Below are 56299 nucleotides of genomic sequence, written 5' to 3' on the forward strand. Positions count from 1 at the left end.
ATCCATAAGGCGTTGATCGCCTCACCTCGGCGCAATGCCACGACGCCCAAGGCGCACGCGCCTAAGACGGCCAGCAGTAGCCAGGGTAGATGGCGCAGCAGGCTATTATTGTTTTTCATTTTTATATTCCGGCCAGTGTGGACAAGAAAGACAGCCACCGGAGTTTAGCGCTAACCGGAGCAAAGGCCATACCTGACATTCGTCTGCCACCGGCCCAACGGTGACGATGGCGCGCCAGTTGGGTCTATAGTCAATCAATCTCCAGAAAGGAATACGTAATGAGCGAACGCCGCCGCTTCGTACGAATCGAGTTCCATGCCAGGACCGAGCTGATTCAGGGCCAGTACAAATGGCCAGTGGAATTACTGGACCTGTCCCTCAAGGGCCTGCTGATCAAAAAGCCCGAGCCTTGGCTGGGTAATCCCGAGAAAACCTTTACCGCCGACATTCACCTGAGCAATGAGGTGGAATTGAAGATGGACGTTCGGTTGGCCCACGACGACCATGGCCACCTGGGCTTCGTCTGCGAGCATATCGACCTGGATTCCATCGCTCACCTGCGCCGGCTGGTGGAACTGAACCTGGCCGATCATGATGAGCTGGAGCGGGAGTTGGCGGCGTTGATCCAGATCTGAAAACCCTGACACAGCCTGTGGCGAGGGAGCTTGCTCCCGCTGGATTGGTAGCAGCCCCAAAAGCAGCGACTCAATCAGCCTGACACACCGAGACGCAGATTTCAGGTCTGCTGCGCAGCCCAGCGGGAGCAAGCTCCCCCGCCACAGGAACCGCACAGGCCTTGGGGTTATTCGAACAGCGCATCCAACGCCTGTTCCAGACGGGTCACCGCGATAATCTGCAACCCCGGCGGCGCTTCCTTCGGCGCGTTGCCCTTGGGCACGATGGCGCGTTTGAAACCGTGTTTGGCCGCTTCCTTGAGCCGCTCCTGGCCACTGGGCACCGGCCGCACTTCGCCCGACAACCCGACTTCACCGAACACCAGCAGATCATGGGGCAACGGACGATTGCGCAGGCTGGACATCACCGCCGCCATCAACGCCAGGTCGGACGCGGTCTCCAGCACCTTGACCCCGCCGACCACGTTAAGGAAAACGTCCTGGTCATGAGTAGGAATCCCGCCGTGTCGATGCAGGACGGCCAACAGCATCGCAAGCCGGTTCTGATCCAGGCCCAAGGTGACCCGGCGCGGGTTCGCCAGGTGGCTGTCATCCACCAGGGCCTGAACTTCCACCAGCATCGGTCGGGTCCCTTCCCACGTTGCCATGACCACGCTGCCCGGTACTTCTTCCTGGGCCCGCGTCAGAAAAATCGCCGAAGGGTTGGAGACCTCTTTCAGACCTTTGTCAGTCATGCCGAACACACCCAGCTCGTTCACGGCACCAAAGCGGTTTTTCACGGCTCGTAACAAACGCAGGCGCCCATCGGATTCGCCCTCGAAATACAACACAGTGTCGACCATGTGCTCCAGCACTCGCGGTCCCGCCAACGCGCCCTCCTTGGTCACGTGGCCCACCAGGAAAATCGCCGTGCCGCTCTGCTTGGCGTAACGCACCAGCAACGCCGCACTTTCGCGCACCTGAGACACGCCGCCCGGCGCCGACTGCAGTTGTTCGGTGAAGATTGTCTGGATCGAGTCGATCACCATGACCTTGGGTTTTTCCAGACGCGCCGTGGCAATGATGGTTTCGATGCAAGTCTCGGTCATGACCCGCAGTTGGTCCTGGGGCAACCCCAGGCGCCGGGCACGCATGGCGACTTGTTGCTGGGATTCCTCACCGGTGACGTACAACGCGGGCATGCGGGTGGCGAGGTTGCACAAGGTTTGCAGCAAGATGGTGGATTTGCCAATGCCCGGGTCGCCGCCGATCAGCACCACCGAGCCGTCCACCAGACCACCGCCCAACACGCGGTCCAGTTCACCGGAGGCGGTGGAAAAGCGTGGGATTTCTTCAACGCTGACTTCAGCCAGGGTCTTGATCTGCGCCTGCTGGCCGGCCCAACCCGTACGACCGGTGGGGGCCGCCGCACCGCCGCTTTCCACCATGGTTTCGGTCAGTGTGTTCCAGGCCCCGCACTCACTGCACTGGCCGGCCCATTTGGGAAAGGTCGAACCGCACTCGGTGCAGCCGTACATGCGCTTTGCCTTGGCCATCTGAACTCCGGGGTAAAAACCGCGATGATAGCCCACGCAGGCATCAGCGAGGGGCCGGCATTCTGATTTCACCCTTGGCCAGATCTGCCGCCGTATTGCCCAACGGGTCCTGGGCCTGCAGGTCGGCGCCCTTGGCCTGCAAGGCATCGAGCAACTCGGCGCGCTTGAACAGGCCGGCGTACATCGCAGCAGTTTGCCCGGCACCGTTGCGCTGGTCCGGGCTGCAATCGGTGGACAACAAACGGCGGGCAATCTGCACTTCGCCCTTGAAAATGGCGCCCATCAGCGCCGTATTGCCACGCTTGTCCTGGGCGCAGGCATCGGCGCCGGCGGCCAACAGCTGCTCCACCGCTGGGCCGTGACCGTGATACGCGGCCAGGATCAGCGCGGTGTAGCCCTTTTCATCCTGGGTGTCGAGCGAGTAACCGGCCTTGATAAAGGTCTCGAGCATCGGCACGTCGCCCCGGCGAGCGGCGTCGAAGTAATAATTTTGCAACTGCTCTTGTACAGCAGCCGGGTCGGTGGGCACGGGCTGATCGGCCCATACGCCCAATGACCAGGTTGCGAGCATCGAAAACAGGAAGTTACGCAGCATGACGTCTCCTTGGCGCAAGGCTGTAGATGCAGGGTTGTGGGCGCATGGCTTGCCCGCGATGCAGACGACTCGGTCAGGCTTCAGACCGCAGCGCCTGCTTCGCGAGCAAGCTTTGCTCCCACGGGTTATGCACTTGCCAGGCTGTGGATCAGTCGCTCAGTTTTTCCGCCAGCGCCTTGACCCGGGCCAGATCGCCTTTGGCGACACGGGCTACACCGGTACCGTATTCAGGATCAGCCTTGTAGAGGAACGACAGGATGATGTGCTTGCTCTCCTCATCGGTGGTCGCCAGCGATCCGCCGAAACTCTCGATCAGGTCATTGCGCTCCTTCTGGTTGAACGAGCGATACAGGTCACCGGCCTGTTTGAAGTTCTGCTCGCGCTGGATCTTCGCCTGCTGGGTGCTGCCGGTCAGCGCGGTCTGGCTGTAGCGGGCCGATTGCGGCTCCTCGCGAGGCGTCAGGCGGCTCGGCTGGTAATTCACGCCGGTGCTGGTGCTGCCTGGGTTCATCGCACCGTCCTGGTTACCGTTGTTCACCGGCACCTTGGGGGCGTTGATCGGCAACTGCAGGGCATTGGCGCCGATCCGGTACATCTGCGTATCGGCGTAGGAAAACACTCGCCCCTGGAGCAAACGGTCTTCCGAAGGCTCGATCCCCGGCACAAGATTGGCCGGCGCCATCGCCACCTGTTCGGTTTCCTGGAACACATTTGCCGGATTGCGGTTCAAGACCATTTGTCCGACTTTGCGCTCAGGCACACCCGGCCAGATTTTGGTGGCGTCCAGTGGATCGAAATCAAACTTGGCAAGGTCCTGCGGGGTCAGCACCTGGACGTACATATCCCACTTTGGAAAGTCGCCTTTATTAATATGACTGACCAAGTCGTTGGTCATATGGCTGTAATCTTGCCCCTGAACTTTCACAACTTCTTTCGGATCGAGATTTTTCAGCCCCTGCAAACTTTTCCAATGAAACTTGACGTAGTGAACTTCACCCTTGGCGTTAACTAATTTGTAAGCATGCACACCGTTACCGTCCATTTCACGATAACTGGCCGGTGTACCAGAGTTGGAATACAACTCGGTCAGGGTGCGGGTCGACTCGGGAACATGGGAGAAGAAATCGAAACGACGTGAATCATCGTCCAGGTTGGTACGCGGGTCGGGTTTGAACGCGTGAACCATGTCGGGGAACTTGATGGCATCGCGAATGAAAAAGGTCGGGAAGTTGTTACCCACCAGGTCCCAGTTACCGTCAGCCGTGTAGAACTTTGTGGCAAAACCACGGGGATCGCGCAAGGTTTCCGGCGAATGATTGCCATGCACCACCGCTGAAAAACGCACAAACACCGGGGTGACCTGGCCAGCGGCGAAGACCTTGGCCTTGGTCAGGTCGCTGAGGTCGTCGGAAACCGTGAAAGTGCCGTGGGCGCCAGTACCACGGGCATGCACCACGCGCTCAGGGATGCGTTCGCGGTCAAAACGCTGGAGCTTCTGGATCAACTGCACATCTTGCAGCAGGGTCGGACCGTTGGGACCGGCCGTTTGCGAATTCTGGTTGTCGCCAACAGCAGCACCGTTGTCCCGGGTCAAGGTGGCGGCATTGACGGACAAGGACAGCAGGCTGGCGGTCAACACAAAAAGAGCGCGGTTCTGGGGAAAAGCTCCGCGCCCAAGGGAAGTATTCATAGGTGTGTTCCTCTGATGTTATAGAGCGCATCCATGTGCGCCATCCAGAGGCTAGTGCTCTAGGATCTAAAACCTAAATAGAAATGCCGTACCGCTTCGATAGAAAAAACGTTGTGGGGAATCGGGTTGAAAGCGCGTATCACGCGCGATTGGTGGCACTTTGTAAACTTTTCGCCAGGGGTCGGGTCGATAACTGAAGCTTTGTAAGCAAGCGTTTCGAGCGGGACGCGTCGGGCTGATTTACACTGCCACTACCCACTTCATCTGTCACAAGGAACAACTCATGGGCGTGCTAAGCGAGTTCAAGGCCTTCGCGGTCAAAGGCAATGTCGTCGACATGGCCGTCGGGATCATCATCGGTGCCGCTTTCGGCAAAATCGTTTCGTCATTCGTTGGCGACGTGGTCATGCCGCCGATCGGCCTGCTGATTGGCGGGGTCGACTTCAGTGACCTGGCCATCACACTAAAGGCCGCCCAGGGTGAGGCGCCCGCCGTTGTACTGGCCTACGGTAAATTCATCCAGAGCACCATAGACTTCCTCATCGTGGCGTTCGCCATTTTCATGGGCATCCAGGCCATCAACCGCCTCAAGCGCGAAGAGGCCGTCGCCCCGAGCGCGCCACCCGTTCCGACCAAGGAAGAACTGCTGCTGACCGAAATTCGCGACCTGCTCAAGGCGCAGAACGAGAGGCCCTGAGGCGGTCGGCCACTGACATAACCCTTACCAATAGTTTTCCACCGCCACCTGACCCGGCCGGCGGGTAAGGCTCAGTTGCAGGCCCCGGGTCTTGAGCAGCTTGCGGGTGTCGTCGATCATTTGCGGGTTGCCGCATAGCATCACCCGCGAGTGTTCTGGCGTCAGCTCGATGCCAGCCACCCGCTCCAACTCGCCATTTTCGATCAGCGTGGTGATCCGTCCACTGAGCGCACCCGGATGCGGCTCACGGGTCACGGTCGCGATGAAACGAAACTTATGGGCGTACTCGGCCAGGTAGTCGCGCTGGACCAGCCCTTTGATCAGCTCCTGATACGCCAGCTCCTGCGCCTCGCGCACGCTGTACACCAGGATGATGCGCTCGAATTTTTCCCAGACTTCGAAATCCTGGAGAATCGAAAGGAACGGCGCAACACCCGTGCCCGTGGACAACAGCCACAAATCGCGCCCATCAACGAAGCGATCCAGCGTCAGGTAGCCAAAAGCCTGGCGATCCACCAACAGGCTGTCACCTGGTTTTAAGCGGCTAAGTTCGCTGGTGAACTCGCCATCCGGAACCACGATGGAAAAAAACTCAAGGAACTCGTCGAAGGGCGAAGACACCATGGAGTACGCTCGCCAGACGGTGGTCCCATCCGCCTTGACCACGCCCAGCCGGGCGAACTGACCCGCGCGGAAACGAAAACCGCGATCCCGGGTGGTGCGTAAAGTAAACAAATGAGATGTCAATGGCTGAACATCGAGCAGGGTCTGGCGGGTGAACTTCTCTGCGCTATCGGTCATGAGCCACTCCGTTGAGACTAGGAATACAGTGTCCCGCAAAGTGAGCCGTTTAACCACCGACCCGCGAGTAGTGGCATTTCGTCATAAGCGCCAACCTTGCCCACCTGAATCTTCCACCGAAGTTATACAAGTGCAAGACACTTGTAAAAATAAACAACTAAACAAACTGAGCCTGATATTACGCAAATGTAAGTAAACATAAAAAATTCAACTACAAGTTAGGAATAGTCCTACACTGAATTTTCGCATCATGGATTGGATCCGCATGGACGACTCAACCCAGGAGAGAGCGATGGACAAGTGGAAAGACTTGCAGCTGAGGAAGTTATCCTGTGAGAAAGACCTGCAAACAGCCTATCGGCTGACCCTGAATTTCTTTAACAATCAGGGATTTGAATACTGCGCATTTGCGGCCTACCTCGGGACTCCCGATAAGCACACCGGCAAAGTGAACCTGAATAACTACCCGTATGGATGGGACAGGTTTTATGAACAGAACGGCCACGCTTCGAATGACCCAGTAATAGCACATTGCAATCAATCCCCTCTCCCCATCCTCTGGGACGAACAGGTTTTTGCCCGTGCACCGAAGTTATGGCGCGAACTTAATCGACAAGGACTCAAATACGGTTGGACCCAAGCGGTTCATGATGAGCTGGGTGCGCATTACAGCCTGTTCAGCCTCGCACGGACTCATCGCGCCATCGATATCGAGGAGCACTATGGAAATCTCGGCTACGCCATTTTCGCCAGTCGAAGGCTGCATGCACTGGCGAGCAAAAAACTATCCGAGTCCATCGCCGACACGCGCAAATATCACCTGTCGCCAAGAGAGATCGAAGTGTTGAGGTGGTCTGCCGAAGGGAAGACCGCGTCGGAAGTGGGCAGGATCCTCTGTCTTTCCGAGCGCACGGTGAACTTCCATGTCTGCAGTTGCATGCGCAAGCTGAACGTCAGCAACAAAATTTCTGCAGTGGCCAAAGCGGCCCATATCCACGTGATCTGAACAGCGAGCCGGCCTTGCCATCTTAAAAACCCGCGAGTAATGCACAGCAAAAAAACGTACCATTTACGGCTCCACTTGAATGATGCCGCTTCTTGCACACGGCGCAGTTCATTCAGGCGGTCCCGCTGAAACACCTGCCTCAGGGGCAGCGGGACATTCGTTGATTTCCAGAGTCCCAGCCATGCCCTTGCTCGACAGTCCCTTTGCCCAACTCGACCTGATCCGCCAACCCGAACAGCAGAACGAACCGCTGCAAGCCTTCGACGCGGCCGATGAATACCTGCTCGCGTATCTGGCCGAACAGCAACCAGCCGCGCAGACCCGGGTCCTGGTGCTCAATGACAGCTTCGGCGCCCTGGCAGCCAGCCTGGCCGGCAAGGTTGAAGTGATCAGCAGTGGCGACTCGTTCCTGGCCTTGCAGGCGCTGGAGAAAAACCTGGTGCGCAACGGCCGTCCCTTCGATGCAGTGCCGGCATTGCCCGCCAGCGAGGCGTTCACCGGGCCTTTTGATCGCGTGCTGATCAAAGTGCCAAAAACCCTGGCCCTGCTGGAGGAACAACTGATTCGCCTGCAAGGCCAACTGGCGCCTGGAGCCCAGGTGATTGCCGCGGCAATGGTCAAGCATCTGCCCCGAGCCGCTGGCGACCTCTTGGAGCGCTACATCGGCCCGGTGCAAGCCTCCCTGGCGGTGAAAAAGGCTCGCCTGCTGATCGCTACACCAGACACCAGGACCCCGGCCGTATCGCCCTACCCCACCCGATACTGGCTGGACGAACCGAAGATCGAACTGCTCAACCACGCCAATGTGTTCTGCCGTGAAGGCCTGGACATCGGTACCCGGGCATTCCTGCCGCACCTGCCGAAAAACCTGGGAACGGCCCAGGTCGCGGACCTGGGCTGCGGCAATGGCGTGCTGGCAATCGCCAGCGCCCTGCAAAACCCCGAGGCCCGCTACACCCTGGTGGACGAGTCATACATGGCCGTGCAATCGGCCGCCGAGAACTGGCGAGCCGCCTTGGGCGAGCGCGAGGCGATCATCCGAGCCGGTGACGGTTTGGCCGGGCAGGAGGCGCAGTCCCTGGATGTGGTGCTGTGCAACCCACCCTTTCACCAACAGCAAGTGGTAGGTGACTTCCTCGCCTGGCGGATGTTCCAGCAGGCTCGCGAAGCCTTGGTGGTCGGTGGTGCGTTGTACATCGTGGGTAACCGGCACCTGGGCTACCACAGCAAACTGGCGCGGCTGTTCCGGGGCGTCGAGCAAGTGGCCGCCACGCCGAAATTCGTGATTCTCAAAGCCCGGAAATAAATCATCCGCAGTGGGAGCAAAGCTTGCTCCCACCGGCACATCAGTGAGTGGTCAGGCCCGCGGCGCTCATGAACATCCGCATCAGGCTGGCGACGATAAACAGCGCCAGCACACTCCCCGCCCAGATCAGCGCCAGCCAGCCGAGCCGTTGCCAGAGCGGCTTGCGCTCGGCCGCTTCGATGTCTTTCAAATCAGGTCTGGCCATGCTCAACACCTCGCAGGTCGATCAATGGTAGCCGTCGTCGTGGGTCACCTTGCCGCGGAACACGTAGTAGCTCCAGAAGGTGTACACCAGGATCAACGGGATGATGAACAGCGTACCGACCAACATGAAGCCCTGGCTCTGGGGCGGTGACGAGGCGTCCCAGATCGAGATGGACGGCGGCACGATATTCGGCCACAGGCTGATGCCCAGGCCGCTGTAGCCGAGGAAGATCAGCACCAAGGTCAGGATAAATGGCGTGTAATTGGCGTTGCGCGCCACTGCGCGAAACAAGCCGTACATGGTCACCAGCACCAGAATCGGCACCGGCAGGAACCAGAACAGGTTCGGCAGGGTGAACCAGCGGGCCGCGATATCAGCGTGGGCCAGTGGGGTCCAGATGCTGACGATACCGATCACTGCCAGCACGACGAACGCCAGCGGCCTGGCCAAGTCATGCATCTGCTCTTGCAATTTGCCTTCGGTCTTCATGATCAGCCAGGTGCAGCCGAGCAAGGCATAGGCCGCGATCAACGCCAGGCCGCAGAACATCGTGAACGGCGTGAACCAGTCCAAGGAGCCCCCGGCGAACTGGCGATTGACCACTTCGAAGCCATCGATGAACGCGCCCAGCGCCACGCCCTGGAAGAAGGTGGCCGTCAGCGAACCGCCGATGAACGCCTTGTCCCACAGGTGCCGCTTGTCAGCCTTGGCCTTGAAGCGGAATTCGAAGGCCACGCCCCGGAAGATCAGGCCGATGAGCATCAGGATCAATGGCAGGTACAGCGCCGAAAGCACCACCGAATAGGCCAGCGGAAATGCCCCGAACAGACCGGCACCGCCCAGCACCAGCCAGGTTTCGTTGCCGTCCCAGACCGGCGCCACGGTGTTCATCATCACATCACGGTCGCGCTCGCCCTTGACGAAGGGGAAGAGAATGCCGATTCCCAGGTCGAAGCCGTCCATGACCACGTACATCATGATGCCGAAGATGATGACCACGGCCCAGATCAGCGGAAGATCAATACCCATGACTCAATTCCCCTTGTTCGAGCGGTCGGTTGTGTCCACGTCTTCGCCGTCGTCGGCGGCCGACAATGGTCGGGCCGGCGTACGTTTCTGGCCTGGGCCACCATCGCTCGGCTCGGCTTCGTGGGCCTCAGGGCCCTTGCGCACCAGGCGCATCATGTAACTCAAGCCGGCGCCGAACAGCGCGAAATACACCACGACGAACAGCACCAGGGTGATGCTCATCTGCGCAAAACTGTGGCCGGAGGAAGCATCGGCCGTGCGCATCAGTCCGTAGACCACCCAAGGCTGGCGACCGATTTCAGTGGTGAACCAGCCGGCCAGGATCGCAATCAGGCCGGACGGTCCCATCCACAGCACCATGTAGAGGAACGGTCGGGATTGATAGATCCGATCCTTGCGGCGCAGCCACAGGCTGCACAGGCCGGTGAAAATCATCAGCAAGCCAAGGCCGACCATGACCCGGAACGACCAGAACACGATGGTCGAATTCGGTCGGTCCTCAGGTGGGAACTCCTTGAGGGCTGGCACCTGTTTGTCCAGGCTGTGGGTCAGGATCAGGCTCCCCAGGTAGGGGATCTCCACAGCGAACCGGGTCTTCTCGGCCTGCATGTCCGGCCAACCAAACAGAATCAGCGGGGTCGGCTCGTTGCCGACGTTCTCCCAGTGACCTTCGATGGCGGCGATCTTCGCCGGTTGATGCTTGAGGGTGTTGAGGCCATGGAAGTCACCGATGACCGCCTGGATCGGCGCCACCAGCAAAGCCATCCACATCGCCATCGACAGCATGCGGCGGATGGCCGGGGTATCGCGACCGCGCAACAAATGCCAGGCCGCTGACGAGCCCACAAAGAACGCCGTCGCGACAAACGCCGCCGTGGACATGTGCAACAGGCGATAAGGGAATGAGGGGTTGAACACCACCGCCAGCCAGTCCACCGGAATCACCCGGCCATCAATGATTTCGTAGCCCTGCGGGGTCTGCATCCAGCTGTTGGACGACAGAATCCAGAAGGTAGAGATCAGTGTGCCGATTGCTACCATCACTGTGGAGAAGAAGTGCAAGCCACGGCCGACGCGATTCCAGCCGAACAGCATCACGCCAAGGAAACCCGCCTCGAGGAAGAATGCCGTGAGCACCTCGTAGGTCAGCAGCGGCCCGGTTACCGCCCCGGCGAAGTCCGAGAAACGGCTCCAGTTGGTGCCGAACTGATAGGCCATGACCAATCCGGACACCACCCCCATGCCGAAGTTGACGGCAAAGATCTTCGACCAGAAGTGGTACAGGTCGCGGTAGGTGTCATCGCGAGTCTTGAGCCACAGGCCTTCGAGCACCGCCAGGTAACTCGCCAGGCCAATGGTGATGGCCGGGAACAGGATGTGGAACGAGATGGTGAACGCGAACTGGATTCGGGCGAGATCGAGCGCCTCCAAACCGAACATAAGTCTTCCTCTGTCAGGTAAAACCGGCTGCGGGCGGGGCCTGCATCACAATCCCCAGGGATATGGAGTGCGATGCTTTTCAAATCGTTCTTTTTAAAACCGTCACAACGCAGGACTCTGGCCGGATGGCCGCCAGCCCAACACTGCGAAGGGTGTTGATCTGGATCAAGCAATGCTCAAAGAGTAGCCGCATTATCGCCGATGAACGGCGTGGTCTTTTGTCGCGTGGCAGGTTGTCTCAGGCCGATCCAGAACGTTCCAGAGTACGCAGCTCCCTCGCCACAGGTGTCCACGATGTCCTTGACCTGAACAGTCCATAGGCGAAAGTAGATGTTTGGCTAACTATTTTTTCCGGCAAGCGTAATTTCCGGTTACAGCTCGGTGATAATCTCGATGCCTTCATCACCGGTCCCGTCATGATGCCCAGCCAAGCACCGCTGCTGCTCCGTCACCACCGCCCGTTCATCGCCTTCTGGCTGGCCCGGATATTCACCGCCAGCGGTTTCCAGATGCTCACCGTGGCCATCGGCTGGAACCTCTACCAACTGACCGGCAACGTCTTGGACCTGGGCCTTGTGGGCCTGGTGGAGTTCGCGCCACGGGTGCTGTTCATGCTGCATACCGGGCACGTGGCTGACCGTTATGACCGGCGCAAGGTCGCGGCCATCTGCCAGTCGCTACAGGCGTTGATTGCGCTGTCGCTGGCGATCGGCAGCGCCACCGACCATGTCACGCGGGAAATGATCTTCATCCTCGCCTTCCTGCTGGGCGCCGCCCGCTCCTTCGAAATGCCCACCACCCAGGCGCTGCTGCCGAGCATCGTGCCGGCCGCGCTGTTTCCCCGGGCCGTGGCCGCCGCCCAGTCGGCCCAACAATCGGCCACCATCGTTGCCCCGGCGCTCGGCGGTTTGCTCTACGCCTTCGGCAGCACCTGGGTCTATGGGCCGACCGTGCTGCTCTACATCATTGCCTGCTGCCTGATGCTCAACCTGCCTGCCCGGCAGACGCCGCTGAACAAAGGCAAGGCCACGATGGATTCATTGCTGGCCGGGATTCGCTTCATTCGCAGCCGCCCGGACATTCTCGGGGCGATCTCCCTGGACCTGTTCGCGGTGTTGCTCGGCGGCGCGACGGCGCTGCTGCCAGTGTTCGCCAAGGACATCCTGCTCACCGGCCCCTGGGGCCTGGGCCTGTTGCGTTCGGCGCCAGCGGTCGGGGCCTTGCTGATGTCGCTGTGGCTGGCGCGGTTTGCCGTGGAACGCAAGGTGGGCCGGGTGATGTTCACCGCCGTGGGCGTGTTCGGCGTCGCCACCATTGCCTTCGGCCTCTCCACTTCGTTCTGGTTTTCCCTGGCGGTGTTGGTGGTGCTGGGCGCGGCGGACATGATCAGCATGGTCATCCGCGCCTCCTTCGTACAGCTGGAAACGCCGGATGAAATGCGCGGTCGGGTCAGCGCGGTGAACGGGTTGTTCATCGGCGCTTCGAACCAGTTGGGCGAGTTCGAGTCCGGCCTGACCGCCCACTGGTTCGGCACCGTGCCAGCGGTGGTCATGGGCGGCGTCGGCACGCTGTTGGTGACCGGGGCCTGGATCAAACTGTTCCCGACCCTGGCCAACCGCGACCGGATGCACGAACCGGCGGAAACCGCAAAAGCCTAGAGCAACTTGTCGAGGGTGATCGGGAAGTCCCGTACCCGCTTGCCGGTGGCGTGGTAAATCGCATTGGCCACCGCCGCCGCCACACCGACGATACCGATTTCACCGACGCCCTTGGAGCCGAGGGCGTTGACGACTTCATCGTGTTCATCGACAAAAACCACGTCAATATCGCCGATGTCGGCGTTAACCGGCAGATGGTACTCGGCCAGGCTGTGGTTCATGTGGCGGCCCAGCCCATGGTCGGTCAGGGTTTCTTCGTGCAGGGCCATGCCGATGCCCCAGACCACGCCACCGAGAATCTGGCTGCGAGCGGTTTTCGGGTTGATCACCCGCCCGGCCGCAATGGCGCTGACCACTCGATTGACCTTCACCGTGCCCAGGTCTTCATCCACCCACACTTCGACAAACACCGCCGAGTGGGTGGCGGTGGCGTAGGCCTGGCGTTTTTCGTCCGGCTCGGCGGTGACCTGGGCCTGCAGCGGCGTCTCGCCGCTTTTTTGCGCCAGCTCGGCCAATGCCACGCTCGCCTCGCCCAACCGCAGCTGACCATCGACAAACGTCACTTGCTCAAGGGTCGCGCCGCTGAAGGCCGGGCAGGTCTGCCGGGCCACGGCCAACAGTTTTTCCTTCAAGGCTTCACAGGCCTGCTGCACAGCGGTGCCCACCGACGAGACGGTGAACGAACCGCCCTGCAGCGGCGCCGTAGGCAGCGACGAATCACCGAGGACAAAGCTGACGTCTTCAAGAGAAACACCTGACGCCTCGGCGGCGATCTGGGTCATGACTGTGTAGGTCCCAGTACCGATGTCAGTGGTGGCGCTGCTGACGGTCAGCTTGCCGTCAGCCGCCAGCGAAGCCTTGGCGCTGGCCTTCTGCTGCATGGCTTCCCACACGCCACCGGCCATGCCCCAGCCCACCAGTTGCCGGCCTTCACGCATGCTGCGCGGCTCCGGGTTGCGCTTGTCCCAACCGAAACGGCGGGCGCCCTGGGCGTAACACTCACGCAATTGCTTGCTGGAATACGGCTTGCCTTCGTTCTCGTTGCGCTCGGCGTAGTTGATCAACCGCAGTTGCACCGGATCGATCGCCAGGGCACAAGCCAGTTCATCCATGGCGCACTCCAGGCCAATCAAGCCCAGGGCGGCGCCCGGCGCGCGCATGTCCAGCGGCGTGTAGACGTCCAGCGGCACCAACTGGTAGGTCAACGCCACGTTGTCGCAGTGATAGAGCATGCCGCTCCACTCCACCACATGCTCGGTGAAATCTTCGAAACGCGAGGTCTGGCCGATGGCGCTGTGGGCCACGGCCAACAACCGACCGTTGGCCGCCGCACCCAGTTGCAAGCGCTGCAAGGTGCGCGGTCGGTAGCCGAAAGTAAACATCTGCTGGCGCGTCAGGCTGACCCGCACGGAGCGCTTGAGCGCCAGGGCCGCCATCACGGCCAAAGGTAATTGATATTGCGGTCGCAGCCCGGAACCGAAGGCGCCGCCGACAAACGCGGCGAACACGCGCACCTGTTCTTTCTCGAGCCCGAACACTTTTTGCACATAGGCCTGACAGTTTTGCGTGCCTTGGGTCTTGTCGTGGATGTGCAGGCTACCGTCGGGTTGATACAGCACAGTGGAGGCATGAGGCTCCATCGGGTTGTGGTGTTCGATCGGCGTGCTGTAGGACACATCCACATTGAGCGCCGCACTGGCGTACTCACCCTGAAAATTCCCACGGGGCTTGGGCAATTCCGCCGGTGCCGAACGGGCTTCGTTTTGCAGGATGGTCAGATCGGTCTGATGGTCCTGGGCTTCATATTCGATTTCAATCAGTGAGCCAGCATAGCGGGCCAACTCCAGGTGTTCGGCGACCACCAAGGCCAGCGGCTGGCCGCTATAGAGAACCTGGTCGTTGTACAAGGGCCGAAATGGTGAACCGTCCGCGGCGTCGGCGTCCTGATAGGGCTCATCGTAGCTGGCGATCCTGGGCCGGTTGGTGTGGTCGATCACCGCGACCACCCCGGGCAGCGCCAAGGCGCGGGAAGCATCAATGCGCAGCACACGCCCGCGGGCGATATTGCCGGACACGATGCTGCCATGCAGCAGGCCGTCGGCGGGATATTCACCGGCATATCGGGCCTGGCCCGTGACCTTGAGCAGGCCATCGACCCGGTCCAGTGGCTGCCCTATGGATTTGCTCGGAGCGTTCATCAGGCTTGTCCTCCTCGTGCAGCACCCAGTGCGGCATCGCTCAAGGCGCGGACAATCGCCCGGCGCGCCAGTCTGACCTTGAAACCGTTGTGTGCCAGCGGCTCGGCGTTTTGTAGCAGCGCATCGGCGGCGGCAGTGAAGGTTTCGCGGCTGACGGCCTGGCCAACCAACCCACTCTCCACGGCCCGGTCGCGCCAGGGTTTGTGCGCCACGCCGCCCAGGGCCAGGCGCGCCTGGCGGATCACCGGCCCGTCCAGTTCCAGCGCCGTCGCCACCGAAACCAGCGCAAAGGCATAGGAGGCCCGGTCGCGAATCTTCAGATAGTGGCTATGGTCGGCGAAACCGGCGGCAGGCAATTCGATGGCGGTGATCAATTCGTCATCGGCCAGTTGGTTATCCCGCTGCGGAGCATCGCCGGGCAGGCGATGGAAGTCAGCGAACTCGATGGTCCGCGCGCCGCCCCGGCCCAGCACATGCACCACGGCTTCCAGCGCGGCCAGGGCCACGCACATGTCAGAGGGATGGGTGGCGACACATTGATCGCTGGCGCCGAAAATCGCGTGGATCCGGTTCAAACCATCCCGGGCCGGGCAACCACTGCCGGGGCGGCGTTTGTTACATGGCACGCTGGCGTCGTAGAAGTAATAACAGCGGGTGCGTTGCAGCAGGTTACCGCCGGTGCTGGCCATGTTGCGCAATTGCGGCGAAGCGCCAGCCAGGATCGCCTGGGACAGCAGCGGATAACGGTGCTCGATCCACGGGTGCCAGGCCAGGTCCGCATTACTCACCAATGCGCCGATCATCACCCCGCCGGAAGGGGTTTCACTGAGGTCCGCCAGGGGCAGGCCAGTGATGTCGATCAGGTGTTCGGGACGGGTGAGGTTTTCTTTCATCAGGTCCAGCAGGTTGGTGCCACCGGCGATGAAACGCGACGCCGGACTCGACAGGTCGATGGCGGCCTGCACGGTGTCGGGCTTGCTGTACTGGAAGGGATTCATTGATCACCTCCCGGTGGCTGGCAGAGCGGCAATGCCTCTTCGATGGCATCACGAATGTTGTTGTAGGCGCCGCAGCGGCAGAGGTTGCCACTCATCAATTCGCTGATCTGCGCAACGGTCCGCGCCCTACCCTCGTTGACCAGACCCAGCGCCGAGCAGATCTGCCCCGGCGTGCAATAACCGCACTGGAACGCGTCATGCTTAATAAAAGCCTGCTGCATGGGGTGCAATTGATCGGCGCTGGCCAGGCCCTCAATGGTGGTCAATTCGGCGCCGTCGCACATGACGGCCAGCGTGAGGCAGGCGTTGATCCGCTTGCCATCGCGCAGCACCGTGCAAGCGCCACACTGGCCGTGGTCGCAGCCTTTTTTGCTACCCACCAGGTCCAATTGCTCGCGCAGCAGGTCCAGCAACGTGGTCCAGGGCAACACCTGCAGTTCACGCACCAGGCCATTGAGGGTCAGACGAATCGGATGACGGACGAAGGACGCCGGCGTCGCTTCGGACAGGGTCGCGCTCATGGAACACCTCACGGTTGGTCGTACTCGCGGCGTTTTGGGAAACCGCCGTCATAAGGGGTACGACTTCTGGGTGGAGTGAGCGTTCAAGGCAAGTTAACGACGCAAGATTGCCTGCGTCTGCTGCGCAGCCGAGCGGGAGCAAGCTCCCTCGCCACAGTGAAGCGTGTCAGGCCAGCAACTCCGCGGCCACTACGCCTCTCACGCCCTTGCCACAGAGTTGCTCCACCAGCGTCAAGGCAAACGCCAGGGCGGCGGCCGAGCCTTGGGCGGTGATGCAATTGCCGTCCACCACCACCGGTTGATCGACGAAGCTGCATCCGGACAACTGCTGGCTCACGGCGGGCAGGCAGGTCATGCGGCGCTGGCGCAGTACGCCAAACCTCTGTAGTGCCAGGGCCGGGGCTTCGCCAATGGCGCAGAAAAACCGTCCAGTGGCAGCCTGGTCCTTGATCAGTTGTTGCAACGGTTGATGGGCCGCCAGGTGTTGGGTGCCGATAATGCCGCCGGGCAGGACGATCAGGTCGAAATCCTGCACAAGCATGTCCACCAACATGCCATCGGCGGTCAAGCGTGTACCGCGGGCGCAGGTAAGCATCCGCCGTGCCTCGATACTCGCCACCACCACTTCGACCTGAGCCCGGCGCAGCACATCGATCAGGGTGACCGTCTGCAAGTCATCGACACCTTCGGCGACAGCAATCAGGGCTCGGGGGATTTTGGTTCCGGGAATCATGGGCGCTCTCCGCTGGGGTGTTCCTGAAGTGTAGGAGCTGCCGAAGGCTGTGATCTTTTGATCTTTTGATCTTTCGCTTGGGACTCAAGTGACTGGGGTAAAGATCGCAGCCTCGCTTCGCTCGACAGCTCCTACGCGGCTGCTACCGGGGAGCGGTGGCTATTTGATGGACAGTTGGGTCGACATCCGATTACCCGGTGCGTTAATCGACGTGTTGCTGAAGCTGAAGGTGCCTTCCTGCTTGCCCTTCAGATCGAAGATGTACAGATAGCCGACAATTTTGGTCGTGGCCGAACAGTCGTTGAGGTTGCCATTACTGTACGCACACACCGGCGAACGGGTGCCATCGACCTCGAAGCCGTCCAGGGTGACCTGGGGCTGGCGGCCGTACCCGACCTCCAGCACGTAGACCTTGATATTCGGCCCGCTGTGATCGCAACGAGTCTGCGCCTGCCCTTGGGCGATGTCCTCGAAACCACAGGCCGGCGATTCGACCTTGAGCACCTTGACCTCACTCAGGGGCGGTGCCGGCGCGGCATTGACGGCCTGCCCGGGCCACCACAGGCCCAGCGCACAGGCCAATGCAGCCATCAGGTTTTTATTCATGCGATACATAAAGATCTCCCGGAACCGCGCGCAGTATGGCCCACTTGGCGCGCCGGCAAAACATCGACGAGGATCGCAGCCACAGCGCCACGCTGCTGGTATGATGCGCGGCTTTTTCCGACCCACAGAAAATTCCCGGGCGCCGCTGGCGACCTGTGCTTTGCTGTTGAGGTCGATACATTCACGGCGCCCGGCGCGCCACGGGGAGCAGACATGCTGGAAAGGCTGTTTCAACTCAAGGCACACAACACCAACGTGCGGACCGAGATCCTGGCGGGCGTCACGACCTTCCTGGCCATGGCCTACATCCTGTTCGTCAACCCGAGCATCCTCGGCGAAACCGGCATGGACAAAGGCGCGGTATTCGTCGCCACCTGCCTGGCAGCGGCCATCGGCTCCACGGTCATGGGGCTGATCGCCAACTACCCGATCGCCCTCGCGCCCGGCATGGGCCTGAACGCCTTCTTCACCTACACCGTGGTCCTGCACATGGGCCATACCTGGCAAGTGGCGCTGGGCGCGGTGTTCATTTCCGCCGTGCTGTTCTTCATGTTGTCGATCTTTCGCATCCGCGAGTGGATCATCAACAGCATCCCGCTGCCCCTGCGCTCGGCCATTGCTGCCGGTATCGGCCTGTTTCTGGCGCTGATCGCCCTCAATAACGCCGGCATCGTGGTGAAAAACCCAGCGACCATGGTCGGCCTCGGCGACTTGAAGCAACCGGCGCCGATCCTCGCGACCCTCGGCTTCGTCCTGATCGTCGCCCTCGAAGCACTGAAAGTGCGTGGCGCCGTGCTGATCGGCATCCTCGCGGTGACCATCGTCTCGATCCTGATGGGCTTCACAGCGTTCGGCGGCGTGATCTCCATGCCGCCGTCCCTGGCCCCAACGTTCCTGCAACTGGACATCAAGGGCGCCCTGGACATCGGTCTGGTGAGCGTGATCTTCGCCTTTCTGTTCGTCGACCTGTTCGACAACTCCGGCACCCTGATCGGCGTCGCCAAGCGCGCCGGGCTGATGGGCAAGGACGGCCACATGCCGAAAATGGGCCGCGCGCTGATCGCCGACAGCACCGCCGCCATGGCCGGTTCGCTGCTGGGCACCTCCACCACCACCAGCTACATCGAGTCGGCGGCGGGCGTCAGTGCCGGCGGCCGTACTGGCCTGACCGCCATTGTCGTGGCGATCCTGTTCCTGCTGGCGCTGTTCTTCTCGCCACTGGCCGCCAGCGTCCCGCCCTTCGCCACCGCGCCGGCCTTGCTGTTCGTCGCCGTGCTGATGACCTCGGGCCTGGCGGAAATCGATTGGGACGACATCACCGTGGCCGCCCCCGTGGTGATCACTGCCCTGGCGATGCCGTTCACCTATTCCATCGCCAACGGCATCGCCTTCGGTTTCATCGCCTGGACCGCCATCAAACTGGTGTCCGGCCGTGGCCGTGAGTTGAACCCGGCGCTGGTCATCCTGTCGATTCTGTTCGTGATCAAGTTGGGTTGGTTCAACGCATGACTTTTGATTCCCACGCCTACGCCGCTCAGCTCCAGGACAAGGTCACCCGCTTGCGTGACCTGCTGGCCCCGTTCGATGCTCCGGAGCCTGCGGTGTTTGACTCCCCGCTGGAGCACTTTCGCCTGCGCGCCGAATTCCGCCTGTGGCGCGAGGCCGGCGAACGGCATTACGCGATGTTCTCCCAGGACGACAAGCGCACGCCGATCCTCATCGAAGCGTTTCCCATCGCCAGCCTGCGCATCAACCAATTGATGCCGCAACTCAAGGCGGCCTGGCAGGCCAGTGCGCCCCTGAGTCATAAACTGTTCCAGGTGGAGTTCCTGACCACCCTGGCCGGCGATGCGATGATCACCCTGTGTTATCACCGCCCGCTGGATGAACACTGGCACGCCGCGGCCTCGAAACTGGCAAGTGACCTGGGCGTGAGCATCATTGGTCGCTCCAAAGGCAAGCGCGAAGTGATCGGCCATGACTATGTAGTGGAGAAACTCGACGTCGGCGGCCGCACCTTCAGCTACCGCCAGCCTGAAGGCGCCTTCACCCAGCCCAACGGCACGGTGAACCAGAAGATGCTCAACTGGGCCTACGAGGCCTTGGGCGATCGCAGCGACGATCTGCTGGAGTTGTACTGCGGCAACGGCAACTTCACCCTGCCCCTGGCCACCCGCGTACGCAAAGTGCTGGCCACCGAAATCAGCAAGACCTCGGTGAACGCTGCGTTGAGCAACCTCAGCGAGAATGCTGTGGATAACGTCACGCTGGTACGTCTGTCAGCCGAAGAGCTGACCGAAGCCCTGAACGAAGTCCGCCCGTTCCGTCGCTTGCACGGTATCGACCTCAAGAGCTACGAATTCGGCAGCGTCTTCGTCGATCCGCCCCGCGCCGGCATGGACCCGGACACCTGCGAGCTGACCCGACGCTTCGAGAACATCCTCTACATCTCCTGCAACCCGCAAACCCTCGCCGCCAACATCGCGCAACTGCACGACACCCATCGCATCACCCGCTGCGCGATGTTCGATCAATTCCCCTGGACCCATCACATGGAGTCCGGGGTGTTGCTGACTCGGCGCTGAGAGAGTCAGCCCCCCTGTGGCGAGGGAGCTTGCTCCCGCTCGGCCGGGCTGGCGCTCCAGGGTGCAGCAACCGCAAAAAGCTTGGGGCTGCGGCGCAGCCCAGCGGGAGCAAGCTCCCTCGCCACAATTTCTATCTCCAAAACTTACCGAGTCTAAGGTGGTGTTCGATCATCGAACACTTATTGGCCCGCGACGTCGGCTTTATTTGACCAAATTAACCATCTAGTACAATTTATCTCCACCGGCCGAAACCTGGCCGACGCCAACAATAAAAATGTGGAGAAATTGCGATGCCTCCGATCGTTCTGGTGCTCAACGGCCCGAACCTGAACTTGCTCGGCACCCGCGAGCCGGCGACCTACGGTCACGAAACCCTGGCTGACATCTCGTCGCTGTGCGGCCGCGCCGCTGAAGAATTCGGCCTGGGCGTGGAATTTCGCCAGACCAACCAGGAAGGCGAATTGCTCGACTGGATTCACGGTGCCCGTGGCCGGTGTGCCGGTATCGTCATCAACCCGGCGGCCTGGACTCATACATCCGTGGCGATCCGCGATGCGCTGGTGGCCAGCGAAGTGCCGGTCATCGAAGTTCACCTGTCCAACGTCCACTCCCGCGAGACCTTCCGCCATCATTCCTTTGTCTCATCCGTCGCTATCGGCGTGATGTGCGGGTTTGGCAGCCATGGTTATCGCCTGGCCCTGGAACATTTCAGTCAGCGGTTGAAGGGTTGATAAGCATGTCGAATATCACTGTGCTCGCCGGCCTGATCGGCGCGGGCATCCAGGCCTCTCGCACACCAGCCCTTCATGAACGCGAAGGCGATGCCCAGGGCATGCGTTACCTCTATCGGCTGATCGACCTCGATGCCTTGCAACTCGACAGCGGCGCCCTGCCCGATTTACTCAGCGCCGCCGAGCGCATGAACTTCACCGGCCTGAACATCACCTTCCCCTGCAAGCAGGCGATCATCCCGTTGCTCGATGAGCTTTCACCCGAGGCCCGGGGCATTGGCGCAGTGAATACCGTGGTGTGGAAGAATGGCAAACGCATCGGCCACAACACCGACTGCCTGGGGTTCGCCGAAGGTTTCCGTCGCGGCCTGGGTGATGTTTCCCGTCGACGCGTGGTTCAGATGGGCGCCGGTGGCGCTGGCGCGGCCGTGGCCCACGCGCTGCTGGCAGAAGGCGTACAGACGCTGAGTATTTTTGATGTCGAGGTCAGCCGTGCCGAGGCCCTGGCAAATAACCTGAACCAACACTTCGGCGCCGGCCGCGCCCGGGCCGGGCATGACTTGACCAGCGCCATGGCCGAAGCCGATGGCTTGGTGAACACGACGCCCATGGGCATGGCGAAACTGCCAGGCATGCCGGTGCCGGTCGAATTGTTGCGGGGCGAGTTGTGGGTTGCGGAAATCGTTTACTTCCCGCTGGAAACCGAACTGCTGCGCAACGCCCGTGCCCTCGGCTGCCGCACGCTGGATGGCGGCAACATGGCGGTGTTCCAGGCGGTGAAGGCCTTCGAGCTGTTCAGCGGCGTGGCGCCGAATGCGCAGCGGATGCTGGAGCATTTCCAGAGCATGAATCACTAAAAAACCTGTGGGAGCGAGCTTGCTCGCTCCCACAAAGGGTCAGGGCTGCAAGTACCGCAACACCGACTCACACACCATCTCGCGATGCCGCTGCTTGATGGCCTCGTCCGACAGGTCGATCTGAAAGATCTCACCGAACGTCTGGCGGTTGGACACGCGGTAAAAGCAGAAAGAACTGATGAGCAAGTGCACGTCCAGCGGTTGGAGATCAGGACGGAACACGCCCTCTTCGGCGCCCCGCCGCAGGATCACGCCCAGGGAATCAAGGATGTTATTGGTCATCGCCTTGATCGCGCCTGACTGTTTCACGTACTCGGCGTTGTGGATGTTCTCGATACAGACGATGCGCACGAAATCCACATTGCGGTCATGGTGGTCGAAGGTGAACTCCACCAACCGCCGGATCGCGTCGACCGGGGCCAGTTCCGCCAGGTGCAAGCGGCTCTCGGTGTTGCGGATATCCCCGTAGAGTTTTTCCAGCACCTCGACGTACAACTGCTCCTTGCTGCCGAAGTAGTAGTAGATCATGCGTTTGGAGGTGTGGATGCGCTCGGCGATGGCATCGACCCGAGCGCCGGACAGGCCCTGCTGGACGAACTCGACGATGGCTTCCTGAAGAATGTTCTCCCGGGTTTTCTCCGGGTTGTTCTTGCGACTCTTGCGCGGCTCCACGACGGGTTCGTCGAGGGCTGCGGAAAGTTCTGGATTCATAGTCATTGCGGGGCTCACGGCCATCACTGCACAGGTTGGCGATTATGGGCCGCACCGTGCAGTGAAGGAAGCCACGGCATTGCCCATTACCGCCGCATTTACGATTTCTCTACAACTTGGCGTGCCGCAAGCCACCGCTGCGGGACTTGGCCATGGCCGCCAGCCGCACTGCGACGTTGGCCGCGCCGTAACCGGCGTAGCCGTTCTTGCGCTGAATGATCTCAAAGAAAAACCGCCCCTCGAACGGCTCGGTGTAGACGTGAAACAACTCGCCGCCCTGGGCGTCACGGTCGTACAGCACGTTGAAGTACGCCAGTTCGCTGAGAAACTCATCGTCGAAATCGAAACGTGCCGCCAGGTCGTCGTAATAGTTGAGCGGAATGTCCAGCAGCGGTACACCGGCCTCTTTGGCACGGCTGACCTGGGCAAAGATGTCATCGCAGTCGAAGGCGATATGATGCACGCCGGAGCCGCGATAACTCGACAGCGCGTGTGAGATTGCGGTGTTGCGGTTCTCGGAAATGTTCAGCGGCAGCCGGATCGAGCTGCAGCGGCTACGCAGGGCGCGGCTTTTTACCAGGCCATAGGGGTCAGGCAACACCACTTCGTCGTCGGCCTCGAAATCCAGCAGGCTCTTGTAGAACAGCACCCAGCTGTCGAGGCTGTCGGCCGGCAACGCCATCGCCATATGGTCGATGCGCTTGAGCCCGGCGCCGATGACAGCACCGGGCTGCAGGTTGAAATCGGTGCCATAGACGTCGGCCTGCTGGTCCACCAGGTAGATCAGGCTGCCATCCGGTGCGCGCACCGCCGCCAGTTCCAGTTCATTGGGCCCCACCAACCCGCGATAGGGCTGACCTTTGTAGGCCACCGCGCGTTCCAGGGCGCTGGCGCTGCTTTTCACCCGCACGGCGGTGGCGCACAACGACGGGCCGTGGGCTTCGAAAAAGCTGTGGGCAAAAGAATACGGTTCACTGTTGAGGATCAGGTTGATATCCCCCTGGCGCAACAGGCTCACGTTCTTGGAGCGATGCTGACCAGCCTTGACGAAGCCCAGTCGCTCCAACCAATGGGACAACTTGGCGCCGAGATTATCGTCCACGGCGAACTCAAGAAACTCGATGCCGTTGTATTCACTGGCCGGCGGTGTAGCGAACAGGATATCGGCATTGCTGATGGCCGGCGCTTCTTCGGCCAGACGTTGGCGGGTCTTTTCTTCCAGGTACAGCAGCGAGCGCAGACCGTCGGCTGCATTGGCCCGTGGCGGCGCGGCGCGGAAGCCGTCGTTGAAGATTTCCAGGGACAATGGCCCGGTGTAGCCACTCTTGATGATCGGTGCCAGGAAACCCGGCAAGTCGAACTCGCCCTGGCCCGGGAAGCAACGGAAATGCCGGCTCCACTCCAGTACATCCATCGCCAGGATCGGCGCGTCGGCCATTTGCACGAAGAAAATCTTCTCGCCGGGGATCTCGGCAATCGCACGCGGATCGCCCTTGAGGGACAAGGTGTGGAAGCTGTCGAGCAAGACGCCGAGGCTGGGATGATCGGCCTGACGCACGATGTTCCAGACCTGTTGATACGTATTCACGTGCCGGCCCCAGGCCAACGCTTCGTAACCGATGCGCAAGCCCCGCGCACCGGCCCGTTCGGCCAGCAGCCGCAGGTCATCGATCAGAATCTGTTCGTCACCGACGCTGTCGGCCGAGGCGTTGCTGCACACCAACACCAGGTCGGTGCCCAGCTCCTGCATCAGGTCGAACTTGCGCTCGGCCCGCTCCAGGTTGCGCGCCAGGCGATCGCGGCGGCAGCCTTCGAAATCACGAAACGGTTGGAACAAGGTGATGGCGATGCCCAGGTCAGCGCACATCTGCCTGATTTCCCGAGGGCTGCCATCGTAATAGAGAAGGTCGTTCTCGAAGATTTCCACCCCGTCAAAACCGGCGGCGGCAATGGCTTCGAGTTTTTCCGGCAAGGTACCGCTCAAGGATACGGTGGCAATGGAACGCTGCATGACGTCGGCTCCCGGGACAGGCATCGGCTACAAAAGGTGCGCCGCTTTTGAAAGAGTCAGCCGATTATTGAGCTGTCGGTTCCTTTCAGCAATTTAATATGTACCATCTGGTTAGTTTTTTGGGCGATTATCGAACAAAATGCCGATTGCCGAATTGACGATTTTTTGCTCACTGCGCACCATCGCTTCCACATTGACGCTGGCCCTGGCCGCCGGCATCAATGGACAGACCCAGACCAACCATAAGAATTTCAAAAACGGGTACACGCTATGATCCCTTCCCAAAGTTCCCGCCTGGCCCCCGGCCTGGGTGTCTCGACCAGTGGCATCGGCGACAAGATCCGTGGCGCCATGGCCGTGGGCAAGACCCGCTGGGGCATGCTCGCCCTGGTGTTCTTTGCCACCACCCTGAACTACATCGACCGCGCCGCCCTGGGCGTGATGCAGCCGATCCTCGCCAAGGAGATGAGCTGGACGGCGATGGATTACGCCAACATCAACTTCTGGTTCCAAGTCGGCTATGCCGTCGGTTTCATCCTGCAAGGCCGGCTGATCGACCGGATCGGCGTCAAGCGCGTGTTCTTCTGCGCGGTGCTGCTCTGGAGCCTGGCGACCGGCGCCCATGGCCTGGCCACCTCGGCGGTGGGCTTCATGATCTGCCGTTTCATCCTCGGCCTCACCGAAGCCGCCAACTACCCGGCTTGCGTGAAGACCACGCGACTGTGGTTCCCAGCGGGCGAACGGGCCGTGGCCACCGGTATTTTCAACGCCGGGACCAACGTCGGCGCGATGTTCACCCCGATGCTGCTGCCATTGGTCCTGCACGTATGGGGCTGGCAGGCAGCGTTCCTGTGCATGGCCGCACTGGGCGGGATCTGGCTGCTGTTCTGGGGCCTGAAATACTTCAACCCGGAAGACCATCCCAGCGTCAAACAATCGGAACTGGATTACATCCAGGCCCAGGACGAACCGGAGCAGGTCCGCGTGCCCTTCTCCCGGATCCTGCGCATGCGCGGCACCTGGGCATTCGCCCTGGCCTACTCGATCACCGCACCGGTGTTCTGGTTCTACCTTTACTGGCTGCCGCCGTTCCTGAACCAGCAATACAACCTGGGCATCAACGTGACCCAGATGGGCATCCCGCTGATCATCATCTACCTCACGGCTGACTTCGGCAGTGTGGGCGGCGGGATCCTGTCTTCGTTCCTGATCGGCCGCGGCCTCAACCCGATCAAGGCGCGACTGGTGTCCATGCTGCTATTCGCCTGCTGCATCATCGGCGTGATCATGGCCGCCGGCGCAAGCAACCTGTGGATGGCGGTGTTTGCCATTTCCCTGGCCATCGGCGCGCATCAGGCCTGGACCGCCAATATCTGGAGCCTGGTGATGGACTACACGCCCAAATACATGATGAGTACGGTGTTCGGCTTCGGCGGCATGTGCGCGGCCATCGGCGGGATGTTCATGACCCAGTTGGTCGGCCACATCCTCACCGTTACCAACAACAATTACACCGTGCTGTTCACCTTGATCCCGGCGATGTACTTCATTGCCCTGATCTGGTTGTACTTCATGGCGCCGCGCAAGGTGCCGACGCTGGAGAACTGACTGATTACCTGTGGCGAGGGAGCTTGCTCCCGCTCGATTGCGCAGCAATCGCCAAAGCACAAGGGCCGCTTCGCAGCCCAGCGGGAGCAAGCTCCCTCGCCACAGGGGGTGTATAGCCAGTGATTACACCCGTCGCTGCTGCCACGCCGCCGCCAACCCACTGAGGCAAATCAGGACGATGCCGAACACCGTGGTCAACGTCGGCGTGTGATTGAACAGCAACCAACCCAGCAACCCGGCAAACACGATCTGGCAGTACCCGAACGGCGCGAGCAACGCCGGGGCGGCAAAGCGGAAGGCTTGGGTCAGCATCAAGTGCGCGGTCATCCCGCAGGCGCCCAGCGCCAACATCATCACACCATGCAACAGACTCGGCACTTGCCAGAAGAACGGCACCAGTGCGCTCATCACCAACGTATTGCACAGGCCGGCGAAGAAGTTGCTGGTGGTCGGGCTGTCGATCTCACTGAGCTTGCGCGTGAGCAGTTGGTAGAAGCAGAAAAACAGCGCCGAACAGAACGGCAACAACACCGCCGGCGTGAACAGATCCCCGCCGGGATGGACGATGATCAACACCCCGATAAAGCCGAAGATCACCGCGATCCATTGACCGCGCGTCACGTGCTCACCCAGCAACGGCACCGACAACGCAGTGACCAGCACCGGGGCCAGGAAGTTGACCGCGGTCGCCTCGGCCAACGGGATATACATCAGGGCCGTGGTAAAGAACAGGCTGGTGCCCAGCAGGCAGAGGGCCCGAGCCAATTGCCATAGGGGACGCTTGGTGCGCAACACTCGCAGCCCTGAACGCGGCAGGAAAATACCCGCCATCAATAGCGTATGCACCACATAACGCGCCCACACCACCATGATGATCGGGTAGAAACCCGAGAGATATTTCGACAAAGCATCATGGCTGGAGAACAGGAACGTCGCGCAGAGAATAAGCAGGATGCCCTTGAAGGCCTGATTGACGCCGGAAAGCGGGGTGCTGACGGTCATGTAGAAATCCTGCGTTGCGTGATGTAAGGACAGCCAATACCTGCGAGCGCAGACTCAGCTGAACAACTCCGATGCCTGACTGGCGTGCGACAACTCCTCGGCAAACGCCAGCAAGGTCGGTGCCAGCGCCTGCAGCCGCGCCCGTGTCATCCGCGCACTGGGCCCGGCAACGCTGAGCACGCCGACGACCCGGCCATCCAGCGGATGTCGCACCACGGCGGCAATGGCCGAGGTGCCGACCGCCGAGCTTTGCTCGACACAGGCATAGCCTTGCTCGCGGGCCCGTCGCAGGTACTCGAGCAATTCATCCGTATTGCGTGGCGCGTTCGGCCCCAGTTCCTGCGTTGGCACCTGGTTCACCTGCCGCTCCACCAGGGCCAACGCCTCGGCGTCGCTCATGCACGCCAGCCAGGCATGGCCCGACGCGGTATAGAACAACGGAGCCTCGCGGCCCATGTCCGGGTCGTAGCGCAAACCGGAGCGGGCGCCCTGGGACTTGGCGATCCAGGTCTGGCAATCGCCCTCGATGACGCCCAGGCGCACCAGTTCGCCAGTGTCCCGGGCCAGGCGATCAAGCACCGGCTGCACGATGTCCGCGCCACTGCGCGACAGGTAGCGAAAGCCCATGGCGACCAGACGGGTCGACAGGTGATAGCGCAGGTTCTCCGGGTTCTGGCGCACATAGCCCAGGCGCATGAGTTCGGCGAGCAGGCGGTGGGTGGCGCTCTTGGGGATCTGCAACTGTTCGGCCAGCCCTTGGAGCGGCCAGCCATGGGGATCGCTGGCCAGGCTTTCCAGCACGTTGAAGACCCGTTCGATTTGACTGCCGGCCATGGGAAATCCAGATGAGAGGTTAGTCGATTCTAAAATATGCTAAGTGTAATGCAAATTCTGGAACCAGATACCTTTCATGCCCCGATGAACCAAAACCCGCGGCGATTGCCTGAAAGCTCAAGCATGGCGCGCACCTTGAGCCCCCAAAAAGCTAGACTCACCCCACAACAGCACTACTCAGCAACCGGTCAATCAGAGGACTTCCCCCATGTTATGGAAAAAAGGTCGCCGCAGTGACAACGTGGTGGACGCCCGCGGTGACGGTGGGGGCGGCGGCGGGATGCGCTTTGGCGGTGGCAAGGGCTTGAGCCTGACGGCCATTATCCTCATCGTCGGCATCGGTTGGATCACCGGTCAGGACCCGATGCAGATTCTCGGGCAACTGGCCGGGCAGATGGACCAGTCCGCGCCCGCCACGTCACAAACCCGCCAGGCGCCACCGGCCAATGACGAGCAGGCCGAATTCGTCCGTTCGATCCTCGGCGATACCGAGGACACCTGGGGCCAGGTCTTCCAGCAAGCCGGGCGCCAGTACCAGCAGCCGAAGCTGGTGCTGTTCAGTGGTCGGGTCAACTCGGCCTGTGGCCTCGCCTCTTCGGCAACCGGCCCGTTCTATTGCCCGGCTGATCGGCAGGTCTACCTGGACATGAGTTTCTTCAAGGAGATGTCCCAACGCTTTTCGGCCGCCGGCGACTTCGCCCAGGCCTACGTCATTGCCCACGAAGTCGGCCACCATGTGCAGACCCTGCTCGGCGTGTCGGCGAAAATCCAGGAGGCTCGCCAACAAGGCCGGCAGATGGAAGGCGACGGTGGCTTGCTGGTCCGCCAGGAATTGCAGGCCGACTGCCTGGCCGGCGTGTGGGCCAACCACGCGCAAAAACGCCTGAACTGGCTGGAACCGGGAGATATTGAAGAAGCCCTGAACGCCGCCAATGCCATCGGCGATGACCGTTTGCAGCAACAAGGCCAGGGCCGCGTGGTGCCGGACTCGTTTACCCATGGCACCTCGGCGCAGCGGGTACGCTGGTTCAAGACTGGCTTCGCCCAGGGCCAGGTCAGCCAATGCGACACGTTTGCGGCAAAAACCCTGTAGATGAAGTGGGGTATGTTGATCGGGCTGGTGCTGTGCTGCACCGTTGCCCAGGCGGACGAACATGGCGTGAACGTAGTCGCCCAGGGGCGCCTGCAGTTCAAGGGCGGCGCCATGGCCGTCGGCGTGAGCCCGCCCCCGGCGTCGATCCAGCGCGTGCTGATTATCCTCCATGGTCGACGGCGCAATGCCGACACCTACCTGCACAGCGCCGAAAAAGCGGCCGAGCAGGCCGGACAACTGGCCACGACCCTGATCATCGCCCCGCAGTTTCTCAACGAACAGGACGTGGCGCGCCATCAATTGCCCAACGACCTGCTGCGCTGGCGAGGCAACGAGTGGATGGCCGGCGGCTTATCCACAGGGCCGAACCCGGTCAGTTCCTTTCAGGTACTCGACGACATCGTTGCGCGGGTCAGTGACCAACAGCAGTTTCCCGAAGTACAGGCGATCGTCATCGCCGGCCATTCCGGCGGTGCCCAGGTTGTGCAGCGCTATGCCCTGCTCGCCCACGGCCAATACCGGATCAACCCGCGCTTTGTCATCGCCAACCCGTCGTCCTATGCCTACTTCGATGCACAACGGCCCATGGCCTTCGCCCCTGCCAGTTGCCCCGGCTTCAATAATTGGAAGTACGGCCTGCAGAACCTGCCGGCCTATGCGGCAGGGCAAACACCCGCGCAACTGGAAGACGCCTACATCAAGCGCGACATTGTCTATTTGCTCGGGCAACAGGACATCGACCCGGAGCATCCGGCGCTGGATAAAGGTTGTGAGGCGCAGACCCAAGGGCCGTATCGGTTACTGCGTGGGCAGTTCTTCTTCGACTACCTGACCCGCCGTCACCCTGAGGGGTTGAACCAGCGGTTGATCGAAGTGCCGGGGGTGGGGCATAACGGGGATGGAATGTTGACTTCGCCTGAGGGGTTGAAGGTGTTGTTTAGTCAGTAAGCCTTGTGTCGACTGGGAAGGCCCTTTCGCGAGCAAGCCCGCGAAAGCGATTAGCCAGTCAACACAACTCTCAAGCCAACAGCATCCGCCGCAACTCCGAACAATCGCGCGCATGCCAATCCGTCAGCTCCGGCCACGGATTGTCCGGCAGATTCACCAACACCGTCCGCGCGCCCGCCGCCCGACCGCAGTCCAGGTCAAAACGATAATCACCGACCATCACCATCGCTTCAGGCGCCACGCCCCAGGCCTCGGCCAGCTTCAACAAACCACCGGGATGAGGCTTGGGCGGTGCTTCGTCGCGGCCCAGCACATCTTCCACGGCGAAACAGTCCGCCAGGCCGATGGCTTCGAGAGTCACGTGGGCCAGCTCGCGGGCGTTGCGGGTCAGGATACCCAGGCGAACACCACGCGACGCCAGTTCGCGCACCAACTCGACCGCCCCCGGTGCAGGCCTGGAGCCCAGCGCCAGGTCCCGCTCGTGTTCCAGCAGCCAGGCATGCTTGGCCGCAGCGTCATCAGCCGGCAACGCCGCCAGATGGGTGAGGATGTCATCTTCGGCCGGGATCGCCAGGGCCACGCGGATCGCCGCGAAATCATGCACGGCGATGGTCAGCGTGCCGTCCATGTCGAATACCCAGTGCCGGACGTCGGCCAGGCTCATGCCCAGTCCTTGCGATGGCGGATCAGGCCTTCCTGGGTCACCGATGCCACCAGTTGCCCGGCGCGGTTGAACACGCTGCCCCGGGAGAACCCCCGGGAATTGCCGGCCCACGGGCTGTCCATGGCGTAGAGCAGCCAGTCATCGGCGCGCAGGTCGGCGTGGAACCACAAGGCGTGGTCGAGGCTGGCAACCTGCATATCCTTCTGCCACACCGATTTACCGTGGGGCAACATCGAGGTGGTCAACAGGCCGAAATCCGACGCGTAGGCCAGCAGGTATTTGTGCAAGGCCGGCGAATCCGCCAGGGCGCCATCGGCGCGGAACCACACGTATTTGATCGGATCGGCCGGCTGCGGGTTGTAAGGGTCTTTTTCGGTGACCGGGCGCACCTCGATCGGCTTGGGGCACAGCAGTTTTTCACGCATGTGCTCGGGCAGCAGGTGCGCGCGCTGCTGGGTCAGCTCCAGCTCGGAGGGCAGGTTCTCCGGCCCGACGACCTGCGGCATGCTGCTCTGGTGCTCAAAGCCTTCTTCGTCGTACTGGAACGACGCGCTGCAGGTAAAAATCGGGTTGCCCTTCTGGATCGCCGTCACTCGTCGGGTGCTAAAGCTGCCGCCGTCACGCACCCGGTCCACCTGGTAGACCACCGGCAACGCCGCGTCGCCCGGACGCAGGAAATAACCGTGCATCGAGTGCACATGACGGGCCGGCTCCACGGTCTGGCTGGCCGCCGACAGTGACTGGCCGAGCACCTGGCCGCCGAACAACTGGCGGAACCCCAAGTCCTGGCTACGACCGCGAAACAGGTTCTCTTCGATCGGTTCCAGGGTCAGCAGGTCGACCAGATCTTCCAACACGTGGCTCATTCAGACTTTCCTCACACAGCGCAACACCGCGCAGTCTGTGCTGCGGCGGTGGATCGATTGTTGGCCCGGGCCATTGTGGCAGGCATTGTAAACGTCCGTGTCGGCTAACCGTGCAGGGTCTGTAGCCACTGTTCACGGTTGATGCGATAGAGCACATGGTGACGCAATGGATGATCGACCGCGAGCTTTGGGTGTTCGAAGTCGTCAGCCGGATCGTGGTGCATGCCGATGGCCTGCATGACCTTTTGCGACGGCAGGTTATCCACAGCGGTAAACGCCACCACTTCGTCCAGTAATAACTGGTCGAAGGCACACCGCAGTGCCGTCCACGCCGCTTCGCTGGCATACCCCAGGCCCCAGTGCTCCCGGGCCAGGCGCCAGCCGATCTCGATGGCCGGCGTGAAAGGTGCGTCGAACCCGACCACGCCCAGCCCGGTAAAACCAATGAAGGCCCCAGTGTCCTTGCGTTCCAATGCCCACAAGCCAAAACCATGTTCGGCAAAATGCCCACGCACACGGCCGATCAAGGCGGCGCTTTCCAGCCGGCTCAGGGGCGCCGGGAAATAACGCATCACCTGCGGATCGGTCGACATGGCCGCAAACTCCGGCAAGTCAGCATCGCGCCACTGCCGTAATATCAGCCGTGCGCTTTCCAGTTCCAGTATCGGCTCCATCTTCACTCTCCTCCATGCCCCTGAGTCTACATCGCAGGCAAGATCCGTCACTCAATCACCGCTGAAAACCTGGCCCACGACCGCGCTCATATCGAACGTTACAAGGGCGCTGAGTTGGCTCGCGAAGACCAACGGCGACTTGGCGTGCCCAGTGCCACACGGCCGCCCCGGGAAATCACCAATCGATACCCGAAACTATAAGGTGGGTGTGTGCCCGAGCGGAAAAATCGATAGATGTGGCTTTGCTTCTGCGCTATCGGTTCATGCAGCGTTCGTAGGCGGCCAGAACGGTGCGCTCCGATTGCACCAGATAGGCTTCGAGCATCTGGGTGGCTGCCTCGGGTCGCCCTTCTTCGATACAGCGCAGGATTGAAACGTTCATGTCGACATAGGGCATATGCAGGAACTCGGGATCATTGAGCAGGCCGAAGGCCAACCGCAGCTCGGCAGATATCTGCCCGTAGAACACCACTAGGCGCGGGCTGTCGGCGAGCTCGACGATAGCCTTGTGGAACATCATGTTAGCGGTACCGACTGCGATCCAATCCTTGGCCTCACGCGCTCGCATGCCCGCTTCCACCGCTTCGCGCATATGCAGTGCTCCCGGGTGCAGTGGATAGCCCTGGGCAATGGCCTTGCATTCGATAAAACGGCGCACACGATAGATGTCAATGATCGACGCCATATCCGGCTCTGCCACGGTCACCCCTCGATTGGGTTCATGCTTGAGCAACCCCTCCCGCGTGAGGACCCTGAACGCTTCCCGCAAGGTGTTGCGTGAAATCTGCAGGTTTTCGGCCAGGGCCGCTTCGGACAGCCGCTGGCCCGGAACCAACTCACCTTCGACCAGCATTCTGCGGATCTCCTGGGTAATGGATTCTCCCAGCGAGCGAGGGAGGGAAGGTGAAACGTCGTTCATGTGCAATCCAGAATAAGAGAAAGTCACTTTGATGTTCCCTGAGAGCCCCGCCCATGGCAAGGAGCACGGGTGTCGCCTGCATCATTAAGTAACACCCACGAGTGACAAGGTTACAATTTGGTGCAAATTGTAGCCTCACATCAAATTGATTGTTGAACAATCCAAGCGCTATAGATCAACACTTTTAGGCCGATGTTTGAGTCCTGGCACGCTCGTTGCTCAATAAAAAAATATCTCCCACCGTAGGAATTGATGCCGTGACACAGACAGCCGTGACACAGACCGCTCAAGATTTTACAAAGACGCGACGCGCTTCCCTGATCGCAGCAATTTTCATGATGGCAACGTCCGCCATCGGCCCTGGCTTCATCACCCAGACCGCCACGTTCACGGCCAAGATGGGTGCGGCATTTGCGTTCGGTATCCTGGCGTCGATTCTGATCGACTTCGTGGTTCAACTTAACGTCTGGCGTATCGTCACCCTGACCCGAATGCGCGCCGCAGACGTGGCCAACAACGCGATTCCAGGCAGTGGTTACCTGCTGGCGGTGCTGGTGATTTTCGGCGGGCTGGTGTTCAACGTTGGCAACATCGCCGGTGCCGGGCTGGGCCTGAATGCGCTGATGGGGCTTGATGCAAAATGGGGCGGCGGTCTCAGCGCCCTGCTGGCCATCGGCATCTTCCTCTCCCACCGCGCCGGATTGGCCGTGGACCGGCTGATTGTCGTGCTGGGTCTGGTGATGATTGGCCTGACGCTGTTCGTGGCCTTTGCCTCTAACCCGCCACTGGGTGAAGCCCTCTACCAGACCATACTTCCAGAGCAGATCAATTTCGCCACCATTACGACCATTGTCGGCGGCACGGTCGGTGGTTACATCACCTATGCGGGGGCTCACAAACTGTTGGACCGCGGTACTACCGGGGTAGAAAATCTCCAGGCAGTGACCAAAGCAGCCCTGGGCGGCATCCTGGTCACCGGCCTCATGCGCTACATCCTGTTTCTCGCCATCCTCGGCGTTGTTGCCAGCGGCGTAGTCATCGACACCTCGGGCCAGGGCGCCAACCCGGCCGCACAAGCCTTCCAGGCAGCAGCCGGGCAGTTCGGCCTGCGCGTCTTCGGTCTCATCCTCTGGGCCGCCAGTATCACCAGCGTGATCGGCGCCGCTTACACCTCCATTTCCTTTATCACCGTCTTCAAGCCGGACATCACTGAGCAGGGTCGCAACCGCGCCACCACCGTATTCATCGCCCTATCGCTGCTGATCTTTGTCCTGATGGGGACTGCTCCTGCCGCACTGCTGCTCTTCGCGGGCGGTTTCAACGGCCTGATACTGCCAATCGGCCTGAGCATCTTTATCTACGTCGGCTGGCGCCGGTCCGACCTCATGGGCGGTTACCATTACCCACGTTGGCTGCTGGTACTGGGCGTCCTGACCTGCCTGCTGACCTGGTACATGGCAATCAAATCCGTTGGGCCGATCTTCGCCTTCCTCAACGTCGCCTGAGCCCGATAACGAACAAGGAGTCACGTGAATGCCAACCATAGATATCAACAGCGACCTGGGCGAAAGCTTTGGCGCCTGGCACATGGGCGACGATGCCGCGATGCTCGATGTCGTGACCAGCGCCAATGTCGCCTGTGGTTTTCACGCCGGTGACCCCGCCGGCATCCTGCGGACACTGAAAGCGGCGGCGGCAAAAAATGTCACCATTGGCGCCCATGTCGCTTACCCGGACAAAGTGGGCTTTGGCCGCCGAAACATGGACGTGGCCAGCGATGAGCTGACTGCCGACGTGATCTACCAGATCGGCGCGCTACAAGGCCTGGCCAAGGCCGCCGGCACCTGCGTGCGCTATGTGAAGCCCCATGGCGCCTTGTACAACACCATTGCTCACGATCGCCGTCAGGCGCTGGCCGTGATCGAAGCCATCCGCGCGATCGACTCCAACCTCATATTGGTTGCCCTGGCCGGCTCAAGCCTGATTGAACTGGCCCGTAACGAGGGTTTGCAGTGTATCGCCGAAGCGTTCGCTGACCGGGCCTATACGCCACAGGGCACCCTCGTCTCTCGCCGCGAACCAGGTGCGGTGCTGCACGATCCCAAGCTCGTCGCCCAACGCATGCTGCGCCTCGTTGAAGACGGCTGCCTCGAAGCGATCGATGGCAGCCTGACCAAAATCCAGGCCGACTCGATCTGTGTCCATGGCGACAGCCCCGCAGCGGTGGAAATGGCCCGCGAGCTGCGCCGCGTGCTGGAACAGGCCAACATGTCCTTGCAGCCCTTTGCCGGAGGACGCCCATGAACGCCCTTGATCTCGCCCGCCAGGCGGCCATCGCCGCTGCCCGCGAAGCACGCGCCGCCTACCGTGGCGGCCTGGTCACCCCCACCGCGGGTGTCGCGCCGGGCATGACCCAGGCCAACCTGATCGCCTTGCCGCGCGCCTGGGCATACGATTTTCTACTGTATGCCCAGCGCAATCCAAAAGCCTGCCCGATCCTTGACGTCAGCGACGCCGGCAGCCCAAGTACGCTGCTGGCTGAATGGGCCGACCTGCGCACCGATATACCCCTGTACCGCATCTGGCGTGACGGGAAACTGGTGGAGGAAGTCAGCGACGCCACTCAGGCCTGGGCCGAACACGACGACATGGTGGCCTTTCTGATTGGCTGCAGCTTTACCTTTGAAACGGCCCTGCAAGAGGCCGGCATCGAAGTGCGGCATATCACGGATGGCTGCAACGTACCGATGTACCGGACCAACCGTGCCTGCCGTCCGGCGGGACGTCTACAGGGTGAAATGGTGGTATCGATGCGACCGATCCCCGCCGATCGCGTGGCAGAGGCGAGCACTATCTCCGGACGCTATCCCTCAGTCCATGGCGCCCCGGTGCACATCGGCGAACCCGCGCTGCTCGGGATCCAGGACTTGAGTCGACCCGACTTCGGCGACGCCGTGCGCATCGAACCCGGTGAGATCCCGGTGTTCTGGGCCTGCGGTGTAACGCCCCAGGCAGCGGTCGTGGCCTCGGGCGTGCCCTTCGCCATTACCCATGCGCCCGGTCATATGTTTATCACCGATGTGCCTGACAGCACCTATCACGTCTAGGAGTTTCCTGTGCGTTTTCTACCCGTCAACCTGGACGCCCTGCTCGTCGAATTGAAAGACCTGGACGAGACCCTGGCGTTGTTCGACGCCCTGATGGCCGAGCCGATTGCTGGCGTGGAGGAAATCATTCCTGCCGCACGAACGCTGCTGATCCAATTTCGCCCCAGCGCCATTGCGCAGCAGGCGCTCGTCAATCGTATCGCTGGCCAGGACCTGAGCCAGCGCCGCGCGATCGAGCATCGCCGGGTGGAAATTCCCGTCCATTACAATGGCGAAGACCTCGACGAGGTCGCCACGCTGCTGGGGATCAGCCGCGCCGAGGTGGTCCAACGCCACACCGCCCATGACTACAGCGTGGCCTTCTGCGGATTCGCGCCGGGCTTCGCCTACCTGACCGGCGGTGCGGGTTTCCAGGTGCCTCGCCGACAAACTCCACGCACCCGCATACCCGCGGGTGCGGTTGCCCTGGCGGGGGAATTCAGCGGTGTTTATCCCCAAGCCAGCCCCGGTGGATGGCAGATCATCGGCGTCACGCCTTTGCAGATGTGGGACCTGAACCGCGCTGAATCGGCCTTGCTGCGTCCAGGCTATAAAGTGCGCTTCACCGATGCAGGCCCGCTCCCGGCGGGTGGCCTGCCCGCCCCCACGGCACCGGCAAGTGCCGCCGCGCCCAGCGGCGCCTATCTGGAAATCATCACCCCCGGTTTGCACAGCGTACTGCAGGATATGGGCCGTCCCGGCCAGACCGGCCAAGGCGTATCCCGTTCCGGCGCGCTGGACCTGGGCGCGCTGCGGGCCGCCAACCGCGCGGTCGGCAACCGCTCGGACATGGCCTGTGTGGAATCGGTCCTCGGCGGCCTGAGCTTCGTTTGCCATGGCCGTGCCGTGATCGCGGTCACGGGGGCGCAAACCCCGGTCACCATCACCAACGCCAGTGGCCTGCAATGGCAGGCAAGTCACTACCAGCCCATCGAGCTGGACGCGGGTGACCGCGTCAGCCTGGGTTCCCCCCTCGCGGGGCTGCGCAGCTACCTGGCGATTCGCGGCGGCTTTGACGTCACTCCGGTGCTGGGCAGCCTGTCCACAGACACCCTGGCCCAGGTCGGCCCCCCGGCGCTCGCCGTCGGCGACCTATTGGGCTTTACGACACTGACAACGGGAACCAGCGTATCGCTGAACGAAGCCCCAGCCTTTGAGCTGCCTACTGCTGCCAACATCGTCACCCTTGACGTGGTCATGGGACCGCGTACCGACTGGTTTACCGAAGACGCCATCCAGCGTCTGAGCAGCCAGCTCTGGCGCGTCACCTCACAGTCCAACCGCGTCGGTATTCGTCTGGCCGGTGAAATACCGCTAGCGCGCAGCAACCACCATGAGTTGCCCAGCGAAGGCACCTCCGTGGGCGCCATTCAGGTTCCGGCCAGCGGCCAACCGGTTCTGTTTCTCGCCGATCACCCGTTGACCGGTGGCTATCCGGTGATCGCCGCAGTCGCCAGCTACCATCTCGACCTGGCTGGCCAGATCCCTATCAATGCGCAGATTCGCTTCAACCCTGTGGACGGCTTCAAAGAGATTCAACCCGTTACGCAAGCTTCTTCAACTGCCGATGTGAAAAAAATCCCATGAAAAAATTACTGATTGCCAACCGTGGTGAAATTGCCGTCCGCATCGCCCGCGCCTGCCGCGACTACGGCGTGCAGTCTGTCGCGGTCTATGCCGACGCGGACATCGACGCCCTGCACGTGCGCCAGGCCGACGAAGCCTACTCACTGAATGGCCAGCGCCCGGCCGAAACCTACCTGGATATCGGCAAACTGATCGCCGTGGCCAAACGCAGCGGCGCCGATGCCGTGCACCCCGGCTATGGTTTTCTGTCTGAACGGGCTGACTTCGCCCGGGCGGTGATCGACGCAGGGTTGATCTGGATCGGTCCCAACCCGCAGACCATCGACGTGCTCGGCGACAAGGTCGAGGCGCGAAAAATTGCCCAACTGGTCGGGGCGCCTCTGGTCGCCGGTACGCCTGGCCCGGTCGAAAGCGCCGCCGAAGTATTGGCCTTTGCCGAACAGCACGGCCTGCCAATTGCCATCAAGGCTGCCTTTGGCGGCGGTGGACGCGGCATGAAAGTCGCCTGGCGCATGGACGAAGTGGCTGAGTTGTTCGCCTCCGCCGTGCGCGAAGCGCAAGCAGCCTTTGGTCGTGGCGAATGCTACGTCGAACAGTTCCTCGACCGTCCTCGGCACATCGAAGCGCAGATCCTCGCCGACAAACACGGCAAGGTCGTCGTCGTCGGCACGCGTGACTGCTCCTTGCAGCGGCGCAATCAGAAGCTGGTGGAGGAAGCGCCAGCGCCCTTTATCAGCGACGAACAGCGCCAGCGCATTCATCAATCCGCCCAGGATATCTGCGCCAAAGCCGGCTACGTCGGTGCTGGCACGGTGGAGTTCCTGCTCAGCCAGGATGGCACCCTGTCGTTCCTTGAGGTCAATACCCGCTTGCAGGTCGAGCACCCGGTGACCGAAGAGACCACTGGGGTGGATCTGGTGATCGAACAACTGCGGATCGCCGACGGTTTGCCGTTGTCCTTCAGTGAGACGCCGACCCCGCGTGGCCACAGCTTCGAATTTCGCATCAATGCGGAAGACCCAGGCAAGGGCTTCCTGCCCACCCCCGGTCAGATCACCGATTTCCTGCCACCGTCTGGCCCGGGTGTGCGCCTGGACAGCGGCGTGATAAGCGGCTCGCGAGTGCCCAGCACGTTCGACTCGATGATGGCCAAACTGATCGTCACCGGCGCCACCCGCGAACAGGCTATCGTCCGCGCCCGACGCGCCTTGGCGGAATTCAACATTGAAGGCATTGCCTCGGTGCTGCCGTTCCACCGGGCCGTGATGGACCATGACGACTTCACCGGTGCCGATAAATTCGCCGTGCACACGCGCTGGATCGAAACCGATTTCGCCGAACAGATCACGCTCGCCCCACGTACCGCGGTATCGGCCGACCCAGGCATCCTGCGCACGTTTGTCGAGATCGACGGCAAGCGCCACGAACTGGGCCTTCCGGCTGCGCTGCTGCGAGGCGTCAGCCTGAACGCAGCGGGTACCGCCAGCGAAAGCACGGCCCCCTCCGAGGTCACTGATCCGCAGGCGGTACTGACGCCCGTGGCGGGTAATCTGCATACCTGGGTCGTCGAAGACGGCGAGTCGGTGAGCACCGGGCAAGTGATCGCGGTTGTAGAAGCCATGAAAATGGAAACCTCGGTCCTCGCTCCTTGTGAAGGCCAGGTGCAGATCGCCAAACAGGCAGGCGATTATTTTGAAGCCGGCTCCGTCATTGGCCGCATCAAAACAGCTCTCTGATTTAAAACTTTTCTTTTCGCAGTCAGTACGCGCAACGGGGTAATAACCCGGTTGCCGCGTGCTGCCCGCAGAAAACTGTAGATGTAACTTTGCAATCAAAATAACGATAAAACCCAACACATAAATCTGCCGTTATCTGGAGCATAAAGAGCATGTCAATCAATAAGACTTTGGCTATTGCGGGTACTTGCGCGTTGATTTTCCCATTTACGGCATCTGCAGACTTTATTGCCGACAGTAAGGCCAGTGTGGAACTGCGTAACTTCTACTTCAATCGTGACTTTCGCAACGGTCCTCCCACGGCCCAGCGGGACTCGGCAAAAGAATGGGCCCAGGGCGCCATGTTGCGATTCGAGTCGGGTTATACCGCCGGCACCGTGGGCCTGGGCATCGACGCCGTTGGCATGCTCGGCCTCAAGCTTGACGGCGGTGATGGTTCCGGTGGCACGGGCCTGTTGCCGGCTGACCTTAGTTCGAAAAACGGCCGCGGCTCACAGGACGAATATTCCAAACTTGAGCTGACGGCCAAGGCGAAGGTGTCGGAAACCGCTCTAAAGGTAGGCTCACTCGCCTTCCGTACGCCCGTGGTATCGAGCAATGACACACGCCTGTTGCCCTCCACCTTCGAAGGCGCGCTACTGACCTCCAAAGACATTGATCAGTTGGTCCTGCAAGGCGGCAAGCTGGAGCAAATCAAGTTCAACAGTTCTTCGAACTATCAGGACTTCACGGGTAACCGCATCGGCGGTGTCAGTGATGACTTCCGCTTTGCCGGCGGTACTTACAGTTTCAACAAAGCCCTTAGCACAAGTCTGTTCTACGGCAATCTGGAAAATGTCTATCGGCAGTTCTTTGGCGGCGTCGTCTATGAAATCCCTCTTGCCGCGCAACAGTCGCTGAAGTTCGATCTGCGTTATTCGAAAAGTACCGATGACGGTAACTTCCGCCCCCTCGATAACCGCGCCGCGAACGGACTGGTTGCCTACACCCTGGGCGCCAACGTGTTCACCGCCGCCTATCAGCGCATGAGCGGTGACGATCCCTTCCCGTACATTGCCAATAGCGACCCATACCTGGTCAACTTCGTCCAGATCAATGACTTTGCCAACACTCAGGAACGCTCCTGGCAGCTGCGTTATGACTACAACTTCGCCGCGCTGGGCATTCCCGGGCTGACGTTCATGAGTCGTTATGTCCAGGGTGACAACGCGTTGGTCGGGGGCAGTAATACGGGCAAAGAGTGGGAGCGCGATACGGATATCGGTTACGTGGTCCAAAGCGGTTCGCTGAAAAACCTCGGGGTCAAACTCAGAAACGCTACGGTTCGTTCGAACTTCAGCAATGACCTGGATGAAACCCGCCTGATCGTCAGTTACACATTGGCACTTTGGTAATTCGCTGACGGCGACCTGTGACCCTGCGCAACCGATCCTTATTCAGAGAAAGTGCAATGAAAAATCTCAGGTTTAACCAGAAGATACTACTGATTGCTTCGTTGCTTATCATGACGGTGTTTTCCACATTCACCGTATTGAATGACGTTCGGTTGCGTGACGACAACGTAAAAAAAATCGAGGAACACACCCGCGCCCTCTCGACATCGATGGCACATGATATCCAGAGCTGGCTGGACGGAAGACTGATTCTGCTAAAGGGATTTGCCGAACTCATCGGCCACGATCCCTCGCCGCAAAACATACTCGACAAGTTGCAGAGCCAAGTGCTCATGAGCCAGTTTATCGCCGGTTATGTGGGCACCCGTGACGGTGGGTTCCAGATCCATCCCCCGCGGGAGATGCCAGCCGATTACGACAGTCGGCAACGGCGCTGGTACATAGACGCCGTAGACCATGGCGTGGCAATGACCGAACCCTACGTAGGGGCCGGGATCGACTACCCGATTATCACCCAGGCGGTCGCCCTCCACGCCGGGCAGCAAACGCTCGGCGTCCTGGGCGCCAGTCTGAACATCGAGACGATTTCTCAAACGCTCAACGCGCAAGCCTTCGAGGGCAGTGGATACGCTTTTCTGGTGAGTAAGGAAGGCAAAATACTGGTTCACCCCGACAAGGCACTGATCGGCAAGACACTGTCCGATCTGTTTCCGGGCAATACCCCGGCGCTCAATGATCGATTGGTGGAAGCCACTACGGTCGATGGCGTGAAATTCACACTGTTCTCTGCGATCAAAGGCCTGCCGATGAAAGACTGGTACATCGGCATCGTCCTGGACAAGCAGGCAGCCATGGCCAGTCTTGCTGCGTTCCGCAGTTCGGCGATCATCACCACAATCGTTGCCGGCCTGGCCACCCTGTTGCTGCTCGGGCTGCTTATTCGCGTGTTGATGAAGCCCCTGCGCCTTATCAGTCACGCGATGGAAGATATCGCCCAGGGCGACGGTGACCTGACCCGACGCTTGTCGATCCTGTCGAATGATGAATTCGGCCAGTTGGCCGTGAGTTTCAATCGCTTCGGCGACCGGATCCATGCCTCCATCACCGAAGTCTCATCAACGACGAACTCCCTGAAAGAGGCCACCCGCAAGGTCCTGACGGCCTCCAACTCCTCGGTTGGGAAGTCGGAACACCAATCCGGCTTTACCAGCAACGTGGCGGCGGCCATTGAGGAGCTTGGGGCGTCGGCGCAAGAAATCGCCTCGAGTGCCTCGGCGGCGTCCAGAGGCGCCTCGAGCGCCAGGGCGCAGATCGATTCGAGCTGCATGCTCGTCGAGAACACGGTCAATGCGATGAGTTGCCTGCAAGAAAACATCGAAGAAACCCGCGCACAGATCGAAGAACTCAACACCAAAAGCGCCAATATCGGCAAGGTGCTGGAGGTCATCTCGACGATCTCCGGAAAAACCAACCTGCTGGCCTTGAACGCCGCCATCGAGGCAGCCCGGGCCGGAGCGGCCGGGCGCGGGTTTGCCGTGGTGGCGGACGAAGTCAGAAGCCTTGCCCACCACACCCAGACAGCGACCGAAGAAATCAGGGCGGTGATCGAGGCGCTGCAGGAGGGGGCTACCCAGGCTGCCAAGACCATGCTGCGCAGCCATGAAATCGGCAGCCAAAGTGTACGTGTGGCGACCCAGGCCGGAGACAGCCTGCTGAGCGTGGTGTCACGCATCATCGAGATCGATGAGATGTGCCTGACGGTCGCCGCTGCAACCGAGGAACAAACCAGCGCTGTCGACCAGCTCACTCGGGATGTTCATGAGATCAGCCAGTTGAATCGCCATGCCACCGACAACTTGTGCTCGACCCTCACGGCGTGTGGAGAACTGGATTTTGAAGTCGGACGACTCCGGAGTGTGGTCGATACGTTCAAGTTGTAGACACACACGCCATGCCCCTCGGCCAGTGACCCGAACTGATAGAATGCTCGCCCTGATCCGCCAGACATAGCTCACCATGACCCAAGCGCCCAAGCCTTCCACCCCAAACGTCGCCATCATCGGCGGCGGCCCAGCCGGCCTGATGGCGGCCGAGGTGTTGAGTCGGGCCGGGATCCAGGTCGACCTGTATGACGGCATGCCCTCGGTGGGCAGGAAATTTCTGCTGGCCGGTGTCGGCGGCATGAACATCACCCACTCGGAAGCCTTTCCGGCCTTCCTGTCCCGCTATGCCGAACGCGCGGCGAACATCGCCCCGCTGCTGCGGGCATTTGGCGCAAATGAACTGTGCGAATGGATTCATGGCCTGGGTATCGACACCTTTGTCGGCAGTTCCGGGCGGGTATTTCCTACCGACATGAAAGCCGCCCCGCTGCTGCGTGCCTGGCTCAAACGCCTGCGCGATGCCGGCGTGATGATCCATACCCGCCATCGCTGGCTGGGCTGGAACCCCGACGGCAGCTTGCTAGTCACCGCTGCGGACGGCGAAAAAACACTGCGACCCACTGCGACATTGCTGGCGCTGGGCGGCGGCAGTTGGTCACGCCTGGGCTCCGATGGTGCCTGGATGCTGCCACTGGAACAGCGCGGTGTAGGCCTTGCGCCCTTGCAGCCGAGCAATTGCGGATTCGAAGTGCAGGCCTGGAGCGATCTGATGGTCAGCAAATTCGCCGGCGCCCCGCTGAAAAATATCGCCATCGGCCTGAATGACGATGTACCGCGCCTCGGTGAATGCGTGATCACCGCCACCGGCATCGAAGGCAGCCTGATCTATGCCCTGTCGGCGCCAATTCGCGAAGCCATCAACCAACACGGCAGCGCGACGATCCATCTGGACCTGCTGCCAGGCCGACCTGTGGATAAAATCCAGCAAGCCCTGAGCAAGCCACGCGGTTCACGCTCAATGGCCAAGCACTTGCACAGCCAGTTGGGGATCGACGGGGTCAAGGCCGCGCTGTTGCGCGAACTCACGCCCGCCGATTGTTTTAGCGACCCGGCGCGGCTGGCCCAGGCGATCAAGGCCTTGCCATTGACCCTGGTGAAAACCCGCCCCCTGGACGAAGCCATCAGCAGCGCCGGTGGCGTGACCTTCGAAGCCTTGGACGAACGGTTGATGCTCAAGCAAGTACCCGGGGTGTTCTGTGCCGGGGAAATGCTCGACTGGGAAGCGCCGACTGGCGGCTACCTGCTGACAGCCTGCTTTGCCAGTGGCCGGGCAGCGGGGTTGGGGATGCTGGAGTGGTTGCAGCGCAAGGATTGAAGACCTGTGGGAGCGGGCTTGCTCGCGAAGACGGCAGCAGGTCCAATATCAATGCGCGCTGAGCCACCGCTATCGCGAGCAAGCCCGCTCCCACATTGACGGGGAGACCCTTCAACTGTGGGAGCGAGCCTGCTCGCGATAGCGGTTTACCAGATAGAGCAGATCATCAAGGCTTACGCTTGCGCGGCCCAGTATTGAACACCGGTACCTTGCGCACAGGTTTGACCGAAGGCTCCACAGGCCCAGCGTCGCCGCTGTCCACCCACTTGCCCAGGTTGCGCTTGCCGCCACCGCCCGAGGTCTTGGGTTTCTTCGGCTTTTTCGGTTTCTTGATGACCTGGCCACTGGCATCGGTCTCCGGCACTCGATGCTCTGGCTCGAAGTCCTGTTCCATCTGCCGGGGCAATGTCTGACGGGTCAGGGTTTCGATGGCTGACAGCAAATTCACTTCGTCAGCGCAGACCAGGGAAATCGCCTGTCCCGTGGAGCCCGCCCGGCCGGTACGACCGATACGGTGGATGTAATCCTCGGCAACGATCGGCAGGTCGAAATTCACCACCAACGGCAAATCTTCGATATCCAAGCCACGGGCAGCGACGTCGGTGGCCACCAGGATCTGCACTTCGCTGGCCTTGAAACGGTCCAGTGCCCGCTGACGGGTGGCCTGGGGTTTGTCACCATGGATTCCGTCGGCGTTAATGCCCATGCCCTGGAGTTTTTCCACCAACGCGTCGACACCGTTACGAGTCTTGGCGAATACCAGTACCTGTTTCCACTTGCCCTTGCGCATCAAGTGAATGAACAGCTCCGGCTTGCGCTTCTTGTCCACCGTCACCACCCATTGCTTGACGGTGTTGGCGGCAACGTTGCGCGGGCTCACTTCAATGCTCAGCGGGTCGTTGAGCATCTGCCCGGCCAGCAAGCGGATCGCGTCGGAAAAGGTCGCCGAGAACAACAGGGTCTGACGCTTTTTCGGCAGGGCCTTGTAAATATTCGCCAGTTCCTCGGAGAAACCCAGATCGAGCATGCGATCGGCTTCGTCCAGTACCAGGGTCTGCAACTGGTTGAACTTCAGCGCGTTCTGCCGGAACAGATCGAGTAGGCGACCGGGCGTGGCGACCAGCAGATCGACGCCCTTGCGCAGCTTCATCATCTGCGGGTTGATACTGACACCGCCGTACACGGCGTAGGTGCTCAGCGGCAGGTTTTGCGCGTACTGACGCACGCTTTCATGGACCTGTTCGGCCAGTTCACGGGTCGGCACCAGGATCAGTGCCCGCACCGAGTTGGCGGTCACCTTGGGCCCTTCGGTGGTCAGCAGTTGCAACAGCGGCACGGCGAAACCGGCAGTCTTGCCGGTGCCGGTCTGGGCGGCGGCCATCAGGTCGCGACCGGCCAACACCGCCGGCATGGCTTGGGCCTGCACCGGGGTCGGGGTCTGGTAACCGAGCGTCTCGAGGGCGCGCAGCAAGGGTTCGATCAGGCCAAGGGTGGCGAAAGTCATGGAAGTACCGTAGGAGAAATCAGCGCAAGGTGTGTGCAATGCGCGGCAGTTTACCCTAAATCAGGATTCGGCCGACGCAGGCTTGGGTTTGCGCCACTGAGGCAGCCCGATCAACACCACGGCGCTGATGATCACCAGCATCGCCACGGCCTCTTCAACGCCGATGGTTTCACCGGCGAATACGATCCCCAGCAACACCGCCACCGCCGGGTTGACGTAGGCATAACTGGTGGCCGCTGCCGGGCGCACATGCTTGAGCAGGTACATGTAGGCATTGAAGGCAATGATCGAACCGAAGCACGTCAGGTAAGCCAAGGCGAGCCAGCCTTCCAGCGGCGGCAGGCTCTCCAGGTGTTCACCACTGGCCACGCTGCCGATCAACAGCACCACGCCGCCCACCAGCATTTCCACAGCACTGGCCATCGCCCCCGCCGGCAACGGCAAGTGCTTGCTCAGCACCGAACCAAAGGCCCAGGACGCCGCCGCGAACACCAGCAAGGTCGCACCCAGGGGGCTCGATTGCAGGTTGGAACCGAGGTTGAGCATGGCGATGCCGATCAACCCCAACACAATCCCCGCCCATTCCAGACGGGTATTACGCGCGCCCCAGAAATAGCCGCAGAGCAAGGTAAACAAAGGCACCGTCGCCACGGCCAGCGCCGCTACCCCGGATGCCACGCCGGTGTGCTCGGCCACACTCACCGCGCCGTTGCCAAAACTGAGCAACAGCACGCCAATGATGGCCCCGGCCTTCCATTGCGCCCAGGTCGGCGCCGGTGCCCCGCGCCAGCGCAGGAAACCGTACATCAGCGAGCCGGCCAGCACGAAGCGAATCCCCGCCAGCAACAGGGGCGGCCAATGCTCGACACCGATGCGAATCACCAGGTAGGTCGAACCCCAGATGACGTACAAGGCGAAAAAGGCAGCGATCAATGGCAAAGGGAAACGGCGTAGGCCCGGCATGGTCGGCTCGAAGTCAGGACAATGAGAGGCGTTATTCTAGAAAGGCGATAAGCGGAAAATAAGTTACAAAACCTGTTTATCCGAACCATACACTTTTCAAAACACGGATATCGGCGCTATAAACCATGCTTTCGAAAGTCACGCCATTTGGAAGCCAAACCGTGGATAAATACGACCGCATGCTGCTCAGCGCCCTGTTGGAAAACGGTCGTGCGTCCTACGCCGAACTGGCCCGCAAAGTGAACCTGTCGGCCCCAGCCGTGGCCGAGCGGGTCAGCAAGCTGGAAACCAGCGGCGTGATCACCGGCTACCAGGCGAAAGTCGATATGGCGAAAATCGGCCTGCCGGTGCAGTGCGTCATCGAACTGCGGATGAACCAGCACGGCAACCAGAAGACCTACGACGAACTGTGCAAAATCCCGCAACTGACCGAATGCCATCGGGTGACAGGCGACCCCTGCGTGATCATGCAAGCGGCGGTCGGCTCGATGCCGGAACTGGAAGAGCTGATCAACCGCATCGCCAAGTTCGGCTTCAGCAAGACCTCGATCGTGTTGTCCAGCGCCATTGAAAAGCGCGTGCCGTTGGGGCAGTTGGAAGGCAACGGGAAATAAGGATCAAACACTGAACAAGCCCGCTCCCACAAGGGTTTTGTGGTGTGTTTAGAACCCACGATGCCGCTTGAGATGCTCATTGATCTTCGCCGCTGGCACTTTCTGCAGGCTGCACAGCAAATCATGGGACAACGCCCGCAGCCCATGCTTTTGCCGCAGTTCCGCGGCCAGGTGCGCGGTGAGGTTGGCGGCCATTTCGGCGTCGGCCATGGCCCGGTGAGCCTGGCCGGTGTGGGGCAAGCCGGCGAACGTGTTGAGCGTGCCGAGCTTGTGGTTCGGTGCCGTCGGCATCAGGCGCCGGGCCAGCAACAGTGAACAGGCAAAATTCTGCAAGCGAGTACGCTTGATTCGCCCCAGCTCGAAGTCCCAGAACTTCTGGTCGAACGCGGCGTTGTGGGCCAGCAGTGGCGTGATGCCGACGAACTCATTGACCTCGTTCATCACCTTTTCCGCCGGCGGCGCGCTGCGCAGCATGGCGTTGCTGATGCCGGTCAGTTGCTCGATGAAGGCCGGCACGCGCACGCCAGCATTCATCAGGCTCTGGTAGCGGTCGACGATTCGGCCCTGCTCGAGAATCACCACGGCGATTTCGGTGGCCCGGCAACTGCTGCTGGGTGTGATGCCGGTGGTTTCAAAGTCGATGACTGCGATGCGTTCCAAACCTGTCTGAACTCCGTAAAAATCAATTCTTGAGCAGCAACGCGCCTTCGATGGGCACATAGCGACTGGCGGCGCGGATCAGCGAGTTGGCGGTCAGCCCCGGCACGCCATAGGCCACCGCCTGCACACCGTGCTTGCTGATGATGCGTTCGAGCAGCATGTCGAAATCGCCGTCACCGGAGGCCAGCACCACTTCGTCGACGTGATCGGCGGCGTCCATGATGTCGAGGGTGATGCCCACGTCCCAGTCGCCCTTGGCCGAGCCGTCGCTGCGCTGAATGTAGGGTTTGAGCTTCACGATGAAGCCCAGGTTGCGCAGGATCTGCTGGAATTGCTGCTGCTTGCTGTCGCCGCGATCGATCGCATAGGCATAGGCCTCGACAATCTGCCCTTGCTTGCTGACATCGGCCCACAACGCCGCGTAGTTGAAATGGCAACCGTAGGCCTGGCGCACGGTGTAATAGAGGTTCTGGACATCGGCGAACACTGCGATTTTTTTCACCGCGTTTCCTCTTGGATGCACAAGCGCAGGCCGTCGGGCCCGAAAAGTTGCCCAGTATGCCAGCCCAGAGGAATGTTCCGCGAATAATCGACCCGAGGCGCCTGGGCGCCCCGGACGAATGGCAGGTCAGACGAAGGAGTCGTCGTCGCCAAAGGAGGACGAATCGTCGCTGAAGTCCGCGTCGCTGAAACCGCCCTGGTCGCTGCCGTAGGCATCGTTGTCGGCGACGCGCTGGTCATCGCCCCAGCCACTGTCACCGCTGTTGTCGTTGACCGGTTGCGCCGGTTCTTCCTTGATGACTTCAACGATCTCCTGGGGTTGTTGATTGCTGTGGAACAGGCTGCTGATGCCTTGGGCCAGCATTACACCGCCGGCCACGCCCGCGGCGGTTTTCAGGGCACCGCCCAGGAAACTGCTCGCTGCAGGCGCCTGCTGTTGAGGCGCGCCGTAGTTGGCAGGTGGGGCGCCGTAGTTGCTGGGCGGTGCACCAAAACCCTGCTGGGCCGGGGCATTGAAGGCGGGCCGCGCCGGCTCGCGCCAACCGCCACCACCAGATGCCGGGGCGCTTGGGGCAGGTGCCGGCCGTGAATCACGGGGACCGCCACCGAAAATACTCGAAAGGAAACCACCGCCGCCACTTGGCGCCGAAGTCTGGTTCCGGGCCTGTTGCAGCTCAGCCTGCAATTGCTCGACTTGTTGGGCGAGCTGCTTGTTCTGCTCGTCGAGGCGCTTGATCGCAGCCTCTTGCACCAGAATCGCCTGGGCCATGAAATAGCCCGCCGCCGGCTGGTTGGCCAGGTGCTCCTTGATCCGCGTCTCGGCCTGGGCGTCGCGCGGGGCTGAATCCTTTTCGGCCTGTTGCAGCCGTGAAAACAGTCCATCGATCAGGGTTTGTTCTTCGCTGTTCATGGCGACCTCATTAGATTGCCGGGTAGAAAACCATTCCGATCCTGAGGACCGGCGCCCACCAGTAATGGGGCTCGCCGGGAAGGTTTCAATGCTCTTTACCAGATGTTTACGTTTGCTTGTACGGGCGCCTGATCGGTTAAAGTGTCGGACCGCTTTTGAACTGCGATACCGACCCATGAATCCGTTTGACGTGCTGCGCGACTCTTTGTATTTCTTCAAGCGCCATCTGGGCCGGATCGCCCAGCTATGCCTGCCACTGGTGATACTCGAGGCCGTGTTGCAGCAGGGGGTGGACAGCGTCGTCGGTGCCGAAGGCTTTCCCGGCTACAGCGTAATCGTCGGGCTGCTGGTGTACCCGCTGTATACCGCCGCGTTGATTCTGTTTCTCGACGCCCGCAGTCGCGGCGAATCGCCGCGCCCTCGTGACCTGCTCGCAACCGCCCTGACCCTGTGGCCACGCTTTGCCTTGCTGACCGCGCTCAACACGCTGCTGATCCTGATCGGCATTTCGTTGTACTTCCTGCCGGGCCTGTGGCTGATGGTGGTCCTGGCCTTCGGTGAATACCTGCTGGTGCTGCGGGGCCTGGCACCATTGGCCGCGATGAAGGAAAGCCTGCGCATGAGCCGCGGCCATTTCTGGCGGATCCTGTTGTGCATTCTCTGTGTGATGGTTCCGCTGTGGCTGCTCAAGGGCGCCAGTGTCTCGGTGTATCCACCGCCTCAGAACCCCTTGATCAGCTTGCTGATCGAGAGCATTCACAGCTTCTTGCAACTGTTCACCAGCGTGGTGCTGTTCCGGATGTTCATGCTGATCGAAGCCACGCCTGACAACCGCTGATCGCATGCTGCGACGGCTATGGGCTTGGGCTCGGGAACCGCTCTCGGTTATGCTCGGGATCACTTTTGCGTTTCGCCCATAAGCCGAGCCATGACCCGACTACTGCGTTACACCTTGCTGGGCCTGCTGTTGATCCTCAGCCTGGCCGCCCTGTCGATCTACGGCCTGACCTGGCGTCCACAACCCAAGGAAGCATTGCCGGTCAGTTGTGCCGCCAACGCGGCGCCGCTGATGCCCGGCCAGGCTCTGAAGGTGATGACCTGGAACGTGCAGTTCCTGGCCGGCAAGCGCTACGTGTTCTGGCACGACCTGGCCCAGGGCACCGACGAAAACCCAACCCTGGAAGACATGGCCTTCAGCCTCGACGAAGTGGCACGGGTCATTCGCGACGAGCAGCCGGACATCGTGTTGCTCCAGGAACTGGACAACGGCGCCAAGGCCAGTGACTACCAGGACCAACTCAAGCTGTTGCAGGAACGCCTGGCCGACCTCTATCCGTGCAGCACCAGCGCCTTCGACTGGAAAGCCGATTTTATCCCCTCCCCGCACATCTTCGGCAGCGTCGGCCGACAGCTCGCGACCCTGAGCCGCTACCGCATCGACCACGCCGAACGGGTGCAACTGCCGGTGGCCGACGCCAATTTCATCAGCCGTCAGTTCCAGCCCAAAGATGCCTTGTTGGTGAGCTATCTGGCACTGAGCGATGGCGGCCAACTGGCGGTGCTCAACACCCACCTCGAACGGGCCACTGAGCCGGATGACACCTTGCCGAACCAGGTCACTGCCGTGACCAAGGCACTGGACAAACTCGAGTCCCGAGGCACGCCGTGGCTGATCGGCGGCGACTTCAACCTGCTGCCCCTGGGCCAATACCGGCGCCTGCCTTCCGAACAGCGCACGCCCTACTCCGCCGACAGCCCGTTGCACCTGCTGTGGGACAAGTACCCGATGATCCCCACCAACAACGAGGCCAGCGGCATCGACCGCGAACATTGGCTGACCCACTACCCCAACGACCCCGGCCTCAACGGCCCCGACCGCACCGTCGATTACCTGTTCTACAGCCCGCGGATCAAACGGGTCGAAGCCCAGGTGCGCCAGGACGATACGTTGCGCATCTCCGATCATCTACCGGTGATTGCGCGGTTCCTGTTGCCGGCTACGCCTTGATCTGAGCATCACCACCAAACAAATGTGGGAGCAAGCCCGCTCCCACAAAGGTTTTGTGTCGGACCCAATTACTTACGCGGCTTGACCCGCGCCGTCGCCTGCGCCACCAGCGGATCGTCCGGCCAGTAGTGCTTGGGATAACGCCCCTTCAAATCCTTCTTCACCTCGGCATAGGTGCTACGCCAGAAGTTCGCCAGATCCTGGGTCACCTGCACCGGTCGACGTGCCGGTGACAGCAGGTGCAGCTTGACCACCTGGCGTCCTCCGGCGATGCGCGGGGTGTCGGCCAGACCGAACAGTTCCTGCAGGCGCACGGCGAGAATCGGTGGGTATTCGCTGTAGTCCAGGCGGATCGACGAGCCCGAGGGCACGCTCAAATGATGGGGCGCCAGTTCATCCAGGCGTTGCGGCAAGGGCCAGGGCAACAGATTGTGGACGATGCTGGACAGGTCCAGGTTAGCGAAATGACTGAGGCGCGAGACCCGCCCCAGGTACGGCATCAGCCAGTGTTCAAGACTGCCAAGCAACGCGGTATCGCTGACGTCAGGCCATTCGCTCTCGCCCTTGGCCTCCAACTCAAGCCGGCGCAGCAGCGCCACCCGCGCCTGCCACTGCCGCAGTTCCGGAGTCCAGGGCAGCAGCTCCAGGCCCTTACGGCGTACCAGGTTCACCAGCGCCTGACTGCGAGCTGACTCATCCAGGCCAGTCAATGGCTCGCGGCTGAGCACCAGTTCGCCGACCTTGCGCTGGCGCTCGGCCCGCAGCACGCCTTCACGCTCGTCCCAATCCAGTTGATCCACCGTACGTACTTGTTCAGCCAGCACCGAATCGAACAGCGCCGGGTCGAAATCCGTTGCCAGGTAGATCCGCTCTTCCCGTTGGCCCTGACGGCTGCCCAGGTCGGCAATCACCAGCCATGCTTGTTTCATCAGGCTGTCGGCCTCGGCAAACAGTGCCGCACGGCCGTTGGCCAGACGATATTCCGCGCCGCCGGGCCGGCGCTGCTGGGCGACACGATCCGGATAGGCCAACGCCAGCAACGCGCCGAGCCAGCGCGGATGCTCGGGGTCGGCGACGGCTGCTTCGGCCTTGCCCCGCAGGTAACCGCGATACTGCCGGGCCAGTTGCCGCGCCCGCTGCACGCCACCCTGAACGCCGCGCGCCGCACGTTCTTCGCCGGACAGCAACACCAGGCGACTGTGCAAATCCGCGCCGCCCCCCCTGAGAATGTCGCGCTCGCCCAGCAGGGCCGCGACGTTGCACGCCATGTCCGCCAACCCCAGCGACTGACCACGCAGCAACAAATGAGCGATGCGCGGGTGAGCCGGCAGCTCGGCCATGGCTTGGCCATGACGGGTCAGTTGCTCACCCTCCAGCGCGCCCAGGCGTTGCAGCAGATCCTGGGCCTGGGCATAAGCGGCGGCGGGTGGAATGTCGAGCCAGACCAATTGCTGCGGCGTCACGCCCCAGCGTCCCAGTTGCAGGGCCAACCCGGCGAGGTCCGCCGAAAGAATTTCCGCGCTGCCATAAGCGGCCAATTGTTCGTGCTGGTCTGCGGACCACAACCGGTAACACACCCCTGGCTCCAAACGCCCGGCCCGACCGGCCCGCTGTGTGGCGCTGGCGCGGGAAATGCGCTGGGTGTCGAGACGGGTCATGCCGCTGCCCGGATCGAAACGCGGCACTCGCGCCAGACCGGCGTCGATCACCACCCGCACGCCGTTGATAGTCAGACTGGTTTCGGCAATGTTGGTAGCCAGCACCACTTTGCGCTGGCCGGGCGGTGCCGGGTCGATGGCCGCGCGTTGGGCGGCGAGGTCCAGCTCACCATGCAGCGGACAGAGCAGCACGTTGCCACCCTCGCCCAAAGCGTCGGCCAGTTGCTGATGGACTCGACGGATCTCCGCCTGCCCGGGCAAGAACACCAAGACACTGCCTGTTTCATCGTGCAGCGCCTCCAGCACGGTCTGTACCAGTCGCGGCTCAATGAATTCACCAGGCTGGAACGGACGGCCCCAGCGCATCGTCACCGGGAACATACGCCCTTCGCTGCGCAGGATCGGCGCATCGTCCAGCAGCCCGGCCAGACGCTCGCCTTCCAGGGTGGCGGACATCAGCAGAATCTTCAGCGGTTGGTCTTCGCGAAACAGCTCCCGGCCGTTGAGGCTCAGGGCCAGGGCCAGGTCGGCATCGAGGCTGCGTTCGTGGAATTCATCGAAAATCAGCAGCCCCACACCCTCCAGTGCCGGGTCGTCCTGCAAACGGCGAGTGAGGATGCCTTCGGTGACCACTTCAATGCGGGTATTGGGCCCGACCTTGCTGTCGAGACGAATACGATAGCCAACGGTTTCGCCGACCTTTTCCCCCAGCTCACTGGCCAGTCGCTCGGCCGCCGCCCGCGCGGCCAGGCGCCGTGGCTCGAGCATCAGGATGGTCTGCCCGGCCAGCCAGGGCTCGTGCAACAGAGCCAAGGGCACGCGGGTGGTTTTACCGGCACCGGGCGGCGCTTCGAGCACCGCTTCATGGCGCGACGCCAAGGCTTGACGCAGGGCGGGTAAAACTTCATCAATCGGCAAAGAAATCATGCTGGCTCCAAAACAGAGGGCCGAGTATAACGGCGAACTGTTTAGCGTGGTCTGGACTCCAACCAGCAACGCCTTTATCTGCTCAGGAGATTGCTATGCGTATTCCCTTTCGCGTGATCGGCGGCGTCCTGGTCGCCACCCTGCTGACCCAGGTCAGCGCCTGCGGCTCGATCTTCTATCCGGACCGTCGTGGCCAGATCGACGGCAAGATCGACCCGGCGATTGCCGCACTCGATGCCGTCGGCCTGCTGTTCTATATCATCCCCGGCCTGATCGCGTTCGCAGTGGACTTCGCCACCGGTGCCATTTACTTCGAACCGGGCAAAAGCGTCCAGATCGAGCCGGAGAAACTCAAGCCGGCCATCAACGCCGACGGCAGCGTCAATAACCTCAAGCTGCAGGCGATCCTGGAAAGCGAACTGGGCCGCAGCTTCCCGCTGGACGATCCACGGCTGATCCAGCACAAGGGCAACGCCCAGCAACTGGCCGCCCTCGGTCTCAAACCAGCCGCATAACTGGCGCCACGCAAGGAACGACCGCGCCATGACCACCAGCACCGAACACGCTCGTCTGTTACGCCTGGCCACCCGTGCTTCGGTGGCCGTGGCACTGATCCTGGTTGTTGCCAAGGCAGTGGCCTGGTGGCTGAGCGGTTCGGTGAGCATGCTCGCCGGCCTGACCGACTCGGCGCTGGACGGCGTCACTTCACTGCTTAATCTGCTGGCGGTGCATTACGCCCTGCGCCCCGCCGACGACGATCATCGCTACGGGCACGGCAAGGCCGAATCCCTGGCCGGCATGGCCCAGGCGCTATTTATCGGCGGCAGTGCAGTATTGATTGCCTTGCAGGCGTTCGAGCGTCTGAAACACCCGATTCCGGTGGAAGCGCCCTGGCTCAGCGTCGGCGTGATCGTATTTTCCCTGGGGCTGACCCTGGCGCTTCTGGCGTTGCAACATCGGGTCATCCGCGCCACCGGCTCCAACGCCGTGCGCGCCGACTCCCTGCACTATCGCTCCGACCTGTTGCTCAACGGCAGCATCCTGGTCGCCCTGGTGCTGGCGGGGTTCGGCTGGTATCAATTGGACGCCTGGTTCGGCCTGGGCATCGCTGCGTACATTCTGTGGAGCGCCGTCCAGATCGCCCGGGAAAGCTTCGCGGTGCTGATGGATCAGGAACTGCCACCCGACGTCAGCCAACACATGCTGGAACTGGCCTGTGCGGTGCCCGGCGTGCTGGGCGCCCATGACCTGCGCACGCGGATCTCCGGCAACCATTGGTTCGTGCAACTGCACCTGGAGTTGCCGGGGGAGCTGACCTTGTCAGTGGCCCATGGCATCAGCGACCAGGCCGCCGACGCTATCCACAACGCTTATCCAAAGGCCGAAGTGCTGGTGCATGCCGATCCGTCGGAAGTGGTGAAAGGCGCTAGCGCTTGATACTCAAGGCTTAACGCAGAACCTGTGGCGAGGGAGCTTGCTCCCTCATCACAAGGAACTGTGTCCTCTGCCGAATACTCAGTAAGTCACCTGATACCCACGACTGCTCAAGCAACTGCCCTGGGCCTGGCGATAGGTCTGCACCACTTCCGGCGCTGGCGGGTAGGTGTAGTTGCGCGGATCGAAACCACTCTGCTGCACCGCCCAGCGATAGCAATCGTACCCGTCCTGATTGACCTGCTCGGGCGACTGGCCGTTGGCCGGGTAAGCCACCACGTCAAAGCTGTTGCCTTGGGGCTGGGGCTGCGGGTTGGCCACCGGCGGCTCGACCACGACGTAGTCCCGGGTGTTGGCTTCGTAGACGTAATAGGCACCGGCGGCGAGAAAGAACAGCGAGCTGCCGATCCAGACTTCCCGGGCATAATCAGGCAGATAACGGATACGGATTCCGCGCGGCGGCTCGACCACAACATAGCGCGGGCCTTGAGGGCGATACCAGTAGCCGCCCGAGTAGAAATAGTCATGGCCACGATAAGGTACGCGGTAGTTGCGGTCCGGGAACCGGTCGATCACATAACCCGGGCGATATTGCGGTCCCGGGCCCCAGCCGGTGCCATGACCGCTCGGCCGGCCGGACCATTGCTGGTCGGGGCGATTGTCATGACCTGGGCGTGGCCCGCCGTTCGGATAGCCATCGCTGCGGCGCGGGATATCGCGGTAGTAACCCGGTCGCGGTTCCTGGGTCTGGGTCACGCTGTCAGGCCGGCCCTGTATCGGCAGGTTATTGCCGGGTTGCTGCTGTGGACGGCCGGGACCGTTGGGGTCTTGAGGCGGACGGTT

54 protein-coding genes (2 of these 54 cut by a window edge) are annotated in these 56299 nt (G+C 61.4%); 26 read left to right on the top strand and 28 right to left on the bottom strand.

Going from position 1 to position 56299, the window contains the following annotated elements:
• Positions 1–119, bottom strand: the 5' end (the start) of a protein-coding gene (locus tag EPZ47_RS25660; RefSeq protein ID WP_135847266.1) for a carbon starvation CstA family protein. It extends 1948 nt beyond the left edge of the window; only the first 119 of its 2067 coding nucleotides appear in the window; its start codon is at positions 117–119; its stop codon lies beyond the left edge, outside the window.
• 159 nt (positions 120–278) lie between these two features.
• Between EPZ47_RS25660 and EPZ47_RS25665 the strand changes: the two genes are divergently transcribed.
• A complete protein-coding gene (locus tag EPZ47_RS25665) occupies positions 279–635 on the top strand; it encodes a PilZ domain-containing protein (protein ID WP_135847267.1) in 357 nt (118 codons plus the stop codon).
• A gap of 167 nt (positions 636–802) precedes the next feature.
• Here the strand turns inward: EPZ47_RS25665 and radA are convergent, their stop codons facing one another.
• From radA to katB, 3 genes are all read right to left on the bottom strand, one after another.
• Positions 803–2170 (bottom strand): DNA repair protein RadA, encoded by a 1368-nt coding sequence (radA, locus tag EPZ47_RS25670; RefSeq protein WP_025215580.1) that lies wholly within the window; start codon positions 2168–2170, stop codon positions 803–805.
• 43 nt (positions 2171–2213) lie between these two features.
• Entirely contained in the window at positions 2214–2765 is a 552-nt protein-coding gene (locus EPZ47_RS25675) for an ankyrin repeat domain-containing protein (RefSeq protein ID WP_406550152.1), read from the bottom strand.
• A 148-nt stretch (positions 2766–2913) separates the two neighbouring features.
• Complete coding sequence (katB, locus tag EPZ47_RS25680) at positions 2914–4455, bottom strand: catalase KatB (protein ID WP_135847268.1); 1542 nt, start codon at positions 4453–4455, stop codon at positions 2914–2916.
• 283 nt (positions 4456–4738) lie between these two features.
• On the opposite strand from katB, the gene mscL reads away from it, so the two are divergent.
• Positions 4739–5152, top strand: a complete 414-nt coding sequence (gene mscL / locus EPZ47_RS25685; RefSeq protein WP_135847269.1) for a large-conductance mechanosensitive channel protein MscL — start codon at positions 4739–4741, stop codon at positions 5150–5152.
• Positions 5153–5176: 24 nt separating this feature from the next.
• Here the strand turns inward: mscL and EPZ47_RS25690 are convergent, their stop codons facing one another.
• Positions 5177–5953: a ferredoxin--NADP reductase gene (locus tag EPZ47_RS25690; protein WP_135847270.1), complete on the bottom strand. Its 777-nt coding sequence runs from the start codon at positions 5951–5953 to the stop codon at positions 5177–5179.
• A gap of 292 nt (positions 5954–6245) precedes the next feature.
• On the opposite strand from EPZ47_RS25690, the gene EPZ47_RS25695 reads away from it, so the two are divergent.
• Complete coding sequence (locus tag EPZ47_RS25695) at positions 6246–6959, top strand: autoinducer binding domain-containing protein (protein WP_135847271.1); 714 nt, start codon at positions 6246–6248, stop codon at positions 6957–6959.
• Between the two features lie 181 nt (positions 6960–7140).
• Positions 7141–8265 (top strand): methyltransferase, encoded by a 1125-nt coding sequence (locus tag EPZ47_RS25700; RefSeq protein ID WP_135847272.1) that lies wholly within the window; start codon positions 7141–7143, stop codon positions 8263–8265.
• A gap of 40 nt (positions 8266–8305) precedes the next feature.
• Here EPZ47_RS25700 and EPZ47_RS25705 read toward each other — a convergent pair whose 3' ends face one another.
• From EPZ47_RS25705 to EPZ47_RS25715, 3 genes are read right to left on the bottom strand one after another with little or no spacing between them, the layout of a single operon-like run.
• Positions 8306–8470: a DUF2474 domain-containing protein gene (locus EPZ47_RS25705; RefSeq protein WP_135847273.1), complete on the bottom strand. Its 165-nt coding sequence runs from the start codon at positions 8468–8470 to the stop codon at positions 8306–8308.
• Between the two features lie 21 nt (positions 8471–8491).
• Complete coding sequence (gene cydB / locus EPZ47_RS25710; protein WP_135847274.1) at positions 8492–9499, bottom strand: cytochrome d ubiquinol oxidase subunit II; 1008 nt, start codon at positions 9497–9499, stop codon at positions 8492–8494.
• A gap of 3 nt (positions 9500–9502) precedes the next feature.
• On the bottom strand, positions 9503–10939 hold the full coding sequence (locus tag EPZ47_RS25715) for a cytochrome ubiquinol oxidase subunit I (protein WP_135847275.1): 1437 nt from the start codon (positions 10937–10939) through the stop codon (positions 9503–9505).
• 419 nt (positions 10940–11358) lie between these two features.
• Here EPZ47_RS25715 and EPZ47_RS25720 point away from each other — a divergent pair, with 419 nt between their 5' ends.
• The gene (locus EPZ47_RS25720) at positions 11359–12597 is read left to right on the top strand and encodes an MFS transporter (protein WP_135848073.1); all 1239 of its coding nucleotides are present in this window, start codon (positions 11359–11361) and stop codon (positions 12595–12597) included.
• Here EPZ47_RS25720 and EPZ47_RS25725 read toward each other — a convergent pair.
• The 5 genes from EPZ47_RS25725 to EPZ47_RS25745 form a co-directional block, all read right to left on the bottom strand.
• Positions 12594–14795 (bottom strand): xanthine dehydrogenase family protein molybdopterin-binding subunit, encoded by a 2202-nt coding sequence (locus tag EPZ47_RS25725; RefSeq protein ID WP_135847276.1) that lies wholly within the window; start codon positions 14793–14795, stop codon positions 12594–12596. The two genes, EPZ47_RS25720 and EPZ47_RS25725, sit on opposite strands and share 4 nt — an antisense overlap.
• Complete coding sequence (locus tag EPZ47_RS25730) at positions 14795–15793, bottom strand: FAD binding domain-containing protein (RefSeq protein ID WP_135847277.1); 999 nt, start codon at positions 15791–15793, stop codon at positions 14795–14797. The genes EPZ47_RS25725 and EPZ47_RS25730 overlap by 1 nt, the downstream gene beginning before the upstream one ends.
• Positions 15790–16314, bottom strand: a complete 525-nt coding sequence (locus tag EPZ47_RS25735) for a (2Fe-2S)-binding protein (RefSeq protein ID WP_135847278.1) — start codon at positions 16312–16314, stop codon at positions 15790–15792. The genes EPZ47_RS25730 and EPZ47_RS25735 overlap by 4 nt, the downstream gene beginning before the upstream one ends.
• Before the next feature lie 166 nt (positions 16315–16480).
• Positions 16481–17047: a DJ-1 family glyoxalase III gene (locus EPZ47_RS25740; protein WP_135847279.1), complete on the bottom strand. Its 567-nt coding sequence runs from the start codon at positions 17045–17047 to the stop codon at positions 16481–16483.
• Between the two features lie 159 nt (positions 17048–17206).
• Positions 17207–17662 carry a DUF4879 domain-containing protein gene (locus EPZ47_RS25745; protein ID WP_135847280.1) on the bottom strand — a complete coding sequence of 152 codons (456 nt, stop codon included), beginning with the start codon at positions 17660–17662 and terminating at the stop codon, positions 17207–17209.
• 204 nt (positions 17663–17866) lie between these two features.
• On the opposite strand from EPZ47_RS25745, the gene EPZ47_RS25750 reads away from it, so the two are divergent.
• The 4 genes from EPZ47_RS25750 to EPZ47_RS25770 all read left to right on the top strand — a co-directional run bounded on the left by EPZ47_RS25750 (position 17867) and on the right by EPZ47_RS25770 (position 21826).
• Positions 17867–19162, top strand: a complete 1296-nt coding sequence (locus EPZ47_RS25750; protein ID WP_135847281.1) for an NCS2 family permease — start codon at positions 17867–17869, stop codon at positions 19160–19162.
• The gene (gene trmA, locus EPZ47_RS25755) at positions 19159–20238 is read left to right on the top strand and encodes a tRNA (uridine(54)-C5)-methyltransferase TrmA (protein WP_135847282.1); all 1080 of its coding nucleotides are present in this window, start codon (positions 19159–19161) and stop codon (positions 20236–20238) included. Before EPZ47_RS25750 ends, trmA begins: the two co-directional genes overlap by 4 nt.
• 290 nt (positions 20239–20528) lie before the next feature.
• Positions 20529–20969 carry a type II 3-dehydroquinate dehydratase gene (aroQ, locus tag EPZ47_RS25765; RefSeq protein WP_122565092.1) on the top strand — a complete coding sequence of 147 codons (441 nt, stop codon included), beginning with the start codon at positions 20529–20531 and terminating at the stop codon, positions 20967–20969.
• Positions 20970–20974: 5 nt separating this feature from the next.
• Positions 20975–21826 carry a shikimate dehydrogenase gene (locus EPZ47_RS25770; RefSeq protein WP_135847283.1) on the top strand — a complete coding sequence of 284 codons (852 nt, stop codon included), beginning with the start codon at positions 20975–20977 and terminating at the stop codon, positions 21824–21826.
• 39 nt (positions 21827–21865) lie between these two features.
• Here EPZ47_RS25770 and EPZ47_RS25775 read toward each other — a convergent pair whose 3' ends face one another.
• Positions 21866–22543 carry a TetR/AcrR family transcriptional regulator gene (locus EPZ47_RS25775; RefSeq protein ID WP_135847284.1) on the bottom strand — a complete coding sequence of 226 codons (678 nt, stop codon included), beginning with the start codon at positions 22541–22543 and terminating at the stop codon, positions 21866–21868.
• Between the two features lie 103 nt (positions 22544–22646).
• Positions 22647–24548, bottom strand: a complete 1902-nt coding sequence (gene quiC, locus EPZ47_RS25780) for a 3-dehydroshikimate dehydratase QuiC (protein WP_135847285.1) — start codon at positions 24546–24548, stop codon at positions 22647–22649.
• A 139-nt stretch (positions 24549–24687) separates the two neighbouring features.
• Between quiC and EPZ47_RS30640 the strand changes: the two genes are divergently transcribed.
• Both EPZ47_RS30640 and EPZ47_RS25785 read left to right on the top strand, forming a co-directional pair.
• Positions 24688–24822 (top strand): hypothetical protein, encoded by a 135-nt coding sequence (locus tag EPZ47_RS30640; RefSeq protein ID WP_265072400.1) that lies wholly within the window; start codon positions 24688–24690, stop codon positions 24820–24822.
• The gene (locus EPZ47_RS25785) at positions 24819–26156 is read left to right on the top strand and encodes an MFS transporter (protein ID WP_135847286.1); all 1338 of its coding nucleotides are present in this window, start codon (positions 24819–24821) and stop codon (positions 26154–26156) included. The genes EPZ47_RS30640 and EPZ47_RS25785 overlap by 4 nt, the downstream gene beginning before the upstream one ends.
• Positions 26157–26279: 123 nt before the next feature.
• Here the strand turns inward: EPZ47_RS25785 and EPZ47_RS25790 are convergent, their stop codons facing one another.
• Both EPZ47_RS25790 and EPZ47_RS25795 read right to left on the bottom strand, forming a co-directional pair.
• Complete coding sequence (locus tag EPZ47_RS25790; RefSeq protein WP_135847287.1) at positions 26280–27158, bottom strand: DMT family transporter; 879 nt, start codon at positions 27156–27158, stop codon at positions 26280–26282.
• A 54-nt stretch (positions 27159–27212) separates the two neighbouring features.
• On the bottom strand, positions 27213–27992 hold the full coding sequence (locus tag EPZ47_RS25795) for an IclR family transcriptional regulator (protein WP_135847288.1): 780 nt from the start codon (positions 27990–27992) through the stop codon (positions 27213–27215).
• A gap of 208 nt (positions 27993–28200) precedes the next feature.
• On the opposite strand from EPZ47_RS25795, the gene ypfJ reads away from it, so the two are divergent.
• Both ypfJ and EPZ47_RS25805 read left to right on the top strand, forming a co-directional pair.
• Complete coding sequence (gene ypfJ / locus EPZ47_RS25800; RefSeq protein ID WP_135847289.1) at positions 28201–29085, top strand: KPN_02809 family neutral zinc metallopeptidase; 885 nt, start codon at positions 28201–28203, stop codon at positions 29083–29085.
• Positions 29086–30033: an alpha/beta fold hydrolase gene (locus EPZ47_RS25805; RefSeq protein WP_135847290.1), complete on the top strand. Its 948-nt coding sequence runs from the start codon at positions 29086–29088 to the stop codon at positions 30031–30033.
• 70 nt (positions 30034–30103) lie between these two features.
• Here the strand turns inward: EPZ47_RS25805 and EPZ47_RS25810 are convergent, their stop codons facing one another.
• From EPZ47_RS25810 to EPZ47_RS25825, 4 genes are all read right to left on the bottom strand, one after another.
• Complete coding sequence (locus tag EPZ47_RS25810) at positions 30104–30697, bottom strand: HAD family hydrolase (protein WP_135847291.1); 594 nt, start codon at positions 30695–30697, stop codon at positions 30104–30106.
• Positions 30694–31563: an acyl-CoA thioesterase II gene (tesB, locus tag EPZ47_RS25815; protein ID WP_135847292.1), complete on the bottom strand. Its 870-nt coding sequence runs from the start codon at positions 31561–31563 to the stop codon at positions 30694–30696. Before tesB ends, EPZ47_RS25810 begins: the two co-directional genes overlap by 4 nt.
• Positions 31564–31667: 104 nt before the next feature.
• Positions 31668–32237, bottom strand: coding sequence for a GNAT family N-acetyltransferase (locus tag EPZ47_RS25820; RefSeq protein WP_135847293.1), 570 nt, complete (start codon positions 32235–32237; stop codon positions 31668–31670).
• 253 nt (positions 32238–32490) lie between these two features.
• The gene (locus tag EPZ47_RS25825; protein WP_135847294.1) at positions 32491–33156 is read right to left on the bottom strand and encodes a GntR family transcriptional regulator; all 666 of its coding nucleotides are present in this window, start codon (positions 33154–33156) and stop codon (positions 32491–32493) included.
• A gap of 272 nt (positions 33157–33428) precedes the next feature.
• Here EPZ47_RS25825 and EPZ47_RS25830 point away from each other — a divergent pair, with 272 nt between their 5' ends.
• From EPZ47_RS25830 to EPZ47_RS25865, 8 genes are all read left to right on the top strand, one after another.
• On the top strand, positions 33429–34661 hold the full coding sequence (locus tag EPZ47_RS25830) for an NRAMP family divalent metal transporter (protein ID WP_135848075.1): 1233 nt from the start codon (positions 33429–33431) through the stop codon (positions 34659–34661).
• Between the two features lie 28 nt (positions 34662–34689).
• The gene (locus EPZ47_RS25835; RefSeq protein ID WP_135847295.1) at positions 34690–35460 is read left to right on the top strand and encodes a LamB/YcsF family protein; all 771 of its coding nucleotides are present in this window, start codon (positions 34690–34692) and stop codon (positions 35458–35460) included.
• Positions 35457–36263 (top strand): putative hydro-lyase, encoded by an 807-nt coding sequence (locus tag EPZ47_RS25840; protein WP_135847296.1) that lies wholly within the window; start codon positions 35457–35459, stop codon positions 36261–36263. The genes EPZ47_RS25835 and EPZ47_RS25840 overlap by 4 nt, the downstream gene beginning before the upstream one ends.
• A gap of 9 nt (positions 36264–36272) precedes the next feature.
• Complete coding sequence (locus EPZ47_RS25845) at positions 36273–37889, top strand: 5-oxoprolinase subunit B/C family protein (protein WP_135847297.1); 1617 nt, start codon at positions 36273–36275, stop codon at positions 37887–37889.
• On the top strand, positions 37886–39625 hold the full coding sequence (locus EPZ47_RS25850; protein WP_047229550.1) for an acetyl/propionyl/methylcrotonyl-CoA carboxylase subunit alpha: 1740 nt from the start codon (positions 37886–37888) through the stop codon (positions 39623–39625). Before EPZ47_RS25845 ends, EPZ47_RS25850 begins: the two co-directional genes overlap by 4 nt.
• A 152-nt stretch (positions 39626–39777) precedes the next feature.
• A complete protein-coding gene (locus EPZ47_RS25855) occupies positions 39778–41019 on the top strand; it encodes an OprD family porin (protein WP_047229549.1) in 1242 nt (413 codons plus the stop codon).
• Between the two features lie 56 nt (positions 41020–41075).
• The gene (locus EPZ47_RS25860; protein ID WP_135847298.1) at positions 41076–42959 is read left to right on the top strand and encodes a methyl-accepting chemotaxis protein; all 1884 of its coding nucleotides are present in this window, start codon (positions 41076–41078) and stop codon (positions 42957–42959) included.
• A gap of 76 nt (positions 42960–43035) precedes the next feature.
• Positions 43036–44277 (top strand): TIGR03862 family flavoprotein, encoded by a 1242-nt coding sequence (locus tag EPZ47_RS25865; protein ID WP_135847299.1) that lies wholly within the window; start codon positions 43036–43038, stop codon positions 44275–44277.
• Between the two features lie 166 nt (positions 44278–44443).
• Here EPZ47_RS25865 and EPZ47_RS25870 read toward each other — a convergent pair whose 3' ends face one another.
• Complete coding sequence (locus tag EPZ47_RS25870; protein WP_135847300.1) at positions 44444–45781, bottom strand: RNA helicase RhlE1; 1338 nt, start codon at positions 45779–45781, stop codon at positions 44444–44446.
• A 60-nt stretch (positions 45782–45841) separates the two neighbouring features.
• Positions 45842–46744, bottom strand: a complete 903-nt coding sequence (yedA, locus tag EPZ47_RS25875; protein ID WP_135847301.1) for a drug/metabolite exporter YedA — start codon at positions 46742–46744, stop codon at positions 45842–45844.
• A gap of 161 nt (positions 46745–46905) precedes the next feature.
• Here yedA and EPZ47_RS25880 point away from each other — a divergent pair, with 161 nt between their 5' ends.
• Entirely contained in the window at positions 46906–47358 is a 453-nt protein-coding gene (locus EPZ47_RS25880; RefSeq protein ID WP_053125600.1) for an Lrp/AsnC family transcriptional regulator, read from the top strand.
• Positions 47359–47406: 48 nt separating this feature from the next.
• Here the strand turns inward: EPZ47_RS25880 and EPZ47_RS25885 are convergent, their stop codons facing one another.
• The 3 genes from EPZ47_RS25885 to EPZ47_RS25895 form a co-directional block, all read right to left on the bottom strand.
• Positions 47407–48018 (bottom strand): 3'-5' exonuclease, encoded by a 612-nt coding sequence (locus tag EPZ47_RS25885; protein WP_135847302.1) that lies wholly within the window; start codon positions 48016–48018, stop codon positions 47407–47409.
• Positions 48019–48040: 22 nt separating this feature from the next.
• A complete protein-coding gene (locus EPZ47_RS25890; RefSeq protein WP_008012653.1) occupies positions 48041–48520 on the bottom strand; it encodes a LabA-like NYN domain-containing protein in 480 nt (159 codons plus the stop codon).
• A gap of 126 nt (positions 48521–48646) precedes the next feature.
• Positions 48647–49429 (bottom strand): DUF2076 domain-containing protein, encoded by a 783-nt coding sequence (locus tag EPZ47_RS25895; RefSeq protein WP_135847303.1) that lies wholly within the window; start codon positions 49427–49429, stop codon positions 48647–48649.
• A 175-nt stretch (positions 49430–49604) separates the two neighbouring features.
• Here EPZ47_RS25895 and EPZ47_RS25900 point away from each other — a divergent pair, with 175 nt between their 5' ends.
• Both EPZ47_RS25900 and EPZ47_RS25905 read left to right on the top strand, forming a co-directional pair.
• On the top strand, positions 49605–50267 hold the full coding sequence (locus EPZ47_RS25900; RefSeq protein ID WP_135847304.1) for a hypothetical protein: 663 nt from the start codon (positions 49605–49607) through the stop codon (positions 50265–50267).
• 90 nt (positions 50268–50357) lie between these two features.
• Entirely contained in the window at positions 50358–51437 is a 1080-nt protein-coding gene (locus EPZ47_RS25905; protein WP_135847305.1) for an endonuclease/exonuclease/phosphatase family protein, read from the top strand.
• A gap of 68 nt (positions 51438–51505) precedes the next feature.
• On the opposite strand, the gene hrpB is transcribed toward EPZ47_RS25905, so the two are convergent.
• Positions 51506–54022, bottom strand: a complete 2517-nt coding sequence (gene hrpB / locus EPZ47_RS25910; RefSeq protein ID WP_135847306.1) for an ATP-dependent helicase HrpB — start codon at positions 54020–54022, stop codon at positions 51506–51508.
• 95 nt (positions 54023–54117) lie between these two features.
• On the opposite strand from hrpB, the gene EPZ47_RS25915 reads away from it, so the two are divergent.
• Together EPZ47_RS25915 and EPZ47_RS25920 are read left to right on the top strand one after the other, a co-directional pair.
• On the top strand, positions 54118–54537 hold the full coding sequence (locus tag EPZ47_RS25915) for a polyribonucleotide nucleotidyltransferase (protein WP_135847307.1): 420 nt from the start codon (positions 54118–54120) through the stop codon (positions 54535–54537).
• A 28-nt stretch (positions 54538–54565) separates the two neighbouring features.
• Positions 54566–55459, top strand: coding sequence for a cation diffusion facilitator family transporter (locus EPZ47_RS25920; protein WP_135847308.1), 894 nt, complete (start codon positions 54566–54568; stop codon positions 55457–55459).
• Positions 55460–55537: 78 nt separating this feature from the next.
• Here EPZ47_RS25920 and EPZ47_RS25925 read toward each other — a convergent pair whose 3' ends face one another.
• Positions 55538–56299, bottom strand: partial view of a DUF6515 family protein gene (locus EPZ47_RS25925; RefSeq protein WP_135847309.1) — the 3' portion only. 249 nt of this gene lie beyond the right edge of the window; only the last 762 of its 1011 coding nucleotides appear in the window; its start codon lies beyond the right edge, outside the window — the gene reads right to left on this strand; its stop codon occupies positions 55538–55540.

This window comes from Pseudomonas viciae (genome assembly GCF_004786035.1).
In the GTDB taxonomy this organism is placed as follows: Bacteria; Pseudomonadota; Gammaproteobacteria; order Pseudomonadales; family Pseudomonadaceae; genus Aquipseudomonas; species Aquipseudomonas viciae.

Excerpts from the sequence above, each read along its gene's own strand:
- EPZ47_RS25665 (WP_135847267.1), top strand. The coding sequence starts at position 279 with ATGAGCGAACGCCGCCGCTTCGTACGAATCGAGTTCCATGCCAGGACC.
- radA (WP_025215580.1), bottom strand. The coding sequence starts at position 2,170 with ATGGCCAAGGCAAAGCGCATGTACGGCTGCACCGAGTGCGGTTCGACC.
- EPZ47_RS25675 (WP_406550152.1), bottom strand. The coding sequence starts at position 2,765 with ATGCTGCGTAACTTCCTGTTTTCGATGCTCGCAACCTGGTCATTGGGC.
- katB (WP_135847268.1), bottom strand. The coding sequence starts at position 4,455 with ATGAATACTTCCCTTGGGCGCGGAGCTTTTCCCCAGAACCGCGCTCTT.
- mscL (WP_135847269.1), top strand. The coding sequence starts at position 4,739 with ATGGGCGTGCTAAGCGAGTTCAAGGCCTTCGCGGTCAAAGGCAATGTC.
- EPZ47_RS25690 (WP_135847270.1), bottom strand. The coding sequence starts at position 5,953 with ATGACCGATAGCGCAGAGAAGTTCACCCGCCAGACCCTGCTCGATGTT.
- EPZ47_RS25695 (WP_135847271.1), top strand. The coding sequence starts at position 6,246 with ATGGACAAGTGGAAAGACTTGCAGCTGAGGAAGTTATCCTGTGAGAAA.
- EPZ47_RS25700 (WP_135847272.1), top strand. The coding sequence starts at position 7,141 with ATGCCCTTGCTCGACAGTCCCTTTGCCCAACTCGACCTGATCCGCCAA.
- EPZ47_RS25705 (WP_135847273.1), bottom strand. The coding sequence starts at position 8,470 with ATGGCCAGACCTGATTTGAAAGACATCGAAGCGGCCGAGCGCAAGCCG.
- cydB (WP_135847274.1), bottom strand. The coding sequence starts at position 9,499 with ATGGGTATTGATCTTCCGCTGATCTGGGCCGTGGTCATCATCTTCGGC.
- EPZ47_RS25715 (WP_135847275.1), bottom strand. The coding sequence starts at position 10,939 with ATGTTCGGTTTGGAGGCGCTCGATCTCGCCCGAATCCAGTTCGCGTTC.
- EPZ47_RS25720 (WP_135848073.1), top strand. The coding sequence starts at position 11,359 with ATGCCCAGCCAAGCACCGCTGCTGCTCCGTCACCACCGCCCGTTCATC.
- EPZ47_RS25725 (WP_135847276.1), bottom strand. The coding sequence starts at position 14,795 with ATGAACGCTCCGAGCAAATCCATAGGGCAGCCACTGGACCGGGTCGAT.
- EPZ47_RS25730 (WP_135847277.1), bottom strand. The coding sequence starts at position 15,793 with ATGAATCCCTTCCAGTACAGCAAGCCCGACACCGTGCAGGCCGCCATC.
- EPZ47_RS25735 (WP_135847278.1), bottom strand. The coding sequence starts at position 16,314 with ATGAGCGCGACCCTGTCCGAAGCGACGCCGGCGTCCTTCGTCCGTCAT.
- EPZ47_RS25740 (WP_135847279.1), bottom strand. The coding sequence starts at position 17,047 with ATGATTCCCGGAACCAAAATCCCCCGAGCCCTGATTGCTGTCGCCGAA.
- EPZ47_RS25745 (WP_135847280.1), bottom strand. The coding sequence starts at position 17,662 with ATGTATCGCATGAATAAAAACCTGATGGCTGCATTGGCCTGTGCGCTG.
- EPZ47_RS25750 (WP_135847281.1), top strand. The coding sequence starts at position 17,867 with ATGCTGGAAAGGCTGTTTCAACTCAAGGCACACAACACCAACGTGCGG.
- trmA (WP_135847282.1), top strand. The coding sequence starts at position 19,159 with ATGACTTTTGATTCCCACGCCTACGCCGCTCAGCTCCAGGACAAGGTC.
- aroQ (WP_122565092.1), top strand. The coding sequence starts at position 20,529 with ATGCCTCCGATCGTTCTGGTGCTCAACGGCCCGAACCTGAACTTGCTC.
- EPZ47_RS25770 (WP_135847283.1), top strand. The coding sequence starts at position 20,975 with ATGTCGAATATCACTGTGCTCGCCGGCCTGATCGGCGCGGGCATCCAG.
- EPZ47_RS25775 (WP_135847284.1), bottom strand. The coding sequence starts at position 22,543 with ATGACTATGAATCCAGAACTTTCCGCAGCCCTCGACGAACCCGTCGTG.
- quiC (WP_135847285.1), bottom strand. The coding sequence starts at position 24,548 with ATGCAGCGTTCCATTGCCACCGTATCCTTGAGCGGTACCTTGCCGGAA.
- EPZ47_RS30640 (WP_265072400.1), top strand. The coding sequence starts at position 24,688 with ATGCCGATTGCCGAATTGACGATTTTTTGCTCACTGCGCACCATCGCT.
- EPZ47_RS25785 (WP_135847286.1), top strand. The coding sequence starts at position 24,819 with ATGATCCCTTCCCAAAGTTCCCGCCTGGCCCCCGGCCTGGGTGTCTCG.
- EPZ47_RS25790 (WP_135847287.1), bottom strand. The coding sequence starts at position 27,158 with ATGACCGTCAGCACCCCGCTTTCCGGCGTCAATCAGGCCTTCAAGGGC.
- EPZ47_RS25795 (WP_135847288.1), bottom strand. The coding sequence starts at position 27,992 with ATGGCCGGCAGTCAAATCGAACGGGTCTTCAACGTGCTGGAAAGCCTG.
- ypfJ (WP_135847289.1), top strand. The coding sequence starts at position 28,201 with ATGTTATGGAAAAAAGGTCGCCGCAGTGACAACGTGGTGGACGCCCGC.
- EPZ47_RS25805 (WP_135847290.1), top strand. The coding sequence starts at position 29,086 with ATGAAGTGGGGTATGTTGATCGGGCTGGTGCTGTGCTGCACCGTTGCC.
- EPZ47_RS25810 (WP_135847291.1), bottom strand. The coding sequence starts at position 30,697 with ATGAGCCTGGCCGACGTCCGGCACTGGGTATTCGACATGGACGGCACG.
- tesB (WP_135847292.1), bottom strand. The coding sequence starts at position 31,563 with ATGAGCCACGTGTTGGAAGATCTGGTCGACCTGCTGACCCTGGAACCG.
- EPZ47_RS25820 (WP_135847293.1), bottom strand. The coding sequence starts at position 32,237 with ATGGAGCCGATACTGGAACTGGAAAGCGCACGGCTGATATTACGGCAG.
- EPZ47_RS25825 (WP_135847294.1), bottom strand. The coding sequence starts at position 33,156 with ATGAACGACGTTTCACCTTCCCTCCCTCGCTCGCTGGGAGAATCCATT.
- EPZ47_RS25835 (WP_135847295.1), top strand. The coding sequence starts at position 34,690 with ATGCCAACCATAGATATCAACAGCGACCTGGGCGAAAGCTTTGGCGCC.
- EPZ47_RS25840 (WP_135847296.1), top strand. The coding sequence starts at position 35,457 with ATGAACGCCCTTGATCTCGCCCGCCAGGCGGCCATCGCCGCTGCCCGC.
- EPZ47_RS25850 (WP_047229550.1), top strand. The coding sequence starts at position 37,886 with ATGAAAAAATTACTGATTGCCAACCGTGGTGAAATTGCCGTCCGCATC.
- EPZ47_RS25855 (WP_047229549.1), top strand. The coding sequence starts at position 39,778 with ATGTCAATCAATAAGACTTTGGCTATTGCGGGTACTTGCGCGTTGATT.
- EPZ47_RS25860 (WP_135847298.1), top strand. The coding sequence starts at position 41,076 with ATGAAAAATCTCAGGTTTAACCAGAAGATACTACTGATTGCTTCGTTG.
- EPZ47_RS25865 (WP_135847299.1), top strand. The coding sequence starts at position 43,036 with ATGACCCAAGCGCCCAAGCCTTCCACCCCAAACGTCGCCATCATCGGC.
- EPZ47_RS25870 (WP_135847300.1), bottom strand. The coding sequence starts at position 45,781 with ATGACTTTCGCCACCCTTGGCCTGATCGAACCCTTGCTGCGCGCCCTC.
- yedA (WP_135847301.1), bottom strand. The coding sequence starts at position 46,744 with ATGCCGGGCCTACGCCGTTTCCCTTTGCCATTGATCGCTGCCTTTTTC.
- EPZ47_RS25895 (WP_135847303.1), bottom strand. The coding sequence starts at position 49,429 with ATGAACAGCGAAGAACAAACCCTGATCGATGGACTGTTTTCACGGCTG.
- EPZ47_RS25900 (WP_135847304.1), top strand. The coding sequence starts at position 49,605 with ATGAATCCGTTTGACGTGCTGCGCGACTCTTTGTATTTCTTCAAGCGC.
- EPZ47_RS25905 (WP_135847305.1), top strand. The coding sequence starts at position 50,358 with ATGACCCGACTACTGCGTTACACCTTGCTGGGCCTGCTGTTGATCCTC.
- hrpB (WP_135847306.1), bottom strand. The coding sequence starts at position 54,022 with ATGATTTCTTTGCCGATTGATGAAGTTTTACCCGCCCTGCGTCAAGCC.
- EPZ47_RS25915 (WP_135847307.1), top strand. The coding sequence starts at position 54,118 with ATGCGTATTCCCTTTCGCGTGATCGGCGGCGTCCTGGTCGCCACCCTG.
- EPZ47_RS25920 (WP_135847308.1), top strand. The coding sequence starts at position 54,566 with ATGACCACCAGCACCGAACACGCTCGTCTGTTACGCCTGGCCACCCGT.